General features: G+C 52.4%; 65 protein-coding genes and 1 tRNA gene (1 of these 66 running past the window's edge). 42 read left to right on the top strand and 24 right to left on the bottom strand.

Features of this window, described 5'->3' with window-relative positions; translation table 11 throughout:
* On the top strand, positions 1–40 hold the 3' portion of the coding sequence (locus tag DG046_RS04565; protein WP_108831373.1) for an AIM24 family protein. The gene continues 755 nt to the left of window position 1, outside the view; only the last 40 of its 795 coding nucleotides appear in the window; its start codon lies beyond the left edge, outside the window; it ends in the stop codon at positions 38–40.
* Between the two features lie 40 nt (positions 41–80).
* Here DG046_RS04565 and DG046_RS04560 read toward each other — a convergent pair whose 3' ends face one another.
* From DG046_RS04560 to sufC, 7 genes are all read right to left on the bottom strand, one after another.
* The gene (locus tag DG046_RS04560; RefSeq protein WP_199909581.1) at positions 81–1,709 is read right to left on the bottom strand and encodes a DUF1343 domain-containing protein; all 1,629 of its coding nucleotides are present in this window, start codon (positions 1,707–1,709) and stop codon (positions 81–83) included.
* A 111-nt stretch (positions 1,710–1,820) separates the two neighbouring features.
* Positions 1,821–2,315 (bottom strand): MarR family winged helix-turn-helix transcriptional regulator, encoded by a 495-nt coding sequence (locus DG046_RS04555; RefSeq protein ID WP_108831372.1) that lies wholly within the window; start codon positions 2,313–2,315, stop codon positions 1,821–1,823.
* A 200-nt stretch (positions 2,316–2,515) separates the two neighbouring features.
* Complete coding sequence (gene sufU / locus DG046_RS04550; RefSeq protein WP_108831371.1) at positions 2,516–2,941, bottom strand: Fe-S cluster assembly sulfur transfer protein SufU; 426 nt, start codon at positions 2,939–2,941, stop codon at positions 2,516–2,518.
* Positions 2,928–4,175, bottom strand: a complete 1,248-nt coding sequence (locus tag DG046_RS04545; RefSeq protein ID WP_108831370.1) for an aminotransferase class V-fold PLP-dependent enzyme — start codon at positions 4,173–4,175, stop codon at positions 2,928–2,930. Before DG046_RS04545 ends, sufU begins: the two co-directional genes overlap by 14 nt.
* Positions 4,162–5,181 (bottom strand): SufB/SufD family protein, encoded by a 1,020-nt coding sequence (locus tag DG046_RS04540; RefSeq protein WP_108831369.1) that lies wholly within the window; start codon positions 5,179–5,181, stop codon positions 4,162–4,164. The genes DG046_RS04545 and DG046_RS04540 overlap by 14 nt, the downstream gene beginning before the upstream one ends.
* Entirely contained in the window at positions 5,181–6,587 is a 1,407-nt protein-coding gene (gene sufB, locus DG046_RS04535) for a Fe-S cluster assembly protein SufB (protein WP_108831368.1), read from the bottom strand. Before sufB ends, DG046_RS04540 begins: the two co-directional genes overlap by 1 nt.
* Positions 6,580–7,326 (bottom strand): Fe-S cluster assembly ATPase SufC, encoded by a 747-nt coding sequence (gene sufC, locus DG046_RS04530; RefSeq protein WP_108831367.1) that lies wholly within the window; start codon positions 7,324–7,326, stop codon positions 6,580–6,582. Before sufC ends, sufB begins: the two co-directional genes overlap by 8 nt.
* A 116-nt stretch (positions 7,327–7,442) precedes the next feature.
* Between sufC and mutY the strand changes: the two genes are divergently transcribed.
* From mutY to DG046_RS04515, 3 genes are read left to right on the top strand one after another with little or no spacing between them, the layout of a single operon-like run.
* On the top strand, positions 7,443–8,471 hold the full coding sequence (mutY, locus tag DG046_RS04525; RefSeq protein ID WP_159082061.1) for an A/G-specific adenine glycosylase: 1,029 nt from the start codon (positions 7,443–7,445) through the stop codon (positions 8,469–8,471).
* On the top strand, positions 8,458–9,000 hold the full coding sequence (locus DG046_RS04520) for an NUDIX hydrolase (RefSeq protein WP_108831365.1): 543 nt from the start codon (positions 8,458–8,460) through the stop codon (positions 8,998–9,000). The genes mutY and DG046_RS04520 overlap by 14 nt, the downstream gene beginning before the upstream one ends.
* On the top strand, positions 8,990–9,655 hold the full coding sequence (locus tag DG046_RS04515) for a YoaK family protein (protein ID WP_108831364.1): 666 nt from the start codon (positions 8,990–8,992) through the stop codon (positions 9,653–9,655). Before DG046_RS04520 ends, DG046_RS04515 begins: the two co-directional genes overlap by 11 nt.
* 41 nt (positions 9,656–9,696) lie before the next feature.
* On the opposite strand, the gene DG046_RS04510 is transcribed toward DG046_RS04515, so the two are convergent.
* On the bottom strand, positions 9,697–10,050 hold the full coding sequence (locus DG046_RS04510) for an arsenate reductase family protein (RefSeq protein ID WP_108831363.1): 354 nt from the start codon (positions 10,048–10,050) through the stop codon (positions 9,697–9,699).
* A 30-nt stretch (positions 10,051–10,080) separates the two neighbouring features.
* On the opposite strand from DG046_RS04510, the gene DG046_RS04505 reads away from it, so the two are divergent.
* The gene (locus DG046_RS04505) at positions 10,081–10,761 is read left to right on the top strand and encodes a thermonuclease family protein (protein WP_108831362.1); all 681 of its coding nucleotides are present in this window, start codon (positions 10,081–10,083) and stop codon (positions 10,759–10,761) included.
* A 112-nt stretch (positions 10,762–10,873) separates the two neighbouring features.
* On the opposite strand, the gene DG046_RS04500 is transcribed toward DG046_RS04505, so the two are convergent.
* From DG046_RS04500 to rpmH, 14 genes are all read right to left on the bottom strand, one after another.
* The gene (locus DG046_RS04500; protein WP_108831361.1) at positions 10,874–11,728 is read right to left on the bottom strand and encodes a diacylglycerol/lipid kinase family protein; all 855 of its coding nucleotides are present in this window, start codon (positions 11,726–11,728) and stop codon (positions 10,874–10,876) included.
* Positions 11,725–12,312 (bottom strand): cyclodeaminase/cyclohydrolase family protein, encoded by a 588-nt coding sequence (locus DG046_RS04495; RefSeq protein ID WP_159082060.1) that lies wholly within the window; start codon positions 12,310–12,312, stop codon positions 11,725–11,727. The genes DG046_RS04500 and DG046_RS04495 overlap by 4 nt, the downstream gene beginning before the upstream one ends.
* Positions 12,309–13,181 carry a PhzF family phenazine biosynthesis protein gene (locus DG046_RS04490; RefSeq protein WP_108831359.1) on the bottom strand — a complete coding sequence of 291 codons (873 nt, stop codon included), beginning with the start codon at positions 13,179–13,181 and terminating at the stop codon, positions 12,309–12,311. Before DG046_RS04490 ends, DG046_RS04495 begins: the two co-directional genes overlap by 4 nt.
* On the bottom strand, positions 13,174–14,010 hold the full coding sequence (locus tag DG046_RS04485; protein WP_108831358.1) for a ParB/RepB/Spo0J family partition protein: 837 nt from the start codon (positions 14,008–14,010) through the stop codon (positions 13,174–13,176). Before DG046_RS04485 ends, DG046_RS04490 begins: the two co-directional genes overlap by 8 nt.
* Entirely contained in the window at positions 14,010–14,759 is a 750-nt protein-coding gene (locus tag DG046_RS04480; RefSeq protein WP_108831357.1) for a ParA family protein, read from the bottom strand. Before DG046_RS04480 ends, DG046_RS04485 begins: the two co-directional genes overlap by 1 nt.
* A gap of 81 nt (positions 14,760–14,840) precedes the next feature.
* Positions 14,841–15,260, bottom strand: coding sequence for a UbiA prenyltransferase family protein (locus DG046_RS04475; RefSeq protein ID WP_108831356.1), 420 nt, complete (start codon positions 15,258–15,260; stop codon positions 14,841–14,843).
* 1 nt (position 15,261) lies between these two features.
* Positions 15,262–15,963: a 16S rRNA (guanine(527)-N(7))-methyltransferase RsmG gene (gene rsmG / locus DG046_RS04470; protein WP_108831355.1), complete on the bottom strand. Its 702-nt coding sequence runs from the start codon at positions 15,961–15,963 to the stop codon at positions 15,262–15,264.
* The gene (gene mnmG / locus DG046_RS04465) at positions 15,944–17,851 is read right to left on the bottom strand and encodes a tRNA uridine-5-carboxymethylaminomethyl(34) synthesis enzyme MnmG (RefSeq protein WP_108831354.1); all 1,908 of its coding nucleotides are present in this window, start codon (positions 17,849–17,851) and stop codon (positions 15,944–15,946) included. The genes rsmG and mnmG overlap by 20 nt, the downstream gene beginning before the upstream one ends.
* A gap of 9 nt (positions 17,852–17,860) precedes the next feature.
* Complete coding sequence (gene mnmE / locus DG046_RS04460) at positions 17,861–19,219, bottom strand: tRNA uridine-5-carboxymethylaminomethyl(34) synthesis GTPase MnmE (protein ID WP_108831353.1); 1,359 nt, start codon at positions 19,217–19,219, stop codon at positions 17,861–17,863.
* 38 nt (positions 19,220–19,257) lie between these two features.
* Positions 19,258–20,097, bottom strand: coding sequence for an RNA-binding cell elongation regulator Jag/EloR (jag, locus tag DG046_RS04455; RefSeq protein ID WP_108831352.1), 840 nt, complete (start codon positions 20,095–20,097; stop codon positions 19,258–19,260).
* A gap of 1 nt (position 20,098) precedes the next feature.
* On the bottom strand, positions 20,099–20,818 hold the full coding sequence (locus DG046_RS04450; protein WP_234411457.1) for a YidC/Oxa1 family membrane protein insertase: 720 nt from the start codon (positions 20,816–20,818) through the stop codon (positions 20,099–20,101).
* A 17-nt stretch (positions 20,819–20,835) separates the two neighbouring features.
* Entirely contained in the window at positions 20,836–21,051 is a 216-nt protein-coding gene (gene yidD, locus DG046_RS04445; protein WP_108831351.1) for a membrane protein insertion efficiency factor YidD, read from the bottom strand.
* The gene (gene rnpA / locus DG046_RS04440; RefSeq protein ID WP_108831350.1) at positions 21,048–21,398 is read right to left on the bottom strand and encodes a ribonuclease P protein component; all 351 of its coding nucleotides are present in this window, start codon (positions 21,396–21,398) and stop codon (positions 21,048–21,050) included. The genes yidD and rnpA overlap by 4 nt, the downstream gene beginning before the upstream one ends.
* Before the next feature lie 3 nt (positions 21,399–21,401).
* Complete coding sequence (gene rpmH / locus DG046_RS04435) at positions 21,402–21,536, bottom strand: 50S ribosomal protein L34 (RefSeq protein WP_077074495.1); 135 nt, start codon at positions 21,534–21,536, stop codon at positions 21,402–21,404.
* A 477-nt stretch (positions 21,537–22,013) separates the two neighbouring features.
* Here rpmH and dnaA point away from each other — a divergent pair, with 477 nt between their 5' ends.
* The 28 genes from dnaA (at position 22,014) to DG046_RS04300 (ending at position 46,100) form a co-directional block, all read left to right on the top strand.
* Positions 22,014–23,348, top strand: coding sequence for a chromosomal replication initiator protein DnaA (dnaA, locus tag DG046_RS04430; RefSeq protein WP_108831349.1), 1,335 nt, complete (start codon positions 22,014–22,016; stop codon positions 23,346–23,348).
* Positions 23,349–23,504: 156 nt separating this feature from the next.
* A complete protein-coding gene (gene dnaN / locus DG046_RS04425) occupies positions 23,505–24,602 on the top strand; it encodes a DNA polymerase III subunit beta (RefSeq protein WP_108831348.1) in 1,098 nt (365 codons plus the stop codon).
* Entirely contained in the window at positions 24,599–24,820 is a 222-nt protein-coding gene (gene yaaA, locus DG046_RS04420; RefSeq protein WP_108831347.1) for a S4 domain-containing protein YaaA, read from the top strand. Before dnaN ends, yaaA begins: the two co-directional genes overlap by 4 nt.
* A gap of 57 nt (positions 24,821–24,877) precedes the next feature.
* Positions 24,878–25,978 carry a DNA replication/repair protein RecF gene (recF, locus tag DG046_RS04415; RefSeq protein ID WP_108831346.1) on the top strand — a complete coding sequence of 367 codons (1,101 nt, stop codon included), beginning with the start codon at positions 24,878–24,880 and terminating at the stop codon, positions 25,976–25,978.
* Positions 25,972–27,891, top strand: a complete 1,920-nt coding sequence (gene gyrB, locus DG046_RS04410; protein WP_108831345.1) for a DNA topoisomerase (ATP-hydrolyzing) subunit B — start codon at positions 25,972–25,974, stop codon at positions 27,889–27,891. The genes recF and gyrB overlap by 7 nt, the downstream gene beginning before the upstream one ends.
* A 9-nt stretch (positions 27,892–27,900) precedes the next feature.
* Positions 27,901–30,327, top strand: a complete 2,427-nt coding sequence (gene gyrA, locus DG046_RS04405; RefSeq protein ID WP_108831344.1) for a DNA gyrase subunit A — start codon at positions 27,901–27,903, stop codon at positions 30,325–30,327.
* Positions 30,328–30,381: 54 nt separating this feature from the next.
* Entirely contained in the window at positions 30,382–30,696 is a 315-nt protein-coding gene (locus DG046_RS04400; RefSeq protein ID WP_108831343.1) for an STAS domain-containing protein, read from the top strand.
* Positions 30,696–31,052 (top strand): ATP-binding protein, encoded by a 357-nt coding sequence (locus DG046_RS04395; protein WP_108831342.1) that lies wholly within the window; start codon positions 30,696–30,698, stop codon positions 31,050–31,052. Before DG046_RS04400 ends, DG046_RS04395 begins: the two co-directional genes overlap by 1 nt.
* 1 nt (position 31,053) lies before the next feature.
* Entirely contained in the window at positions 31,054–31,845 is a 792-nt protein-coding gene (locus DG046_RS04390; protein ID WP_108831341.1) for a SigB/SigF/SigG family RNA polymerase sigma factor, read from the top strand.
* Positions 31,842–32,474, top strand: a complete 633-nt coding sequence (locus DG046_RS04385; protein WP_108831340.1) for a phosphate-starvation-inducible PsiE family protein — start codon at positions 31,842–31,844, stop codon at positions 32,472–32,474. Before DG046_RS04390 ends, DG046_RS04385 begins: the two co-directional genes overlap by 4 nt.
* Before the next feature lie 66 nt (positions 32,475–32,540).
* Positions 32,541–32,617 (top strand) — tRNA-Arg (locus DG046_RS04380).
* Positions 32,618–32,791: 174 nt separating this feature from the next.
* Positions 32,792–33,250 carry a MarR family winged helix-turn-helix transcriptional regulator gene (locus DG046_RS04375; protein WP_159082059.1) on the top strand — a complete coding sequence of 153 codons (459 nt, stop codon included), beginning with the start codon at positions 32,792–32,794 and terminating at the stop codon, positions 33,248–33,250.
* Positions 33,251–33,253: 3 nt separating this feature from the next.
* Positions 33,254–33,442: a hypothetical protein gene (locus DG046_RS09635; protein ID WP_159082058.1), complete on the top strand. Its 189-nt coding sequence runs from the start codon at positions 33,254–33,256 to the stop codon at positions 33,440–33,442.
* 105 nt (positions 33,443–33,547) lie between these two features.
* Positions 33,548–34,681 (top strand): TlpA family protein disulfide reductase, encoded by a 1,134-nt coding sequence (locus DG046_RS04370; protein WP_108831338.1) that lies wholly within the window; start codon positions 33,548–33,550, stop codon positions 34,679–34,681.
* A 1-nt stretch (position 34,682) separates the two neighbouring features.
* Positions 34,683–34,829: a CD1871A family CXXC motif-containing protein gene (locus DG046_RS04365; protein WP_108831337.1), complete on the top strand. Its 147-nt coding sequence runs from the start codon at positions 34,683–34,685 to the stop codon at positions 34,827–34,829.
* Between the two features lie 13 nt (positions 34,830–34,842).
* Positions 34,843–35,709: a 4Fe-4S binding protein gene (locus DG046_RS04360; protein WP_108831387.1), complete on the top strand. Its 867-nt coding sequence runs from the start codon at positions 34,843–34,845 to the stop codon at positions 35,707–35,709.
* Positions 35,710–35,778: 69 nt separating this feature from the next.
* Positions 35,779–36,450 carry a response regulator transcription factor gene (locus tag DG046_RS04355; protein ID WP_108831336.1) on the top strand — a complete coding sequence of 224 codons (672 nt, stop codon included), beginning with the start codon at positions 35,779–35,781 and terminating at the stop codon, positions 36,448–36,450.
* Positions 36,437–37,564 carry a sensor histidine kinase gene (locus DG046_RS04350; protein ID WP_159082057.1) on the top strand — a complete coding sequence of 376 codons (1,128 nt, stop codon included), beginning with the start codon at positions 36,437–36,439 and terminating at the stop codon, positions 37,562–37,564. Before DG046_RS04355 ends, DG046_RS04350 begins: the two co-directional genes overlap by 14 nt.
* Positions 37,565–37,702: 138 nt before the next feature.
* Positions 37,703–38,245 carry an RNA polymerase sigma factor gene (locus DG046_RS04345; RefSeq protein WP_159082056.1) on the top strand — a complete coding sequence of 181 codons (543 nt, stop codon included), beginning with the start codon at positions 37,703–37,705 and terminating at the stop codon, positions 38,243–38,245.
* Positions 38,238–38,915 carry a DUF4367 domain-containing protein gene (locus DG046_RS04340; protein ID WP_108831333.1) on the top strand — a complete coding sequence of 226 codons (678 nt, stop codon included), beginning with the start codon at positions 38,238–38,240 and terminating at the stop codon, positions 38,913–38,915. The genes DG046_RS04345 and DG046_RS04340 overlap by 8 nt, the downstream gene beginning before the upstream one ends.
* Positions 38,916–38,994: 79 nt before the next feature.
* Entirely contained in the window at positions 38,995–39,408 is a 414-nt protein-coding gene (locus tag DG046_RS04335; RefSeq protein ID WP_108831332.1) for a hypothetical protein, read from the top strand.
* Between the two features lie 29 nt (positions 39,409–39,437).
* Complete coding sequence (locus DG046_RS04330) at positions 39,438–40,007, top strand: hypothetical protein (RefSeq protein ID WP_108831331.1); 570 nt, start codon at positions 39,438–39,440, stop codon at positions 40,005–40,007.
* A gap of 28 nt (positions 40,008–40,035) precedes the next feature.
* Positions 40,036–40,272, top strand: a complete 237-nt coding sequence (locus DG046_RS04325; RefSeq protein WP_108831330.1) for a hypothetical protein — start codon at positions 40,036–40,038, stop codon at positions 40,270–40,272.
* Between the two features lie 156 nt (positions 40,273–40,428).
* Positions 40,429–41,907, top strand: a complete 1,479-nt coding sequence (locus tag DG046_RS04320) for an amino acid adenylation domain-containing protein (RefSeq protein WP_108831329.1) — start codon at positions 40,429–40,431, stop codon at positions 41,905–41,907.
* A complete protein-coding gene (locus DG046_RS04315; protein WP_108831328.1) occupies positions 41,888–42,625 on the top strand; it encodes a GNAT family N-acetyltransferase in 738 nt (245 codons plus the stop codon). Before DG046_RS04320 ends, DG046_RS04315 begins: the two co-directional genes overlap by 20 nt.
* A gap of 43 nt (positions 42,626–42,668) precedes the next feature.
* Complete coding sequence (locus DG046_RS04310; RefSeq protein ID WP_108831327.1) at positions 42,669–42,887, top strand: phosphopantetheine-binding protein; 219 nt, start codon at positions 42,669–42,671, stop codon at positions 42,885–42,887.
* Positions 42,887–44,317: an MBOAT family O-acyltransferase gene (locus DG046_RS04305; RefSeq protein WP_108831326.1), complete on the top strand. Its 1,431-nt coding sequence runs from the start codon at positions 42,887–42,889 to the stop codon at positions 44,315–44,317. The genes DG046_RS04310 and DG046_RS04305 overlap by 1 nt, the downstream gene beginning before the upstream one ends.
* A 7-nt stretch (positions 44,318–44,324) precedes the next feature.
* The gene (locus DG046_RS04300) at positions 44,325–46,100 is read left to right on the top strand and encodes a polysaccharide deacetylase family protein (RefSeq protein ID WP_108831325.1); all 1,776 of its coding nucleotides are present in this window, start codon (positions 44,325–44,327) and stop codon (positions 46,098–46,100) included.
* A 53-nt stretch (positions 46,101–46,153) separates the two neighbouring features.
* Here DG046_RS04300 and DG046_RS04295 read toward each other — a convergent pair whose 3' ends face one another.
* On the bottom strand, positions 46,154–46,684 hold the full coding sequence (locus DG046_RS04295) for a DUF3783 domain-containing protein (RefSeq protein WP_108831324.1): 531 nt from the start codon (positions 46,682–46,684) through the stop codon (positions 46,154–46,156).
* A gap of 110 nt (positions 46,685–46,794) precedes the next feature.
* Entirely contained in the window at positions 46,795–47,442 is a 648-nt protein-coding gene (locus DG046_RS04290) for an HAD family hydrolase (protein WP_108831323.1), read from the bottom strand.
* Between the two features lie 66 nt (positions 47,443–47,508).
* Here DG046_RS04290 and DG046_RS04285 point away from each other — a divergent pair, with 66 nt between their 5' ends.
* The 9 genes from DG046_RS04285 to DG046_RS04245 all read left to right on the top strand — a co-directional run bounded on the left by DG046_RS04285 (position 47,509) and on the right by DG046_RS04245 (position 54,770).
* Positions 47,509–48,540, top strand: coding sequence for a DNA polymerase IV (locus tag DG046_RS04285; RefSeq protein ID WP_108831322.1), 1,032 nt, complete (start codon positions 47,509–47,511; stop codon positions 48,538–48,540).
* Positions 48,541–48,550: 10 nt separating this feature from the next.
* The gene (locus DG046_RS04280; RefSeq protein WP_108831321.1) at positions 48,551–48,961 is read left to right on the top strand and encodes a PaaI family thioesterase; all 411 of its coding nucleotides are present in this window, start codon (positions 48,551–48,553) and stop codon (positions 48,959–48,961) included.
* 9 nt (positions 48,962–48,970) lie between these two features.
* On the top strand, positions 48,971–49,387 hold the full coding sequence (locus DG046_RS04275; RefSeq protein ID WP_108831320.1) for a PaaI family thioesterase: 417 nt from the start codon (positions 48,971–48,973) through the stop codon (positions 49,385–49,387).
* The gene (locus tag DG046_RS04270; RefSeq protein ID WP_108831319.1) at positions 49,377–50,270 is read left to right on the top strand and encodes a DMT family transporter; all 894 of its coding nucleotides are present in this window, start codon (positions 49,377–49,379) and stop codon (positions 50,268–50,270) included. Before DG046_RS04275 ends, DG046_RS04270 begins: the two co-directional genes overlap by 11 nt.
* 90 nt (positions 50,271–50,360) lie before the next feature.
* A complete protein-coding gene (locus DG046_RS04265) occupies positions 50,361–51,437 on the top strand; it encodes a zinc ribbon domain-containing protein (protein ID WP_108831318.1) in 1,077 nt (358 codons plus the stop codon).
* Positions 51,434–52,078 (top strand): DNA alkylation repair protein, encoded by a 645-nt coding sequence (locus DG046_RS04260; RefSeq protein ID WP_108831317.1) that lies wholly within the window; start codon positions 51,434–51,436, stop codon positions 52,076–52,078. The genes DG046_RS04265 and DG046_RS04260 overlap by 4 nt, the downstream gene beginning before the upstream one ends.
* A gap of 44 nt (positions 52,079–52,122) precedes the next feature.
* Positions 52,123–53,232 carry a cysteine desulfurase family protein gene (locus tag DG046_RS04255; protein WP_108831316.1) on the top strand — a complete coding sequence of 370 codons (1,110 nt, stop codon included), beginning with the start codon at positions 52,123–52,125 and terminating at the stop codon, positions 53,230–53,232.
* Positions 53,229–54,305 (top strand): tRNA 2-thiouridine(34) synthase MnmA, encoded by a 1,077-nt coding sequence (gene mnmA / locus DG046_RS04250; protein WP_108831315.1) that lies wholly within the window; start codon positions 53,229–53,231, stop codon positions 54,303–54,305. The genes DG046_RS04255 and mnmA overlap by 4 nt, the downstream gene beginning before the upstream one ends.
* Positions 54,306–54,314: 9 nt before the next feature.
* Positions 54,315–54,770 (top strand): MaoC/PaaZ C-terminal domain-containing protein, encoded by a 456-nt coding sequence (locus DG046_RS04245; RefSeq protein ID WP_108831314.1) that lies wholly within the window; start codon positions 54,315–54,317, stop codon positions 54,768–54,770.
* Positions 54,771–54,949 lie beyond the last annotated feature (179 nt).

The following is a 54,949-nucleotide window of genomic DNA, read 5'->3' as shown; positions in this document are numbered from 1 at the left end:
CGTGCGCCGACAATTGCAAGATGCCGTGAAAAACGATTGACGCCATGTAAAAAGCCTCCGATAAATTTCGGAGGCTTCTTTTATTTGTAAAGTAAATAAGGTTCTCTTTGGGCCTTAAAGGCGTTCACGTCTTTTTCGTAGGCCTTCACGATGGTTTCGGGAGACGCGCCGGCCCTGAAGAGGCGGGCGATTTCTTCCGATCCCTGGACGAGATAGAACATGGAGTAGGGCTTTTTGCAGGCGGGCACGTTGATGGGCCGCATTTGATTGGCCACGGCCAGGGTGTAGATCCCCGTGCGGGCCGGATTAAATGTGTGCCAGTCCGTGACCTTGAGGCGCACGCCGCCCCTTTTGCCTTTCGGCGCGGGAGTGAAGGTGACGCCGGGCAGATTGGCCCCGTTGAGCCGGCTGGCATATTCATTGGAATTGATGTTTCTGCCGCCGACCCAGCGGAAGTATTCCCCTTGGCCGATGCCGGTTTCCTCGCCGCTTCCCGTGGCCATGTACAAGAAGGCGCTTTCCAAATTGGGAATGTTCGGGCTCGTTTGGGCAAAGGGCAGGCCCGTGTCTTGCCATACCATGCTCCGGGTCCAATTCTTCATGGGCACGACGGTGAGATCGGCGCCGATTTCCCGATTAAAGAACTGCCCCAATTCGCCTGCGGTCATGCCGTGGGCCATGGGCATTTTGTCGATGCCCACAAAGGATTTGAAGCGGGTTTCTCTCAGGAAACCTTCCACTATTTCCCCGCCCAGGGGATTGGGCCGGTCCAAAACCACGATGGGAATGTTGTTTTCCTTCGCCGCGACCATGGCGTTTTGCAGGGTGGAAATGTAGGTGTAGGTGCGCGAGCCGATGTCCTGCATGTCGTAGACCAAGACGTCCACGCCCTTCAGCATATCCCGAGAGGGCTTTCTCGTCGGGCCGTAGAGGCTGTAAACGGGCAGATTCATCTTCTTGTCGAAGTAGCTCGCCACATAGGCCCCGGCGGTCTGCTTGCCGTCGAGGCCGTGTTCCGGGCTGTAAAGGGCCACGAGTTTCGCATTGGGATAGGCCTTGATCTTTTCCGCCACGGGGACGCCATTGGCATCCACACCCGTTTGATTGGTAATGAGGCCCACCCGCTTGTTGTCGATTAAATTGTTATACTCCGTAAAGAGCCGCTCGTTGCCTAATATGACGCGGCCTTGAGGTTCAATCGGCGTCGGTTTCGGTGCGGGGGCCGGCCCTTTTGTGGTGATCACCGCTTCGTTTCTCGCCTTGTCATAGCTTACGTCGAAGCCTAAAATGGCGCCGACGCTTCTGAGGCGGAAGTAGTTGTAGCCGCGAACATTAAAGGCATTTTCCACGAGTTCCGCGGGATGCTCCCCGATGACCGTGAGCCGCATTTGTTGCGAGACGCCACGCTCCACGGCGCCGCCGGTTTGATCGCCGGGGATGGGGGTGTAGGTCTTCGTGCAATCCACGACGATCTCTTTGTTATCGCCTTTCAGATCGAAGTCCACCTTGCCCCTTAAGGCCTGCGCCAAATCCCTGAGGCGGTAGTAATTGTAGCCGCCCACATTGTAGCCCCTGAGATTCGTGAGTTCTCCGTCGATTCGAAGGGCCTGCGGACTTTTCACCGCCCGCACCCCTTGGGCGTGGGCCGCCGTGGGAAGCAGCATGGCAAAAATAAGTAAAAAAACGCTGAGTTTGAAAAATTTCTTCATGTCCTCTCCTTTCTCCCTCTATTATAATTCATGACGGAAAAAATTCTCCCCCAACTTCGCGATGACATGGATTTGACACAATTAAAAAACCTCCGCAAAAGCGGAGGCCTCTTACTCTTCGTTTGGTTGTCGGCAGGGCGGCAGTTCTTTTCTGCGAATGGCCTTCACATCCTCCGACTCGTTGAGCAATTTGTTGATGTTTTCCATGCTCTTTAAGAGAAAGCGCATGTCCCCGTCCGTGAGATAGTCGCCCAATTTGTCGATAAAGGGCGCCACAATGCCTCGAAATTCCCCGATGTAGTCCTCGCCCTGTTTCGTGAGATAGATATTCACGATGCGGCTGTCCGCCTCCGAGCGCTTGCGGTAGACGAAGCCTTTTTCCTCGAGCACGGTACAGATCTTGGAAATGTTGCCGTGATCCCGGCGCAGGGACTTGGCGATGGAGCGAATGGAGGTGTCCTCCAACGCGTCCACCTGGCCCATGACGAGAAATTGCAATTGTGTAAGTTCATAGGTTTTAGAAAAGTAGTCCGTTAAGGCGATTTTTGTATCCGACGCGTCCTTGATTAAATTCCAATAGGACCATAAAAATTCTCTGGATTCCATATGTGCCTCCTCGTGTCCTTTACGTCGTCAGCCCGAAAGAGTTTGTTTCTAATCGTTTCCTATTATAAGTAGTAATCTAGATTATACCACATAATCCGCCGAATGATTACAATATTTGTTTTTTCTTTTCGTTTTTTCTATATTTCTGTCGTTTTTCAGTCTATTTTATAAAAAAACAGAGCCGCACGAGGCGGCTCAAATTATTTTTCCAGAATATTTTTTAAAGTGTACCAGGGAAGCACGGCGCATTTCACCCGGGCGGGCAGTTTGGAAATGCCCTCGAATGCCATGGCGTCTTCCAGTGCGTCTTCTTCCTCTTCCGTGAGGGAGACGCCTTTGATCATGCCGATAAAGGTGTCGGCCAGGTGTACGGCTTCATCCCGCGTCTTTCCACGCACCGTGTCGATCATAATGGAGGTGGAAGCTTGGGAGATGGCGCAGCCTTCGCCGGTGTAGGACAGGTCTTTCAGTACGTCGCCGTCCATTTTTATCTGCAGGGTAATTTCGTCGCCGCAGCTCGGATTGTGGCCCAGCTCTTTATAGTCCGGGTTTTCCAAATCCCCTCTGTTGTGCTGTGAGCGGGATTCTTCCATAATGAGCGTGGTGTAAATTTCATCGAGTGCCAAGGCCCATCAACCTCCTTACTTCGTCGAGATTCTTAATAAAGTAGTCCACTTCTTCGATGGTGTTGTAGACGGCAAAGCTTGCCCGGCAGGAGAAGTGAATGCCGAAGCTTCTGTGCAGGGGTTGGGCGCAGTGGTGACCGCTGCGAATGGCGATGCCCTTGGAATCCAAGATGGATGCCACGTCGTGGGGGTGGACGTCTTTGAAATTAAAGGTAATGAGCCCGCCTCTCGGGTTGGTCGGCCGCGAGAGAATGGTGATGTCGTCCATTTGGCTCATGGCATCATAAGCGTAGTCCACGAGGTAGCTTTCGTATTCGTGGATCTTGTCGAGACCGATGGCGTTTAAATAGTCGATGGCCACGGGTAAACTCGATGCGGCGCCTACGTCTTGGGTGCCGGCTTCAAAGCGTCCGGGAGCATTCAGGAAGGTGGAGTGATCTTCGTAGACGTACTCGATCATGTCGCCGCCGTACATATAGGGCTTCATGGCGTTTAAATTGTCGAGCTTGCCGTAGAGGACCCCTGCGCCCATGGCCGCCAGCATTTTGTGGCCGCTGAAGACGTAGAAGTCGCAGTCCAGATCCTTTACATCCACGGGCATGTGGGGTGCCGCTTGGGCGCCGTCCACGACGGCCTTGGCTTCGGGGCTCACTTTTCTCAAGTGGGCGATCATGGCCTTCACATCGGGCATGGTTCCCAAAACATTGGAAGATTGGGTAATGGCCAATAGCTTGGTCTTGGCCGTGATCTTTTCTTCGATTTCTTTTTTCGGAATCTCTTTGTTTTCGTCGATGTAGAGATACACGAGTTTCGCGCCGGTTTTTTCCGCCACGTACTGCCAGGTGACGAGATTGGCGTGGTGTTCCATAATGGACAGGACGATTTCGTCGCCTTCTTTGAGGTTTTCAAGGCCCCAGCAGTAGGCGAGAAGGTTCAGCCCTTCCGTGGCGTTCCTGGTAAAGACGATTTCTTCCACGCTGTTTGCGCCGATAAAGTTTTTCCCCGCTTCCCGGGCGCCTTCGTAGACTTCCGTGGCCGCCATGGACAGGCGGTGGGCGCCGCGGTGGGGCCCGCCGTTTTCATAGCTGTAATAGCGGTTCATGGCTTCGATGACTTGTCTCGGTTTTTGCGTCGTGGCCGCCGAATCTAAATAGACCAGCGGTTTTTCTTTCGTAGACAGTTCCAGGAAGGGAAAGTCTTTGCGGATTTCTCTGATTTCACTACTTTGCAACATGATGGCGCCTCCCCATAATCCGTTCCAATTCCTCGTAAATGGCCTTGCGTTCGTCTTCGTAAATCACCGCGTCGATAACCGGTGCGAATTTCGCATCGATAATCATGCGCTCCGCCGTCTCGGTATCGAAGCCGCGGGTGAGGAAGTAGTAGAGCATGTCCTGATCCAGCTTCCCGGCGCTGGCGGCGTGATTGCCTTCCACGTCGTCTTCGTGACTCAACAGGGCCGGCACGGAAAGGCTCCGGGCCGTGGAGTCCAGGAGAATGGCGAATTCTTCTTCGTTGCCCCGGCTGTGTTTGGATCCTTCCAAAAAGTCGATGCGGCTCTTAAAGACTTTGTAGGCATTGTCCATAAGGGCACCGTCCACGACGAGGTTCGAGGTGGTGTCGATTCCTTCGTGAATCATGTCGTAAACCAAATCGTAAGATTGGCTGCCTTTTCCGAGATAGATGGATTGAATATTGCCGAGGGCGTTTTCGCCCTTCAAATAGCATTTCACATTGCTGGTTTCATCGCCGTCTCCCATGTGGAAGATGTAGCAATCAAGTTTCGCTCCTTCTTCGACGATGGCGCCGAGAGAAAGGTAGTTGGCCACTTCGCTCTCGTCCATGTTGACGAAATATAAGCGGGCTACTGCCTTTTTCTTTACGTGAATGCGCACGAGGGCAGAGCGATAGCCGCCTGTCTTTTTTGATGCGAAATAACCGGTAAAGTGGGCATTTTCCGCTACATCGAAATCTAAGGTGACGATTTCGTCCTCGTCGCCGTCCAGTCTGTTGACGCCGAGATCTTTCGTGCACGTAATATTATATCGCTTGGCGATCGTGGAGTTCATGTCATGATGTTCCACCATTTCTTTGCTGATGCCGTAATCGTAATTTTTAAAGACTTCGGCAGCGGAAGCTTGTTCGTCGCCTTTTATCTCGCTTCCTTCAACTTCTACTTCATTTACATTTAAATAGGAGTAGGTTTTATAATCTAATATATTTCCCTTGTGTGCCTTCATTAGCCGATGCTCCCTTCTAATTCCAAGGAGATGAGGTTGTTCATCTCGACGGCGTATTCCAGGGGCAGTTCCTTGGCGATTGGATCGGCGAAGCCCCGAACCACCGTGGCCCGCGCTTCTTCCTCGGGAATGCCGCGAGTCATAAGGTAGAAGATGACCTCGTCGGAAATGCGGCCGATTTTTGCCTCGTGACCGAAGTCCACGTCCCGGTTGTTAATGTCGATGGCGGGAATCGTGTCCTGACGACTCAAATCATCGAGCATGAGGGATTCGCAGGAGACGGTGGATTTCGTGTGCTTGGCACCCTCCGCCACTTTTACGAGTCCGCGGTAGACGCCGATACCGCCGCCTTTGGAAATGGATTTCGATTGAATGGAGCTCTTGGTGTCGTTGGCCGCGTGAATAACTTGGGCGCCGGTGTCGATGTTTTGTCCGGCCCCGGCAAAGCTGATGCCGGTGTATTCGTTTTGTGCGCCGTCCCCGGCCAGGACGCTCATGGGATAGAGCATGCTCACCTTGGAGCCGAAGGAGCCGGAGACCCATTGGATCTTTCCGTTTTTGCCGACGATGGCCCGCTTGGTGTTTAGGTTGTACATATTTCTCGACCAGTTTTCGATGGTGGAATAGCGCAGGGTGGCGTCGTCTTTGACGAAGAGCTCAACGGCCCCGGCGTGCAGGTTCAGTGCGTTGTATTTCGGCGCGGAGCAGCCTTCGATAAAGTGGCACTTGGCGCCTTTTTCGATGATGATCAAGGTGTGCTCGAACTGCCCGGCCCCCGGCGCGTTTAAGCGGAAGTAGGACTGCAGAGGCACGTCCACATCCACGCCTTCGGGGACGTAGACGAAGCTGCCGCCGCTCCATACGGCGTAGTGCAGGGCGGCGTATTTGTGCAGGCTCGGGTTAATGCACTTGCCGAAGTATTCCTTGACGATGTCTTCGTATTCGTGCAGACCCGTTTCGAAGTCCGTGTAAATAACCCCTTGATCCAACAGGTGTTGTTGAATGCTGTGGTAGACCACTTCCGAGTCGTATTGGGCGCCGACGCCTGAGAGCATGGCTTCTTTTTCCGCCTCGGGAATGCCCAGCTTGTCGAAGGTACTGCGGATTTCTTCGGGCACGTCGTTCCAGTCGGCGGCCAAATCTGCGTCGGGACGAATGTAGGTGATGACCTTGTCCATGTCCACTTCCGACAGATCCGGTCCCCAGCTCGGGTTTTCCTTTTCGTTAAAGATCTTTAAGGCTTCCAGACGCTTTTCCAGCATCCAGGCCGGTTCGTTTTTTTCGGCGGAAATTTGGCGCACGATGGATTCGTTTAAGCCCTGTTCCGTCTTTTTTCGATAGGTGAAGGGATTTCTCTCGTCGTAAATCCCCCGGTCCATGTCTTGAATTTCTGTCTTCTTACGCATGTTGCTCATCCTTAATCCAGCCGAAGCCTTCTTCTTCGATGCGGTCGATGATTTCGTCGCCGCCTTCGGTGACGATGCGACCGTTGTTAATGACGTGAACGAAATCCGGGTGGATTTCCTTCAGAATTTCCCTATGGTGCGTAATGATGATGGCGGATTTTTCGCCGTCCAGGTATTCCTTTAAGCCGCGGCTTACGGTGGCGACGGCATCCACGTCGAGACCCGAGTCCGTTTCGTCCAAAATGGCGAGCTTGGGATCGAGCATTAAGAGTTGAAGGATTTCCGTCTTTTTCCGTTCCCCGCCGGAGAAGCCCACGTTTAAATAGCGGCTTGCGTATTCCGGCTTCATGTCCAGAAGTTCCATTTTCTTTTCAAGGGCTTTTTTAAACTTCACGATGGAGGTCTTTTCGCCACGAGCCAAGAGGGCTTGGCGAATAAAGTTTTCCACGCTGATCCCCGGAATTTCGTAGGGGGTTTGGAAGCTTAAATACAGGCCGCGACGGGCGCGCTTGTCCGTGGATTCGTCGGAGACGTCTTCACCTTCGAAGTAAATCTTGCCTTCGGTCATGGTGTAGGCAGGGTTGGCCATAATCACATTGGCCAGGGTGGATTTCCCGCTGCCGTTGGGGCCCATAATGACGTGAACTTCGCCTTTGTTGACCTCTAGGTTCATGCCTTTTAAAATTTCTTTTTCACCTGCAGAGGCGCGCACGCCTTCTACTTTTAATAATGCATTCATCTATTCAAACATCCTCCTATATCCGATTATTTCTGTATGATATCCTTTTTAACTATAACATGCTTGGGAAACCCCGTCAATATAGACCTTTCGGGCCTTTTTGTTATAATAGCATCATGTGTATTTCGAGAAAAATTTTAAACTGGTATGCCCCGGATGATCGCGGGCTGCCCTGGCGAAAAACCACGGATCCCTACGCCATTTGGGTCTCTGAAATTATGCTTCAGCAAACCCAGGCGAACACGGTGATTCCCTATTACGAGCGCTTTATGGCGGCCTTTCCCACGGCGAAGGATTTGGCTCAAGCCGGGGAAGAGGCCCTTTTAAAGCATTGGCAGGGCCTGGGGTATTACCGCCGGGCGAAGCATCTAATGGCCGCGGCAAAGATCGTGGCCCGGGAGGGAATGCCCGGGGATTTTCAGGGCTTAAAGGCCCTTCCCGGCATCGGCGATTACACGGCGGCGGCCATTGCATCCATCGCCTACGGCGAGGCGGTGGCGGCGGTGGACGGGAATTTACTTCGCGTCTTCAGCCGCCTCTATATGATCGAAGAATCCGTCGACAAGGCGGCGGGGAAGCGGCAGATCTTTGAGCTGGCCAATGCGGCCATTTCCCGGGAGCGTCCCGGGGATTTTAATCAGGCCATGATGGATCTGGGGAATAAAATCTGCACCCCCACATCACCGGCCTGCGGCGACTGCCCCCTTCGGGAGAATTGCCGCGCTTATATGGAAAACTGCGCCGAGGACTACCCGAGAAGGACGCCGAAGAAGAAGCAGAAAGAAGAGGATGTGACGGTGCTTCTTATCGATCTCGATGGCCGCTTTTTAATCGAGAAGCGCACCGGCGGTCTCTTGGCATCCATGTGGGGCTTTCCCATGGCAGAGGGCCACATTCGGCCGGAGGATGTGATGAAGCTTCTCTCGGAGGCGGATTTCGTCGCGAAAAAACCGGAGAAGGTAGCCGAATACCGCCACGTCTTCAGCCACCGCATATGGAATGTGTGGGTCTATTACGCGCCTGTGGAGGCTCTGTTTGCCGCGGAGGGCGGCCGCACCTGGGCCACAAAAGAAGCGCTGAAAAATACGTACGCCGTACCGTCGGCCTTTTCGCCGGCACTGGAGGTTATTTATGGAATGGATTGAATCCTACGAACCGAAAAATGAAAAAGAAACCGAAGACAGGGAGCATCTGCTGCGCCTGGATCCCTCCCTTATCGCCACGAACCGCGCGGCGCCCTACCACTACACCACCTCGTCCATGGTGGTGGATTTCGAAGCGGACAAGCTCTTAATGATCTATCACCCGATCTACAAATCCTTCTCCTGGCCCGGCGGCCACGTGGAAGAAGGGGAGGCGCTCTTTTACTCGGCCCTTCGTGAGCTTTACGAGGAGACGGGGATTCTTTATGTGAAGCCCCTCTCAGGAGGGCCTCTGGCCATGGAGCTTATGCCCGTGGCGGCCCACCTGCGAAAGGGGGAGCCCGTGGACAGCCACTTCCACATTAATTTCTGCTACGGCTTTGTGGGCCACGAAGACGACACTTTGCTCGAGGTGAAGGACAATCGCAAGTGGGTGCCCATAAGGGAACTGGACACCTTCGTCTCGGAGGCCCATATGCTCCCTCTGTACAAGGAATTAATCGAAAGGATGCGGGGGATTTATGAAGGATAAGACCTGGTCCGAATCCCTGCTCTTCGCCACCTTTCTCACCTTGGCCGGCGGCCTGCAAGACGGCTACTCCTACGCCCTTCGGGGCAAAGTCTTCGTCAACGCCCTCACGGGCAATGTGGTGCTTATGGCCTTTAACTTGGCCGAGGGCAATTTCCCCGCCATGCTCCGCTACTTTATTCAAATCGCAGCCTTCGCCCTCGGAGTCTATGTCTCCGGCCGCATCGCCTTTTCAAAAAAACGGCGCATGGGCCTGCACTTTAAACAGCGTGTCCTCGCCGCGGAGATCGCGATTCTCGTCGTGGTGGGCTTTCTCTCCGGGGAGCTGGACAGTGTGGCAAACAGCATGATGGCTTTCTCCTGCGGCATGCAGGTGAACACCTTCAGAAAATTCGCAGACATTAACGCCGCCACCACCATGTGCGTAGGCAATGTGCGCACGATTATGCACAATTTGGCGGGCTACCACCACACAAAGGACAATGTCCACAAGGAGACGAGCCGCACCGTGCTCTTTATCGTAGGCATCTTTTTCATCGGCGCCTTAATCGGCGGCCTGTGCTTTTCCCTTATGGGCCTGAAGACCATTTGGCTCTCGGCGGCATTTCTCGCCGTGTCCTTTCTTATTCTTCACATGGATCCCGCTATTCGCACCTGATGGATTTTTCCAAATAAAAAAGAGGCGCCGCCGCACCTCAATTACTTCTCCTCTTCGGCCCATTTCTTCCACACATCCGGTGCGTGGCCCAAGACCGCCCGCTTTTTGCTCCGTACGATAGGCAGCTTCATAACGCTCGGGTGATCGATGATGTAGGCCTCTTTGCTTTCATCCGTCGCGTACTTCACATAGGCCAGGCCGTCGGCGTCTTTTGAGTTTTCGTCGATCCAGGCATCCAGGCCGCCGATGGATGATGTAATGGAATCGAACTCGCCCCACGACATTTCCACTTCATTTAAATCAATAAACTGAAATTTAATGCCCCGCTCTTTAAAAAAGCGCTGGGCTTTTTTCGTGTCGTTATTTTTCTTCGTGCCGAAAATTTGAATGGCCATGGCTCTCCTTCTTTCTGTTATACTGAGGGTATGAAACATTTAAACAAACGCTTACGAACATTTTTACTGATTGTACTGGCTCTGGCGGCGTCCTTTACCGCTAAAGAGGGTCTTTCTCCCGCGCCAAGCGCCACGAGCGGCGTCACAGTGAAGCGGGTAGTGGACGGGGACACGCTCATTATCGACGACGGCAAGGACACCCGGGTGCGCCTCATCGGCGTGGACACGCCGGAGACGGTGAAGCCACGGGGCCGGGTGGAGCCTTGGGGAAAAGAGGCCTCGGATTTTTCGAAGAAGGCCCTTACGGGAAAGTCCGTCTATTTGGAATACGACGAAGAAAAAGAGGATCACTACGGCCGCACCCTGGCCTATATTTGGACGGAAGACCCGAGGACCAGCGACAAGCCCAAGGAAGAAATCCTCTTTAACTACCAATTGGTGGCCTCCGGCTACGCCCGGGAGCGGGCCTACGAGCCAAACACGAAGTATCAGGCCATTCTCCACGAAGGAGAGATCGTCGCCATGGATCACGTGCGGGGCATTTGGGCCGTGGAAGGAAAGGAAGGCCCGGCCAAGGGCAATAAAAAGAGCAAGATCTATCATTTGCCCTCGGACAAATCCTACGATAAGGTATCGCCGCAAAATACGGTGATTTTCGAAAACGCCATGGAGGCGGAGCGCGCCGGCTATCAGCGCACCTTCAGCCGCTAGTTGTTTACGGCCCTGTTCTTGTGAACAGGGCTGTTTTTTTGCGGAAATTTTTTCTCGTTCGCTTTCGTCGGAATTTCTTAAAAGAACATATTTTATTAATATAATGATGGATTTACATATTCAGCGGCCCGACATAGAGGAGCTCCTTGGGCAGTATGCCCACTTTCACCGGCCCTTTTTCCCTGAAGTTCTCCCCATCTAAATTGACATTGGCTTCCTCGAGAAGGGTAAATTCCATGGACTGAGCGGATGCGCGAACCATGTCTTTTTTCCAAAGGCGGTCTTTTCCCGCAAAAAGACAGATCAAAAAGGGCAGTATAAATTTCAGTCGGCTCTTGCCCGCTCCGAGAAAGAGGAGCTCTCCGGAAAAGGGGCTCGCCTCGGGAAAGATGGGAAAGCCGCCGCCGTAATAGCCGCCGTTTCCTATGGTAAAGAGGGTCCAGCGCGTGAGGGCGAGGCCTTCTTTTTTTATGGTCACGGGACGATAGGTAAACAGCGTCTTTACCACGCTTAGGGTGTAACTGAAGGGGCCGAAACGCTTCATGCCATCGCTGTTGTTGGCGTTCACATCGGCGTCAAAGCCCACGGAGGCGATGTTGATAAAGTAGCGATCGTTCCACATGGCGAGATCCATGGGGCGAGGCGCCGCTTCTTTCGCTTCTTTTAATATAGTGAACATATCTCCCTTCAGGCCCAGGGATCTGGCGAAGTCGTTGCCGCTTCCCGCCGGCACCACGGTGAGTTTTCGCGCCGCGGTCTTCATCATGGCGTTGACCACGGCAAAGATGGTGCCGTCGCCGCCTACGGCTACGAAGTGATCGTACTCGGCCAAGTCCTTCGCCTCGTAGTCGGATATGGAGCCCTGTGCGATGGCGAAGTCCTCTTTCCACACGCTCTCGGCGGCCGCCTCCGCCTCCCGCCGCTTGTCCTCTGTGAGGCGAGGACTCAGGACGAATAGGGTCTTCATGCCCGGTGAAATGTCCGCACGTCGCCGTGCACCTCGACCATCACCTCGGTCATGGCCTGAATTTTTTCCCGATAAACGCTTTTGGTGGCCTCGTCTTTTAAGGCGGCCACATTGAGCATGGCCGTGTCTTTGGCGCCGTTAAAGGCCGTAAGGGCCAAGTCCGCCGCCATGTAGAGGTCGCTCAGGGCCTCGTCGCCGATAAATTCTTCCTGGGCCTTCAGGGTTTCGACAACGCCCAAAGCCGCTTCCATGGTGGATAGGGGCACGTCGATGGCCCGCTTGTAGCCCTCTTCGATGGCCAGGTTGCGAATTTTTTTCTCTTCCTCCGTGGTCTTTGCCATGCGAAAGGCCTTGAGCACGTCGTCGAAGGAGGTACTGTCATCGTCGATATTTTTTCGGAGTATCTCGGAAAATTCCCCGTAGGCCTCGGCCTGTTCCTCGGCCCCCGAAAGATTCAACACCATGGCGGCGAGGGAGGCGGAGAGGGCGCCGCAAAGGGCGGCGATGGAGCCGCCGCCGGGGACGGAACTCGTGTCCTCGGCTTTTTTAATGTAATCTGTTAAGCTCATATTCGCTAATTTCATATCCGCATAATCCCTTCCATGACGACACATGCTTTGCCGCCCACGTAAACTTTGCCGTCGATTTCATCGAGGACGATCTCCGACGGTCGGCCGATCTCTTCCCCTTGGCAGCAGGTAATTTTTCTACGGGCCAAGCGGTTTTTTTCCTTTAGATAGGCGTACATGGCGCCGCTTGCCGTCCCCGTGCCGGATTCTTCCCAAATGCCCGTGGCGGGAGCGAAATTCCTCTGAACGACGCATCCGTCCCCGTCGTAATAAAAGAGGTGGAAGCATTGGCAGCCGTATTTTTCCGTAAGACGGCCCATGCGCCGGCGCTTCGGCTCCATCTTTTTCAGCACGGTCTTCTCCCTTACGGGAATAACCATGGCCCTTATTCCCCCGTCGATGACGGCGGGCTTTAATTCTGCGTCGAGATCCTCAAGGTCCAGCTTAAAGGCCTCGGCCACTTCCCGGACATCTTCAATTTCTTCCACGAGCTTCATTTTCGGCATCTCGATCTGTACGAAGCTCACTTTTTCTTCATGAAATTGAATTTTCACACGCAGAGCGCCGGCCTTAGTGTACTGGCGAATCTGCACCTCCTCTTCCCGTCCGTCGATGTAGCCAAGCTCCGCCAAGGTCCAAAAGGTCCCCAGGGCCGCGTGGCCGGAGAGGGACACCTCCTTCACCGGAGAAAAGTAGCACACATGGTAAATGTCCGTATCCAATCGGCGAACGCAGGTGGTTTCCGAGTGCTTCAGCTCCCGCGCCGCCTTCATGCATTCCTCATCGGTCATTTTTCCCTCGGTGAGCACCACGCCCGAGGGGTTTCCCACGAAGGAGCGGTCCGTGTAGGCGTCCGCGACGAAATATCTGTATTCCCTAACCATCGATGTCTTCTCCTAAAATAATGTCACAGAGTCGCATTAAATCCGCCTCCGTGTAGTAGTCGATGACGATCTTTCCCTTCTCGTGATTGCCCTTGATCTCCGTCTTCGTGCCCAGGACGTCCATCAGGCTGTTTTCCAAATAGCTGTAATAGCCCTGATGGCTCTTTGCATTATTCGCCTTCTTCTTCGTATTTTCCGTGCTTTCAGCGATGGTTTGGCCCTCGTCCACCATGCGCTTCGCCTGCTTGATCTGCTCCCTGCCATCTTTTACGGAGAGCAGGAGCTTCCCTTGGCTGATGGAGAGCTCTTCTCTACGAAGCATTTCCTTGACCACGGGCTCAAGCTTCAACAGACGCAAGCTGTTGGCGATGTAGGGGCGGGATTTACCCACGAGACCGGCGATTTTTTCCTGGGTGTACTTGTATTTCTTCCTTAATGTTTCGTAGGCTTCGGCCTCTTCCATGGGATTTAAGTCTTCCCGCTGAATGTTTTCGATTAAAGAAATTCGATCGCCTTTTTCCTCGTCCACGTCGATAAAGCGCACGGGCACTTCCTTTAAGCCGGCCTTCTTCGCCGCCCTGAGCCGCCGCTCTCCGGCGATTAAGAGGTATTTGTCCCCGTCTTTTTTAATTAATAGGGGTTGAAGCACGCCCACGGCTTCGATACTTTCCGCCAATTCCTCGATGCTCTCTTCGGAGAAGTGTTTTCTCGGCTGATGGGGATTGGCTTCGATCACATCCACCGCCAAGGTCTCAGCAGTTTTCTCTTCTTCCTGTTGGGGCCCGAAAAAATTATCCAGCCCGCGACCTAAACCCCGTTTCTTTTCCATCAGGACCTCCTCTTTTCAACTTCGTCGGCTAAAGACGCGTAGGCCTTTGCGCCGCGACTGTTTTTGTCGTAATCCATAATGCTCATGCCGTAGGAAGGCGCCTCCGCAAGTCGCACGTTTCTCGGAATCACCGTGGAGAAAACGGCGTCTTTAAAGTAGTTCTTTACCTCTTCCACCACCTGCATACTGAGATTGGTACGGCCGTCGTACATGGTGAGGAGCACGCCCTCGATTTCCAAATCGGGATTAAAGCCGCCCCGCACCAGCTGAATGGATTCCATGAGCTGCGACAGGCCTTCCAAGGCGTAGTATTCGCATTGCACGGGAATCAAAATACCGTCCGCAGCAGTGAGGGCCAAAACGGAAAGAATCCCCAAGGACGGCGGGCAGTCCATGACGATGTAATCGTAGTCCTCCAAATCGGCGATACGATCCTTCAGCACCGTCTGCCAATCGTCCCTTCGGGCAAATTCGATTTCGATCCCCGCCAAACCGGCGCCGGAGGGAATAATAGACAAATTATCCTTCACCTGAACGGCGAAATCGCCCTCGGCACCGAGAAGGTAGTCGTAAATCATTTCCTCACGATCTTTTTCTATATTTAACCCGCTGGTGGCGTTCCCCTGCGGATCCAAATCCAAAATCAACACGCGATGGCCCTTATTTGCCAGGGCATCGGCTAAATTTATTACTGTGGTTGTCTTACCGACGCCGCCTTTTTGATTAAAGACGGCAATGCTTCTCGTCATAATGCCACTCCCTTCTTTCATATAGTATCAAAGCTTCAGACAAATAAAAAGAGCGGAGTGTTCCATGTGGAACATTTCCGCTCAATTTTTTTCTTCTGATTTTGTTTCGTCCTCGATTGTTCCATGTGGAACATTTTTATCCTCTCGTTTTAAATAGATGACTTTTTCCTCGTCGGTCTTGCTATTCGTAATGACGATGCGCTCGTGGTCGTCGTCCGTTTTCTCCGGGTGCTCCTCTTTTTCGCGGGCCATGCGACGCTCCTTTAAGTACTCGCTTCTGGCATCCACGTATTCCCGGCGGGAGAGATAGATTAAATAGAGGGCCGCCACAATGGCCACGGCGGGAAAGAGGAAGCGGATCGGCTCGATAAATAAATCCCCCGCGCCCATGTAGGCGGCGCCGCTTACCAGACACAGGACGATTAAAACCGCGGCAGTCTTCGTGCGCTTTTTGTAGAGATTGTAGACGAGAAATGCCAGTGCCGGAATGTAAAAGATCATATTAGAGAGGATCCTTCCGCGGTTTGCCGCCACCTCGCGGATATTTCTCCGGCGTTCCCTTCACCTTTTTAATGACCACCAAATGGCGCTCGTCGCCGCCGGGAAGTCGGAGGTCCACAATTTCCTCGAGCTGTCCGCCTAAAATCTCCATGGCCCGCTTGGCTTCTTCAACCTCTTCCACACCTTCTGCGCCCTTCATGGCGATCAGATGACCGCCCAGGCGAACGAAGGGGAGGCAGTATTCCGACAAAATGGGAAGCCGCGCCACGGCGCGGGAGACGACGAGTCCGTATTGTTCGCGGAATTTTCTGTCTCGCCCGGCTTCTTCGGCCCGGCCGTGGAAGGTGCTTACATTGGTAAGGCCCAGCTCCTTCACCACGTGATCCAAAAAGGTGATCCGCTTATTTAAGCTGTCCATAAGATGCACATCCCGCTCCGGTGACACCATGGCGAGCACCATGCCGGGAAAGCCGGCACCGGTGCCTAAATCCAGAATCTTTCCCGTGCCTTCATAGGCCTTAACGAGGGTCGGTGTAAGGGAGTCGATAAAATGTTTGTCCATCATATCGTCTTCGTCGGTGATGCGGGTGAGATTCATGCGCTCGTTCCAGTCGAGGAGTATGTCGCCGTAGCGATCGAAGGCCTTGGTGGGGATCTCTAAGGGGAATTGTTTCAGATAGTCCTTACGCGTCTGCCAGTTCATTTGCCGCCTCCCTGTGTTTCTGTTCCAAATAAATCAACAGGACATTAATATCCGCCGGGCTCACACCGCTGATGCGGCTCGCCTGTCCCACGGATTCCGGTTGAATCTTCGAGAGTTTTTCCTTGGCTTCATTTCTGAGTCCGCCGATGGCATTGTAATCCAAATCCTTGGAAAGTATTTTCGTTTCCATCTTCCGGAATTTTTGAATTTGCGCCGCCTGCTTTTCGATATAGCCCTTGTAGCGAATGTCCGTCTCCACTTCGTCGATGACGTGGCGGGGAAGAGACGGCCTGTCGGGATCGAAGACGGCCAGTCGATCGTAGGTGAGCTCCGGCCGCTGCATAAGATTTAAAAGGGGCGTGGCGTTTTTAAGTGTGGCCGACCCGAGAGCCGCCAGTTTTTCGATGTTTTCGTCCGTTGGATTGATCTGAATGGAGGCCAACCGCGCCCGTTCCTTTTCGATGGCGTCCCGTCGCTCGATAAACTTTTCGTACTGCGCATCGCCCACCAATCCGATTTCCCGCCCAAGCTCCGTGAGGCGCAGATCCGCATTGTCCTGGCGCAGGGTGAGGCGATACTCCGCCCGGGCCGTCATCATGCGGTAGGGCTCACGGGTGCCCTTGGTGACGAGATCGTCGATTAAGACGCCTATATAGGCCTGATCCCGCCCCAAGATAAAGGGTTCTTTGCCCTCGATGGATAGGGCCGCGTTAATTCCCGCCATAAGCCCCTGCGCCGCCGCCTCTTCGTAGCCGCTGGAACCGTTGATCTGCCCCGCCATATAGAGATTCGGCGCGTCGGTGACCTGAAGGCTTAATCTGAGTTTCGTGGCGTCGATGGCGTCGTACTCGATGGCATATGCCGGGCGCATAAATTCGCAATTTTCCAGGCCGTCGATCTTTTTATAGAGGGCCATTTGCACCTCCACGGGCAGGGAAGAAGACACGCCCTGAACGTAGATTTCCTTGGTGTGGAGCCCCTCCGGCTCGAGGAAGACCTGGTGGCGATCCCGATCGGCGAAGCGGGTCACCTTGTCTTCGATGGAAGGGCAGTAGCGGGGGCCGATGCCCTCGATGTCCCCCATGGCCATGGCGGAGCGATGGATATTTTCTCGAATGATTTCGTGGCATTCGGGAGTCGTGTAAGTTAAGTAGCATTTAATCTGCTCCTTCTCGCTGTAATCCACGTCGAAGTTGGAGAAGGAGAAAGGCACGATTTTCTCATCGCCTAATTGCACGTCCATGCCCGTAAAGTCGATGGAATCCCGGTGCACCCGCGCCGGCGTCCCGGTCTTCATGCGCATGGTCTTAAGGCCCAGGCCCTCGATGGCAGAAGTAAGCTGATTGGCGGGCTGCATGCCGTCGGGACCGGAGGCGTAGTTCACCTCGCCCATAAAGACCCTGCCGCGAAGGTAGGTTCCCGTGGCCAAAATGGTCTTCTTGGATTTGTAAATGGCGCCGCTCTTTCCGATCACGCCTGAAACTTCCCCGTCTTCCATGTAAAAATCCACGGCCTCGTCCTGAATCAGGTAGAGATTTTTCGTGTTTTCCAAGGTCTCCTTCATGGCGGCGTGGTAGTCCCACTTGTCCGCCTGAGCCCTGAGGGAGTGAACCGCCGGGCCCTTGGAGCGATTCAACATGCGGCATTGAATAAAGGTCTTGTCGATGTTTCTTCCGATTTCGCCGCCCAATGCGTCGATTTCCCGCACCAAATGGCCCTTTCCCGTGCCCCCCACATTGGGATTGCAGTTCATGGCCGCCACGGCATTTAAATTAATGGTAAGAATGGCCACAGAATGGCCCATGCGCGCCGCCGCCAGAGCCGCTTCGCAGCCCGCGTGGCCCGCGCCGACGACGACGATATCGACGGTTTTCGCTAAAAAATTCATTTTCGCTCCTTATTTTCCGATACAAAATTTAGAGAACACGTGGTCCAATACTTCCTCGCCGGCGGTTTGGCCGGTGATTTCGCCTAATTTCAAAAACGCATCCTCCACATAGACCTCGGCGAGATCCAATCCGATACCCGAACGTATGTCCTCCACCGCTTTCGAAAGGGATTCCACGGCTTCTGAAAGAAGAAGCTTGTGGCGCAGGGAGTAGATCTGAATCTCGTCTTCTTCGATGGTGCCGGATAGGAACCAGGACTCGATTAAATCCTCCACGGCGGCGAGGCCCTCGTCTCGAATAAAGCTGGTCTCAATGACGGCGCCGGGGAAGTAGGCCTCCATGGCCTCTTTATCCAAGACCGACCCGAGATCCTGCTTGTTTAAGAGGCAAATCACCCGCTTGTCCTTGATCCGCTCGATGATTTCCATGTCCTCTTCTTCAAGGGGGCGGGAGGCGTCGAAGAGGGCGATAATAAGATCCGCCTCCTCCATGCTCGCCATGGCCCGCTCGATGCCGATCTGCTCGATGGTGTCCTCGGTCTTTCGAATCCCCGCCGTGTCCTGAATGCGAAGGTGGATCCCGTCAAGGGAATAACTCGCCTCGAGCACGTCCCGAGTGGTGCCGGGAATGTCCGTGACGATGGCCTTGTCTTCTCGGAGCATCTTATTTAAGAAGGAACTCTTTCCCACATTTGGCTTGCCCACAATGGCCGTGGCGATGCCTTCCTGCACCAGTTTGCCTCGGGTAAAGGTGGATTCCAAGGCCTTCATTTCGGCTAAAATCTCCTCGCAGGTGGTGATCAGGGCGCTTACATCCACGGGCTCCACCTCTTCCGTGGAAAAGTCGATGTCCGCCACTAAATGGGCCAAAGTGTCCTTGATCCGCGTGCGAAAGCCCTCGATCTTTCGGTACAAATGGCCGGTAAGCTGGCGGGCGCTCTGCTTCTGGGCCGAGACGCTTTCCGCTTCGATCATGTCGATAATGGCCTCGGCCTCCGTTAAATCGAGCTTGCCGTTTAAAAAGGCGATCTTCGTAAACTCGCCTCGCTTCGCCGGCTCCGCCCCGGCGGAAATAAAGCAGTTTAAAATCCGCTCCAGGCCGATGCGACTGCCGTGGGCCTGGATTTCCACCATGTCCTCGCCTGTGTAGCTGAAGGGCGCGCGAAAGGCCACGGCCAAGACCTCATCCACCACCTCGCCGTCGGAGACGATGTGGCCGTAGAGAAGCTTTCGGTCGTTTGCCGGATCATCAAGACTCTGTTTTCCCCGAAAAAAGCCGCAGGCCAGAGAAATGGCCTCATCTCCGCTTAATCGCACGATGCCGATCCCCGCGGGAGACTTCGCCGTAGAAATAGCCGCAATTGTCATAGTAGTCAACCTTTCCTATAAAAAAGCCTTCATAGAGACTATGAAGGCTGGGATGTATCCTTATGAATGACGACGCGCCTGTGAGGATCTTTCCCCTCGCTCCGCGTTCGAATGCCGTCGACATTGGCCAGGCAGGCGTGAATAATTCGCCTTTCCTGTGCATTCATCGGCTCCAATTTAATGGATTTATTCGTCTTTAATACTTTGTTCGCCGTCTTGCCGGCGATGCGCTTCAGCACCTGCTCCCGCTTCTTGCGGTAGCCGCTGCAGTCCACGATGACCCGGCGAAATTCATCGCTCCGTTGGTTCACCATGGCGGAAAGCACGATTTGAATGCCGTTTAAAGTGGATCCGTGCTTGCCGATGACAATGCCCGTTTCCTCTTTCTTGCCGTCGATGGACACGTCGATTTCATTTTCATTGAAATCCACGGACAGGGTATAGGCCAAATCCATGGCTCCCATAATTCGGTCGATGTAGTCGCGAATCATGGCTTCCATTTCCTCGTCGTTTAAGCGCTCGAAAGCCGGTTCCTCCGGCGTCGATTCGGCTTCTTCCTCTTCTTCGGATTCTACGGAAACCTCGTCCGCTTCCTCATCCTCCGTCGCTTCTTGCGCTTCTTGTTGGGCTTTTTCGTCCAAAACCGTGCGCACGGTTTGGATTTCTTCGTCCTTTAAAATAGATTCCACAATGTCCTTGTGGTCCATTTTTTTCTTCACCTTGACAATAGCATCCTTGCCCCCAATCAGCCCCAAAAAGCCGCCGGAGGGCTCTTCAATTACTTCGATTTCCACCTCATCGCGGGTGGCTTTCAACTCGAGGAGGGCCTTTTCCACGGCCTCGTCGATGGTTTTTGCCGATTGAATGGAGAAATTCATGCTATGCCTCCGCTTCTTTTTCTTTTTCGATAATTTTGTTGCTCACATATTGTTGGAAAATCGTGTAGATACTACCGACGATCCAGTACAAGACCAAACCCGCCGCCATCTTTCTCGCGAAAACGAAGATCATAATGGGCATCATCATGGACATGGTGCGCATCATTTGCTCCGATTGCTCCGTGGACGGCGCCTTGTTGCTCTTTTGCACGATGTAGGTGGACAGCCAGGTGAAAAAGGCTGCGATAACGGGGAAAATCATCCCCGTGGGGTCCACCTTATCGAGGTTTTGTATAAAAAAGAAATTTTTCTGTATGGACGCGTAAAATTCCGGATTCGTAAAGGCAAATTTCGTCGGGAACATAAAGATCCGATAAAAGGCCAGGAGAACGGGGAATTGAACCAGCATGGGCAGACAGCCGCTTAAAGGATTAAATTGCGCTTCCTTGTAGAGCTGAGACTGTTTTTGCGCCAAGAGTTGCGGGTCTTTTTCGTATTTTTTTTGAATTTTTTTCATTTCCGGCTGCAATTTCGCCATCTTCAGCTGGTTTTTCGTTTGGAATAAATTTAAAGGCAAAAGGGCCAAACGGAAAAGCAGGGTCGTGATAATGATGGAAATCGCATAAAAGGAAATCATCTTCGGTTCCGACCCGATTCCCGCCAAGAAACTGTAAATGGCGTGGAGAAGGGTGCCGAAGAAACTCGCTAAAGCGTTAATCAAGTGAACTTCCTCCTAATCTATGGAAGTGGATCATAGCCGCCCTTATGAAAAGGGTGACAGCGTAAAACGCGCCTTACAGTTAAATAAAGCGCCTTAAAGAACGGGTATGTTGAAAAAGCTTCGTAGCCGTATTGGCTGCACGTCGGATAAAAGCGACAGTGCGCCCCGGGCAATACATAAGGAGAAATCACTTTTTGGTAAAAACGAATCAGTCCCAAGGCCAAAGTCCTCATGACTTTTTGCCCCCCTTTAGAAACTTCGATACGCGAAACAGATGGTAAAAGGCGGATTTTATGGTTTTAAAATCTAAATCCGCCACATTATTTTTGACGACGATGACGTAGTCGTAGCCCGGCGTGAGGCGCGGATACGCTTCCTGATAAAGGGCTTTCAGCCGTCTTTTTATTTTATTGCGAACAACGGCCTTGCCCACCTTCTTGTTGATGGAAAAACCCATCCTGGAATGGGCCAGGCCGTTTCGCTTGACGTAAAGAGTAAAATTTCTGTTACCGAACGTTTTTCTCTTCCTATATACTTTTTTAAAATCCCCGTCTTTCGTCAGAAAGTACTTTTTTTCCATGGATTATGCGGAAAGTCTTTTTCTTCCCTTAGCTCTGCGGGCGCGCAAAACCTTACGACCGCCGCGCGTTCTCATGCGCGCACGAAAACCGTGTTCTCTTTTTCTTTGTTTGCGTTTCGGTTGGTACGTTCTTTTCATGATTACACCTCCTCTGTCGGGATAAAAAAATGCCCAATGGACCTATTTTTTTAAATACACTCTATATATTATAGGGACTCATCCCCTTGAAGTCAATGAATATAGAGGAATTTCCTCTCTTCGCCCGCAAAAAAAATCGCTGAAGGACGGATTTTTAAAGGCCCGTGGAGGCGCCGGGCATGTTGATAACTTTTTTGTATTTGTGTATAATTATTTCGAGCCTGTGAATAAAAAGATCGCCTGTCGATACATTGTAGTTATTCACACTCTGTGTATAACTTGTTGATAAGTATCTTCTTTTCACGAAATTTCCCGTAAAATACGAATAAACAGTCCCGGTTTATAAACAAATGAATTCCGAGTCATTGTTCATAAACAGTTTATCCCCACAATCCACAATCTTGTGGATTTTTTCATCCATAGGGAATTTTTCCACATGTGAATATGTTAATACATAGCTTTAAGGAGCGACCGTCTATGTCAACCGATGTTAAAACCCTGTGGGACGATGCCTTTCAATTGATTCTCGAAGAAAACCTCTACGAGTCCCAAATCAATACCTGGTTTCGCCCGATTCAACCCATCGCCATTCGCGACGACGCCTTGATTTTAGGCGTGAGCCGTGAATTCGTCTTAAATCATTTAAAAAAGAACAATAACAATTACAAAAACCTCATTCGCCGCGTCGTAAAAGAAGTCGGCGGAAGGGATTTGGACATTCAATTCGTCCTCACTGCCGACGGGGAGGGCCGGGCCATGCCCGCGGAAAATGCCGCCGAATCCCTGTCTCATTTAAATCCGAAATACATCTTCGATTCCTTCGTCGTGGGCCAGTCCAATCAATTTGCCCACGCGGCCTCCTTGGCCGTGGCGGAAAATCCCATCGAAGCCCACGCTAATCCCCTGTTTATCTACGGCGGCGTCGGTTTGGGTAAAACCCACTTAATGCACGCCATCGGCCATTTTATGCATCGAAACGATCCGAACAAGCGGATTTTGTACGTGACCAGCGAACAGTTTACCAACGAATTTATCGCATCCATTCAAACCAATCGCAACGAGGAATTCCGCAGAAAGTATCGGTCCCAAGACCTGCTTTTAATCGACGACATTCAATTTATCGCCGACAAGGAATCCACCATGGACGAGTTTTTCCACACCTTTAACGAGCTCCACGCCCGGGACAAGCAAATTGTACTCACCAGCGACAAGCCGCCGAAGGACATTCAAAAACTGGAGCAGCGGCTTATTTCCCGCTTCGCCTGGGGCCTCGTGGTGGACATTCAGGCGCCGGATCTGGAAACCCGCATCGCTATATTAAGGAACAAAGCCGAAAGCGACGGCTTCGACGTTCCCGACGAGGTGATCAATTACATCGCCACCCACGTAAAGAGCAATATTCGTGAACTGGAAGGGGCCCTGTCTCGGGTTACAGCCTATTCCAAACTCACCACCGGCGTCATTACGGAAGAGACGGCGGCGACAGTGCTGAAAGATATCTACGAAAACAACCGACCCGTCGCCATTACGGTGGAGCGAATCAAGGACGTGGTTTGCGAAAAGTATCAATTAACTGTGGAGCAAATGGACAGCAAAAAGCGCTCCCGCCCCTTGGCCTATCCCCGACAAATCGCCATGTTCCTGACCCGGGAGCTGACGGATATGTCTCTTCCGAAAATCGGTCAGGAATTCGGCGGAAGGGATCACTCCACGGTGATTCACGCCTGCGATAAGATAAAAGACGATATGGAAAAAGACACCAATCTCTACGTCACCATCGAATCGTTGAAGGAAACCATTAAGGGCAATTAGTCGGATTGTGGATAAAAGAGAAACCATCCACGGGGATATCCATAAATTATCCACAGGATGATCACGACGCGGATCCTTTTAAAGGGGACTATCCACAAATTCACAGCCCCTACTACGAATACGAAGTACTAATCTAATAGTTGAGGAGGAAAGCATTTGAAATTTCAAATCGAAAAATCCGCATTGGCTTCCATCGTTTCCACCGTCTCCCGGGCCATTTCGGCAAAGACGAGCATGCAAATATTGGAAGGCATCTATATGGAGGCCACGGAAGATCAATTGATCCTTAGAGCTACGGACACGGAAATCTCTATGGAATCCCGCCACGCCTGTTTCGTGGAAGAAGCGGGAAGCATCGTATTAAATGCCTCTTTATTCGGAGACATTGTGCGCAAGCTCCCCAACGCCATGGTGCATATAAAAAGCGAAGGCCAAAAGCTTTCCTTGGTCTGCGAGCAGTCGCAATTTGAAATCATGGGCCAAAATCCGGAGGAATACCCGCAGCTTCCGGAACTGGGCGGCGACGAAAAAATCGTGGTCACCGGCGAAGCCTTGCTAAAGGCCTTTAAAGAGACCCAATTCGCCACATCCAACGACGACATGCGCATCGTCTTAACCGGCGTGCTCCTAGACGTTCAGCCGGAAGGCATTACCTTCGTGGCCCTGGACGGCTACCGCATGGCCTTAAGCCGCATTCGGGGAGAACAGTCCGTGCGTCGGGATTTAATCTTGCCGGCGAGAGGTGTGTCGGAAATCGCAAAGCTTATCGACGAAACCAAGACCCTTACGCTGGAAATCGGAAACAACCACGTCTTGATTCAATTCGACGAGACGAAATTTTTCACCAAGCTCTTAAACGGCGAATTTTTCCGCTACAACAGCCTGATCCGCACGGAACACGACGTGAAAGTGACCTGTGACAGAAAACAGTTAATCGACGCCTTGGAGCGGGCCAGTTTAATGACGGGCAAGGAGCGAAACGGCTTGGTGCGTCTGGAAATTAAAGACGATCAAATCGAAATCCTCTCCAATTCCGAAGTGGGGAAGGTTCACGAAACCATTCGCGCCGAAAAGACGGGGAATGATCTCACCATCGCCTTTAACGCCCGCTACTTATTGGAAGGAATTCGCGTCATGGACGAGGAGACCATTTCCCTCGGCTTTACCGACGCGGTGAATCCCTGCATTATTACGCCCTTGGAAGGGACGGACAGCCTGTATCTCGTCTTGCCCGTAAGGTTGGCCAATCTATGAAAATAACGACGGACTACATTAAGCTCGACAGCTTTTTAAAAAACGTGCAGTGGGTGGATTCCGGCGGCATGGCAAAAATGGTGGTCGCCGACGGCCTGGTCTATGTAAACGGCGAAATGGAACAGCGTCGGGGCAGAAAGCTCTACCCGGGCGATGTGGTGGAGTTTATGGGAGAAAAAGACACCATCGAGAAGGACGAGACCCATTTGTCGGAATAGAACATTTGTACTATACTAAGGGAAACGAATGAAAATTCAACGGGGCGGGAGGACGATGTGTTTGTATCTGAATTAAACATGGTCTCGTTTCGAAACCATCGCCGCCTTTTTGTGGATTTGGAACCGAAAATGTACCGCATCATCGGGCCCAACGGCACGGGTAAGACGAATTTTTTAGAGGCCATTTACTTAGCCATGACGGGGCGCAGTTTTAAAACCGCTTCGTTAAAAGAAGTGATCGCCTTCGGCGAGGAGAGCGCCTTTGTGGCGGCCACCGTGGTCATGGATGACTTCGCCAGGGACATGGAGATCACCGTAAAAAAAGACAAGCGCCGCTTTCTCAGGGATCACAATCCCGTAAAAAACACCTCGGCCTACGGTCGGGGCATGGGCGTGGTGCTCTTCGAGCCCGGGCACCTGCAAATGGTGCAAGGGTCTCCCTCGAGGCGCCGGGCATTTATCGACGACATGCTCCGCATGCTCTCTTCCGCCTACGACGATGCCTACACGTCCTACTACCACGTACTCTATCAGCGAAACGTCGTACTCAGAAAGCTTCGGGATATGGATCTTTTAGACGTCTACGACCGAAGTTTGGCAAATTATGCGGCGGTGATTTTAAGGGAGCGGCTGAAATTTTTAAAGCGCATGGCCGCCTCCGTTTCGACCTATTACGAAGCCATCGCAGGCGAGGGCGAGGGCCTGGAGCTGCGCTACAAGGCGTCTTTTCCCGTGGTATTGGACGGGGAGTTGGAGACTGCCTTTTACGAAAGCCTGAAACAGAGACGCGAAACGGATCGGGAGCGGGGGCGGACGTCCATCGGCCCCCATTTGGACGATTTGTCTTTTCTCTTAAACGGCGAGGAAGCGAAGAAATTCGCCTCTACGGGCCAGATACGAAGCATCGTCCTGGCCATGAAGTGCATGGAAATCGACCGCATCGGCGAGCAGGTGGGCGAAGCCCCGGTGGTGCTTTTAGACGACGTCTTGTCGGAGCTGGACGAGAAGCGGCGGCGGATGCTGCTTTCCATGATTAAGGGCCAATGCTTTATTACGGCGGCGGAGCCTATGGAGGCCTTGGAAGAGGCGGCGGAAGCCATTGATTTAATCGAATTAAAAAAGAGCGCAGACGATCTGCGCGAGGAGGATTTATGGTAAGGGAAAATGAATACAATGCCGGAAACATACAGGTATTAACGGGCCTCGAGCCGGTTCGTAAACGCCCGGGCATGTACATCGGCTCCACGGGCCCCAAAGGCTTGCACCACTTGGTCTACGAAGTGGTGGATAATTCCATCGACGAAATTTTAGCCGGCCGCTGCGATCAGGTCATTGTGGAACTGAACAAAGACGGCTCTGTTTCCGTGCGCGACAACGGCAGCGGCATCCCCGTGGACATTCATCCCCAAACGAAAAAATCCACCGTAGAAACCGTCCTTACCATTCTCCACGCCGGGGGAAAATTCGACAGCAATGCCTACAAAGTCTCCGGCGGCCTTCACGGCGTCGGCGTCAGTGTGGTCAACGCCCTGTCGAAAAAACTCATCGCCCACGTGCGGCGGCAGGGAAAAGCCTACGAACAGGTCTTTTCCAGGGGTATTCCCCAAACGGAACTTACCGTCGTAGAAGAAGGGGTAAAGGACACGGGCACTACCATTACTTTCTGGCCGGACGAAGACATATTTAAGGAAACCGTGGAATTCAGCCGGGAGGTATTGGCCCGTCGCTTCCGGGAAATGGCCTTTTTAAACAAGGGCGCCTACATCGAATTTATCGACCACCGAGACGAAGAAGAATTTAAGGAAATCTACCACTACGTCGGCGGCATAAAAAGCTATGTGGAATACATTAACCGAAACAAAAAGCCCATTCACGACAAAATTCTCTACGTGGACGAAACGGATTCAGACACCAATGTGGAAATCTCGATTCAGTACACAGACAGCTACCGGGAGACGGTCTTATCCTTCGCCAACAATATCAACACGGAAGAAGGGGGCACCCACTTATCGGGCTTTCGGAGCGCTCTGACCAAGAGCATTAACGAGTACGGCAGAAAATACAACTACATTAAAGAGAAGGAAGAAAACCTCTCCGGCGACGACGTGCGGGAAGGGATCAGCGCCGTCATCAGCGTGAAGATTCCCGATCCCCAATTCGAAGGCCAAACCAAGGCCAAGCTCGGCAATTCCGAGACCAAGGCCATTGTAGAGCGGGTGTTGAACAACTACTTAGCCGCCTTTTTGGAAGAAAATCCGAAAATCGGAAAGATTATATTAACGAAGGCCCTTTCTGCCCGCCGAGCCAGAGAAGCGGCGAGAAAGGCGCGGGATTTGACGCGAAAGCGTTCTATTTTGGACAACACGCCCCTTCCCGGCAAGCTCGTGGACTGCCAGTTAAACGACAACGAAAAGACCGAGATCTTTTTGGTGGAAGGGGACTCCGCCGGCGGCAGTGCCAAGGGCGGGCGGGACAGCAGCTATCAGGCCATTTTGCCCCTTCGCGGAAAGATCATGAACGTGGAAAAGGCGCGCATGGACAAGATTTTAAACTCCAACGAAATTCGCGCCATGATCACCGCCTTCGGCACGGGCATCGACACGGAATTCGACATCGAAAAACTCCGCTACGGAAAAATCATCATTATGACCGATGCGGACGTGGACGGCGCCCACATTCAAACCCTGCTCTTGACCTTCCTTTTCCGCCACCTGCCCGAGCTGATCGAAGCGGGACACGTCTTTGTGGCTAAGCCGCCCCTTTACGGCATTAAGCGGGGATCGAAGGTGCTGGAATACTGCTACAACGAAGAAGAGCTGCAAGAGGCCATGAATCGCCTGGGCCGGGACAAGAATTTAAAAATCGGTCGCTACAAAGGTCTCGGTGAAATGAACGCGGAAGAGCTCTGGGAAACCACCATGAATCCGGAACACCGGGTGCTCCTTCGCGTGAGCGTAGACGACGCCCAAATGGCCGACGAAGTATTTTCCATGCTTATGGGCCAGGAAGTGGCGCCGCGGCGGGAATTTATCGAAGAAAATGCAATTTACGTCGAAAACATCGACGCCTAGGAGGATACAGTGGCAAAATTTGCAAATGAAAGCGGCATTCAAGACGTCGTCTTAGAAAAAGCCATGAAAAAGGCTTACTTAGAATATTCCATGAGCGTCATCGTCGCCCGGGCCTTGCCCGACGTGCGGGACGGCTTAAAGCCCGTGCATCGCCGTATTCTCTACGGCATGCAACAGCAGGGCCTTACGCCGGATAAGCCTCACAGAAAAAGCGCCCGCCTCGTCGGGGACGTTATGGGGAAGTATCACCCCCACGGGGACTCGTCCATTTACGACGCCGTGGTGCGTTTGGCCCAGGACTTTAACATTCGCTACCCCCTCGCCGACGGCCAGGGGAACTTCGGTTCCATGGACGGGGACAGCCCGGCGGCCATGCGTTACACGGAAGTGCGCATGTCGAAGTTGGCCATGGAAATGTTGAGAGACATCAATAAAGACACCGTGGACTTCGTGCCCAATTTCGACGAAGAATTGACGGAACCTTCGGTGCTGCCCTCGCGCTTTCCCAATCTCTTGGTCAACGGCTCCGCCGGCATCGCCGTGGGCATGGCCACCAATATGGCCCCCCACAATATGAACGAAGTCATCGACGGGGTCATCGCCTACATGGAAGACGAAACCATTTCTCTGGAAAAGATGATGACCCACATTAAGGGGCCGGATTTTCCTACCGGCGCCTTCATTATGGGCAAAGAAGGCATTAAGGAAGCCTACAAAACCGGCCGCGGCAAGGTAAAAGTGCGGGCGCGGGCGGAAATCGAGCCCTTAAAGAGCAAGTACCAAATCGTGGTGACGGAATTTCCCTATCAAGTGAACAAGGCGCGGGTCATCGAAAAAATCGCCGAGCTCGTGAAGGACAAAAAAATCGACGGCATCTCCGACATTCGCGACGAATCCAACCGCCGCGGCGTGCGCATGGTGGTGGAACTGAAGCGGGACGCCAATCCCCACGTGGTTTTAAATCGCCTTTATAAGGAAACCCAGCTGCAAATCACCTTCGGCATCATCAATCTCGCCTTGGTGGACGGGGTGCCGAAAGAATTGACTCTGCTCGAGCTTATTCACTACTACGTTATGCATCAGCGGGATGTCGTGACCCGACGCAGTACCTTCGACTTAAACAAGGCTAAGGCCCGGGTGCACATTATCGAGGGCTTGAAACTCGCCATCGATCATATCGACGAAATCATCGAAATCGTCAAGAGCTACCGCACCGACGAGGAGATCAAGGCGAAATTTACCGAGCGCTTCGGCCTCACCGACGTGCAGGGCCAGGCCATTTTGGACATGCGCATCAAGCGCTTAAGCGGCCTGCAAGTGGAAAAGCTGGAAGAAGAGTATCGGGAACTCTTGGCCCTCATCGAAAAATTGGAGCTCATCCTCTCCGATCCCAAGGTCTTGGATAAGACCATTCAAGAGGAACTCTTGGAGATCAAGGAAAAATACGGCGATTTGCGCCGCACGGTGATCACGAAATCCGACGGGGAAATGGAAGATGCCGATCTCATCGAAGACGAAGAAGTGGTAGTCACCCTCACCAATTCCGGCTACATTAAACGCATGCCCGAAGGCACCTACAAGCCCCAACACCGCGGCGGCCAGGGAATCAGCGCCTTAAACAAAAAGGCCGACGACTTCGTCACCAGCCTCTTCATTACATCCACCTTGGATACAATTCTGTTCTTTACCGACTGCGGCCAAGTGTATAAGAAACAGGCCTACGAAATTCCCGCCGCCGGAAGAAATGCCAAGGGCACGGCCATCGTAAACCTGCTTCAATTGGAAGAAGGGGAGCGGATCCAAAGCATTATCCCCATCGATCAGGTGGCGGACGACGACAATCTCTTCCTCGTCACCCGTCGCGGCTACATTAAAAAGACGAAAATGGGCGAATACAAAAACATTCGCAAAAACGGCCTCATTGCCATGGGCTTAAGAGAAGGCGACACCATGATCGGCGGCATTCAATGCGGCGACGACGACGATTTAATCTTTGTCACGAAAAAAGGCATGTCCCTGCGCTTCAAGGGCGGCGAGCTGAGAGAACAGGGCCGCACGGCCATGGGCGTCATCGGCATTCGCCTGGACGAAGACGACGAAGTGGTAAGCTTTGTAAAGGCCGAAGAGGGCAAGACCCTGGCCGTCATCAGCGAATATGGCTACGGCAAGCGCACGGCCATGGAAGAATACAAGGTGCAAAATCGCGGCGGCAAGGGTCTGATCACCTACCGCATCAAGGAAAAAACCGGCCAATTGGTGTCGGCGAAAGTCTTAAACGACGGGGACGAAATCATGATGATCTCCGAAGACGGCGCCATTATTCGCCTGAAGGCGGAATCCATTTCCATTTTAGGGCGGGCCACCTCCGGCGTGAAGCTCATGAATATTAAAGACAGCCACATCGTCGCCGTGGCCGAATACGTCGGGGAAGAATAAATGTATTGCCCCCGGGGCTTGCGATGATATACTAAGAGAGAAAAGGAGGGCGGAATGTTTACACTGAAAATAAAAGATGACGGGGAACGCTTGCGTCTCATTCCCTGCGGCGAAATGGATATGTATTACACGGCTCAATTTAAAGAAGAAGCCGTCGCCGCCTACGACGCCCACAAGAAAAACATCCTCGTGGATGCCGCGGATTTAGCTTACGTGGATTCCACCGGGCTCGGCGGCTTTATTTACCTGCTCAATTACGTCAAGGAAAACGGCCACGAAGTGCACATCGAGCACTTGGATCCCAATGTAAAGAAGCTCTTTACCATTACGAAATTAGACAAATTGTTTCATATCGAAGGAGAGGCCTAATGGGAGATAAAGTCTATTTAACCATTCCGGCCAAGCCCCGCTACCTTTCCCTGGCGCGCTTAAACGTGTCGGGGATTTGCGTGGAAGAAGACATCGATATGGACACCTTGGGAGACATTCGCCTGCTTCTTACGGAAAGCTGCAATCTTTCCTTCGCCATGGGCATGAACGATGCCATCGACATCGTCATGGAGCCGGAAGAAGGCGCCATTCGCTTCCGCGTCTCCGGCATCAGCGAGGAAAAAGTCGAGGCCGATGAGCGCTTGGCCATTACGGCCATGATTATCGAGTCTTTGGCCGACGAAGTCTCCTACGACGACGATCAATTGGTCGTTTACAAAACCTTCGGAGCATAAAATGGACAAAGAAGCCTACTACAACATGGATCGGCCCCTTTCCAAAGCGAAGCGAAAAGAATTATTTGCCGAATACGCCGAAACCGACGACAAGACCCTTCGGGACATTTTAATCGAAGAGCACCTTTACATCGCCGAAATTCTGGCGAAAAAATACACGGGAAAAGGCATCGACTACGACGATATCTTTCAAGTGGCCTCCATGGGCCTGATTTTTGCCGTGGAGCGCTACGATCCGTCCAAGGGCTTTGAATTTTCGTCGTTTGCCACGCCCACCATTATCGGCGAGATTAAAAAATACTTTCGAGACAAGGGTTGGACCATTCGCGTGCCCCGCCGGGTGCAGGAGTTGTCGAAAAAAATCAACGACGCCAAATTGACCCTGGCGCAGCAAAACCAAAAGACCCCCACCATCTCGGACATCGCGGAGTTTTTAGATATTTCCACGGCGGAAGTGCTGGAGGTTATGGAAGCGTCGAAAGTCTATGCGCCGGAGAGTTTGGACATGAATTTCGACTCGGGGAGTGAAGACCGGGATCTGTCCCGCGGCGACAAAATCGGCGTGGAAGAGGAGTACTTCAATAAAGTCGAGTTGAACGACTTTATTCAGCGGGCCATGGAAAATTTTAACGATGTGGAAAAAACCATCTTAATCGACCGCTACCAGTACCGGAAGACCCAAGTGTCCATCGCGGAAAAATTGGGTATTTCCCAAATGACTGTGAGCCGCATCGAGAAAAAGCTGTTGGAAAAGATGCGTAAGGAAATGGAAAAGTCCGGAGAAATGGGATGAATCGAAAGAAATATATTACGAGGCTCCAAAGCTTGCTCTACGCCTTGGAATTTGCCATGGCCGTCACCATTATTATCGGGATCGTCACTTCCGTCCCCGATCTTTTTAAATACATGGTGGACATCGCTTACAGCACCAAGGGAAGCAGCTATCAGCTCTTTCAGGATTTTCTCTCCCACGTCCTCTTAATGGTCATCGGCCTGGAATTTGTGGCCATGTTGATCAATCACGAGGAATACCAAATCATCTACATTATGATTATGGTGGTGGCGAGAAAAATGCTGATTTACGGCGACAATACCCAAGATCTTTTTATCGGCGTTTTGGCCATCGCCGTCTTGTTTATCGTGCGCAAATACTTTACCATTCACAAAATCCTCGCCAACGCCGGCGTGGCTATTTTCGATGCGCAGACGAGAATGGAGAAGGTCAACGAACACCTGGTAAGGGACATCGAGAGCAGAGAAGAGATCCTCGGCGACTACATTCAAAAAATCTTCGACGAACAGGATAAAATCGTGGAACCGGGCGCCGTGGTGGAAGACGAACGCTACGTTTATCAAGTGGAGGAAATGGACGAAGGACGCATGACCATGATCGCCTTGGAAGATAAATATAAAGGAATGTAAAAGATTTTCTGCAAGGCGCGGATATGAATTGCAAATTATGAAATAGGTGCGTATACTGTTCATTATGGAGCTGTAGCTCAGTTGGATAGAGCAGTGCCCTCCTAAGGCACGTGCCGGGGGTTCGATTCCTCTCAGCTCCGCCATTACATAAGCGACGATGCGTCTTATAAAAAGAACAATGCCGAATGTGGGATTATTCTTTTCTAATTGAAGGGATTCGGCAAGAATCTAACAATCAATTATGTATGGTACGATAATTGTCACTGGTCTATTAGATTGGGGTATTTATGGAAAACAATAAATCGATGCGAGAAGTCATGAATTCAATTTACCTGAAATATAAATTAAATTTCTACAAAAATCTCTATCGCAACAACCGGCAGCCGGATTCGCTGACGGTCATGGAAAAGTTTTGCGCCGAAGCCATTTACGCGCTTCAAGGGCCGACCATTAACGAACTGGCCAATTTTATTCGCGTGAGCCAACCGAATGCCGCCTACAAGGTGAATAATTTGGTGGAAAAAGGCCACGTGGAAAAAGTGCGTAGCCAAAAAGACCGCCGTCAGGTCCATCTCTTCGTCACAGATAAATTTAAAAAGTACTACCAAGTCAATTACGACTTTGTCGACGACGTGCTTAAATGCTTGGAAGAAAAGGTGCCCGAAGAAAAAATGCAGGTCTTTAAAGAAGTCATGGATGTGTTGGACGACGGCATCGTGGAATCGGTGACGAGAGAATTAGACGAAAGCTACTACAGCAACCACGGGGACGTGTAAATCGTGGAGCCGGGGTCTCTTCGCGTCTTCAGGCGTCTTGAAAAAGACATGTTGCGCACGGAAAAGGCCTATGTTCAGGCACTAACCAAAGCCATGGACGAGAAAGAGGCCGCGGATCTCCGTGCCTTGGAAGCAAGGCAAAGTGAATTTGAAGCGGCGATTCGAGAATTTAAAGCCGCCCTGTACGAATAAAAGTTCCGAGGAAGCATCCTTTTCCTCGGAATTTTTTATTGTCTTAACGCGGCCTTAACGCCTCGTCCGCTACAATGGCATTACCATTGAAAAAGGAGTGTTCACATGAATAAGAAAATGAAAAAGATTTTGGCAGGCGCCTTAATCGCGAGCTTAAGCTTCGGCCTTTTGGCCTGCGAAAAGAAAGACAATCGCCGGGAAGACCACCCGGAAGAAGTGGCCCAAGGTGAAAGCATCGAGGCCTCCAAGGCCGGCATGGGCAACGAAATGATCAAGCCCGCCGACTACGCCTGGCAAGTAAAAGATACTTATGAATTCCCCTACATGGGTGCAAAAATTACTTTGCCGAAGACCCTGCAAGACATGATGACGAAAAAAGACGTGATCATGTTGGACGATCAGTCCTTAGGCGAAAAGAACGAAATCAAATACGCCATGCTCACTTTCTCCGCTTTAACGGAAGAGGACAAGAACAAGGAAATCCCGAAAATGGGCGACGACTACCCGAAGTGGCTCGAGGCCATTAAGCGGGCCGGCACAATCGGCATCTACGACAAGTCCATGGACGAAGCCGCCATCGGCAAAGTCACGAAATGCGACACCCACACGAAACTCGGCGAAAGCAAAGACGGCAAATACAATTACTACTTATCCACGGCAGGCGATGTGGATGCATCCATTATGGAAGCATTAAAGGGCGTGACCCTCGAGACCATGGATCGAACCCCCATGGCTGAAAACGGCTACGTCTTTGAAGAAAAAGAAATGCAGCAAACCTCCGATGCGAAATCCATCGCCCCCTTTAAGACTGAGGACATCGACGGCAAGGCCTTTACCGACGCGGATCTTGCGAAAAACAAACTCACCATGGTCAATGTCTTCGCTACCTGGTGCACGGCCTGCATTCAGGAAATCCCCGATTTGGAAAAGCTCAATGCCGAAATGAAAGACAAGGCCGTCGGCGTCGTGGGCGTGGTCATGGACACCCACGAAGACGGAAAAGACATTCCCGATGCCCTGGATAAGGCCAAAGCCATTCAAAAGAAATTAAAGACCACCTATCCCTTCTTGAAACCCGACGATCAATTGATGAAGGGCCGCCTCCAAGGCATTCAGGCCCTGCCGGAAACCTTCTTCGTGGACAGCAAGGGCAACATCGTCGGCGAATCCTACTCCGGCGCCAAGAGCCTGGACGAATGGAAAGCCATCGTGGAAAAAGAACTGAAAAACGTAAATTAAGATGAAAGAAAAATACCGTGCCTATTTGGGCCCCGCCCTTCTCCTCGCATCCGTGGCCATGATGGCCTACGGCGTCAATCGGGGAGAGATGCAGGTGGTTCTGAACAAGGCCATACGAATTTGCATGGAGTGTATCGGCATTGGCTAGTGAAAAAAAATCCATGAAAGAAACAAAGCGCCACCTCTTTCAGGGCCTGTGGTTTCTCGCCACCAATTCCTATATGGAAGGCTTTAAGACGGGAAAAATCTATCAGGGCAAGATGAAAAACCTCTGCGTGCCGGGCATGAATTGCTACTCCTGCCCCGGTGCCAAGGGGGCCTGCCCCATCGGCGCCCTGCAGGCCGTCATCGGCAATATGGACTACAAATTTTCCTTTTACGTCGTGGGCTTTCTCTTCTTTATCGGCGCCCTCATGGGCCGCTTCGTCTGCGGCTGGCTCTGCCCCTTCGGCCTGGTGCAGGATCTGTTGCACAAAATTCCCTTCCCGAAGAAAATAAAAACCTTCAAAGCGGATAAGCATTTGAGAAAATTAAAATACCTGGTCCTACTGATCTTCGTTCTCCTCCTCCCTCTTTTTCTCGTGGACGTCCTGGGTCAGGGATCCCCCTATTTTTGTAAACTCATCTGCCCCGTGGGCATGCTCGAAGGGGGCATCCCCCTGGTCCTGAAAAACGAAAGCATGCGAGGCGCCGTGGGCTTCTTGTACGCGTGGAAAGGCGCCATTCTCGCCGCCACGATCATCCTTAGCATCGTCATCTATCGCCCATTCTGTAAATACATCTGCCCCCTCGGGGCCGTATACTCACTCTTCAATCCCATCTCTGTCTTTAAATACAGATTGGACGATAAGGCCTGCATCAATTGCGGCGCATGCGCAAGGGCCTGCAAAATGAACGTGAATCCCGTGGAAAACGAAAATTCCGCCGAGTGCATCCGCTGCGGTCAGTGCGAAAAGGCCTGCCCCACCGGCGCCATTACAAAAGGCCTTTGCACGAAGCAAAAAACAAAAGCAATACCCGAAAACTAAAAGATTCCGAAAACGCAAAGAGGCCCGGCCTGTTTGCGTTTTTGCTATAATGAGAAAAAAGGAGGCGCCATGCGACTGTTAATTGTAGAAGATGAAAAGGAACTGTTGGAATCCATCCCCGAAGGGCTCAGGCTCTCGGGCTACGCCGTGGATACGGCGGCGGACGGCGCCGAGGCGGAGGATCTCTTTTGGAGCGAAACCTACGACCTCATCGTGTTGGACATTAATCTGCCGAAAATCGACGGCTTCACCCTGCTCAAAGAAATTCGCGAAGAAGACAAGCAGGTCAATGTGATTATGCTGACCGCCCGCACCCAAGTGGCGGATCGGGTGAAGGGGCTGGACCTCGGGGCCAACGACTACTTAATCAAGCCCTTTCACTTCGACGAATTGGAGGCGCGCATCCGCTCCCTTCTCCGCAGAAAACAGGTGGTGGAAGACAGCGTCATCACCTACAAAAACCTGTCCTTCGACACAAGGGCGAAAATCCTCACGGGAAACGGCGATGTAATCAAGCTCACGGCCAAGGAGCTGGGCATTTTCGAATACCTGATCCTGAATCAGGGCCGCTACATCTCCGCCGAGGAGCTTATGGAACACGTGTGGGATATGAATGTAAGCGACGTGTCCAACGCCGTGCGGGTGCACATGTCCGCCCTCAGGCGAAAGATCAAAGAGGCCGTGGGAGAAAACATCATTCGAAACGAAATCGGAAAGGGGTATGTCATTGACAGGGAATAAAACCCGGCGTTCCATTATATTTAAGCTGACGGCGGCGAGCGTGGCCCTGTTGATGCTCATGCTCGTCCTTTCAAACTTTCTCATCGCCCGGCGCCAGCAGGACATCGCCGAAAACCTCACCGCCCAAGTGGAAAGCCGCATGAAGGGAAAGGCGGAAGGCGACTCGGTGATGGTGTTTATCGACCAGGAAGAAGTGCGCCACCTGGCGGATTTTAAGCTCTACGCCATCGGCGTCTTTCTCATCACAGGCCTTATGGGCGGAGGCATATTTATCCTTTTGATTCGCCGCACCTTGAGCCCCCTCGCCGTTCTAACGGAAAAAGTGGCGGCCACGGACATGGACGCCATGGCGGAAAAAGACAGCCTTGTGCTGAAAGAAGGAGCCTACGAAATCGTGGCCCTCTCCGAAGCCTTTCAAAAGACACTGGATAAAATCTACGACAATTACGAAAAAGAGCGGCTCTTTTCCGTGAATGTGGCCCACGAACTGCGCACGCCCCTGGCCGTGTTGCGCACTCGGGTGGACGTGTTCAAGAAAAAAAGAGGCCCCATGGATCCGGAACTTGAAGCCTTTGTGGGGAGCATGGAGAAAAACATCGGCCGCCTCAGCGATTTAGTGGAAGAGATCCTCTTTTTAGGCCGAGACGCCGCCCCGGTGTTTCGCCCGGTCAACATCAAGGCCATGGCCCAGGAGCTTCTTCTGGATCTCGAGGAAAAGGCCGAGGCAAAAGACGTGGCCCTTTCCCTCGAAGGCGACGACATGGTCCTCGAAACCGACGACGCCCTCCTGGAGCGGGCCTTGTATAATCTCATCGACAACGGCATTAAGTACAACCGGCCCGGAGGCAGCTTAAGCATCGTCCTTTCGGAAATAGGCGAAGATGCGCATATCGCCGTAGCCGACACGGGATATGGGATGGATGATGAGGCCAAAGCCAAAGCCTTCGACCTCTTCTACCGAGCCGATCCCTCGAGAAACCACGACGGCTACGGCGTGGGCCTGGCCCTGGTCAAAGAAATCGCCGGTCGCTTAGGCGGAAAAATCCACATTAAAGACAATCAACCTGCCGGGACCATTTTCGAATTCATCCTTCCGAAACAAGGGCCGCGGTAAGGGCAAAAACCTTTTTCATGCAACAAATCTCGATGCACTCGGGATTTGTTTTTTTGTGTGAAATTTCGGGGATGAGGCAATAAAATATTGTATTTTTACACATGCTTTGTTTTAATAAAAGAGAAAGGAGGGCGCCCCTTGCTTTTAAAGGACAGAAAAGACGAAGGATTCAATCAAAAAATCGAACACCATTACGAAAAGCAGAAGGCCTTTCTCACGGCCTACGGAAGCAAATGCCTGGGCTCGAAAGAAAAAGCGGAAGACGCCCTCCAGGAATGTTTTCTCGCCATCATCGAGAGAAAAGCCCAATACGCCGATCTTTCCGACGACGAATTCAGAAAAGTGGCCGTCACCATGATGAAATACAAATGCATCGATCGCCTGCGAAGAGAGAAGAAATGGGCGAATCGAGCCGTAGACGCGTCCAATGGCGCCTTCGATGCATTCGACGATCTGTCGGCGACCTATCTTAAAAAAGAGCAGGAGCAAATGGCCCGGGAGGCATTAAACAAACTGGATCCCCTAGGCCAACAGATCCTGTACCTAAAGTATTTTGAAGAGAAATCCTATAAAGAAATCGCAGAAGAGCTGGCCATAAGCACCAATCTTGTTCAGGTGAAGCTCTATCGAATCAAACAAAAATTGCGAAAAATGCTGGGAGAGGAGGGGGAAAATGAATGATCGACAATTGGATCTTTGGATAAAAAACGCCATGGAGAAAAACACGGAAGAAGAGATCCGCGCCCTCGAAGAGCAGTGGACAAGCGGCCACGACCGTGCCTTCGCCCCCTCTCGTGAAACCGACCGAAAAATCCTCGCCGCCATTCAAAGGAACAAAAAGAAAAATCCCTTAAAAAAAGCCGCCGCCGTTCTTCTCATGGCGGGGATCGGCCTAGGGAGCCTCTTTGCCTTTCACGGCGACGCCCTCGCCCAAATTCAATCCTATGTGGAAGCGTGGTTTAGCGACCACACCGCCATTTACTTTACTCAAAAGGAGAGCATAGAGAAAAAAGACTGGGAAATCACCTATGTTCCGAAGGGTTATAAAAAGAAAGAGACGCGGGATCTTACCAACATGATGGATGTCGTCTACGAAAACAAAGAAGGAGAACAACTCTATTTTGACTACGCAAGTAAAGAAGGTGCCTATACCGTCGGTCAGGACAACGAACACGGAAGCATGAGAAAATTGCGGATCGGAGAGAATGAAGCCATCTTATACGAATCTCAAGACGCGTCGTTTATGAATACCTTGATTTTGGATACGGAAGATTACGTCTTTACCTTGGACGGCTACCTTTCGGCGGACGAGTTAATAAAAATGGCCGAATCCATCCGTGAAAAGAAATAAAAATTTCAAAAAGACTGTACAGTTTTTCCTTCGTGAAACGTTATAGTAGTGAGACGAAAAGAAAGGGGGTGACAGAAGCATGAAAAAGCGGGTTATGTTGTTCTTTGTATTTGCCTTATGTTTTATCTTGATACGTGGAGAAGCCTATGCCATGCCTATGGGAGATACTTCAATAAATCCACTCTGGATCGATAAGAGCAGTTCAAGAGTCAACCTAACGATAAATCATGGCACGGCGGTAGCATCTGCAAAACTTGTCGGTGGACGAGGAACGGAAAAAATATCGGCGACGATGTATCTTCAAAAGAAAGAAGGCGCATCATGGTCTACGGTAAAAACGTGGCAAGATGTAAGTAATGGGAAAGACTTGTCTTTCAGTCAATCAGCACGGATCAGCAGGGGAAATACCTACAGGGTTCGCGTAAGAGTGACTACAAAGACGAATGGTAAGGAAGTAACAAGCAATATCTATTCGGGTACGAAGAATTATTGATATTATTCGAACCGTGAAGGGGGATTTTTATGAGAAAAGCGTATAAAATGGTCAGTCTAGCGTTCTGTCTAATGATGGCGTTTATTGTATGGATGCCGGATAGAGGATTTGCCGCGTCCGAAGATGACCTTATGGATAGTGTTGTATCTCCCATTGTTGTAAGAGAGGATAATCAAGGGGATATTGTTAACGTACAGAGCAATGATAAAAATAGTAGGCGAGTGGTAAATCCGGTTCGCTACAAAAAAACAAACGTTCGTCATTATACAAGCTATAGTAACTGGAAAAGGGTTTCGTCGGATTTAACGACAGGTCCTAGAGGTGGCAGCATAAGCTGTAATGAAGAAGTGGAATTTTCCGGAAGTGTATCGGGAAAAATTAAAGGTATTTCTGTTTCTTTTGGAGGTAGTAAAAAATCAAAAGTTGGATATACACTTCATGTCGGTCCGAATCAGACAAGACATATGGTGTATCGAGTCCAGTATGCTGTAGAATCTGGGACACGAGTAGTGTATGATGCGATAACGGGAAAAGTGATTTCAAGGAATAGCTACACTGCAAAAACAGTAGTAACCGGAGAGTATGCTTTATCGAAATAATATCTCGAGAAAGACAGGAGAAAATCACATGAAGAAAGGGTACAAAAAGTACGGCTACGTCATTAGCATGGTCCTACTTGGCCTAATAGCCAGAGATCATGGAATTTTAGTATGGGAAGATTCTATCCATTTTGACGATCTGTACATACGTATCGTCATCGTTGTTATTATGTTAATTCTATTGCCTCACGCACTGGACGCTTTTGACGTACCGAGTGAAGAGAAGGTAGAAAAACCGGAAAACAAGGATAAAGTCGGAGATTGAGCAGAAACAGCCGACGGAATTTTTTCGAACGGCGATAAATCGAATTGAACATAAAGGAAATTATCGAGCAAGCTTTTGCCTGCTCGATTTTTTCATAGAAAGCGAAGGATTGTGGTCAGGGGTTTTTATACGTGGTAGAATTTAGCCGAGGTGTTTATGTTAGTTATCGATAAATTTGAACAGACCGTGGAAAAACACGGAGATAAAATCGCCCTGGTGGACGGCGTGCGGTCCATTACTTTTTACGAGCTGAGAAAAGAGGCCATGGATTTGGCGGCGGCCCTTTACGAAACAATCGGCGCTGAAAGCAAGCCCATGCTCGTCGCCGTGAATCGACGCATCGAAACGGTGGTGGCTTATTTGGCCGTGCTCTATTCCGGGAATTTCTACGTGCCCGTAAGCGACGAGGAAGCGGCGGGGCGCATGGCACAGATCGCCGAAAAGCTCGAGGCCGAGGCGGGGATTTTTCACGAAAAAAATTGCTTTGAATCCTTAAATCTTACGGCGATTTCATCGAAGGCGAAGGCGACGGGGGCGGTGGATGTCGATGGCCTTCGGGCATCTGTCATCGACGCCGATCCCTGCTACGTCCTCTTTACCTCCGGCTCCACCGGGGCGCCGAAGGGGGTGGTGGTGGCCCAAAAAATGGTGGTGGATTTCATGAACTGGATCCCGAAGGCCTTAGGGATCGATGCAAGTTTTAACATCGCCAATCAAACGCCCCTGTACTTCGACGCGTCGGTGAAGGAGTTGGCCCTTATGATGGGGGAAGGGGCCACGGTGCATTTAATGGACAAAAAGCTCTTTCTCTTTCCCGTGAAGGCAGTGGAGTATTTAAACGAACACAAAATTTCCGCCATTCTCTGGTCCGTCTCCGCCATGAATCTCCTGGCCAATTCCAAGGTCTTCGACGCCGCGGTGCCAGAGCATTTGAAGGTGGTGGCCTTTGCCGGGGAGGCTTTTTCCGCGGAGAAATTAAAGGTCTGGCGCGACGCCGTCTCGGCGGATTACTTTAATCTCTACGGGCCCACGGAAACCACCGTGGACTGCGCCTATTACAAGGTGGATCGGGAGTTCGGCCCCGGGGAAGTGATTCCCATCGGCCGGGCCTGCGAAAATATGGAATTAATGATTTTAGACGGCGATGTGCCCGCGGAAAAGGGCGAGCTGGTGGTGCGGGGCACGGGGGTAGCCTACGGCTACTACAAGGATCCGGAAAAGACGAAGGCCGTCTTCGTGCAAAATCCATTGAACAGCCGCTACCCCGAGATCGTCTACCGCACGGGAGACATTGTGCGAAGAAACGGGCGGGGCGAAATCGAATTTCTCGCCCGAGAAGACGATCAGATCAAGCGCCACGGCTACCGCATCGAATTGGGGGAAGTGGAGCGGGCCCTTTTTGCCTTCGGCATCAAAGACGGCATGTGTTTCTACGACCGCGAAAAGGAGCGGATCGTCGCCGTCTACACCGGGGAAGAATTCTCCCGCATGGATTTTCGCAAGGGGCTCAAGGCCCATTTGCCCGCCTACATGATTCCGGACCGCTTTATCCACGTGGCGTCGCTGCCGACGACGCGAAACGGAAAAATCGACCGAAAGGCATTGGAGGAAGCCTATGAACATGGTGCCCTTTAAGGACGAAAGGGACTTGGACGCGCGCCTGGCTGCTTACAAGGGGAGCGTGAACAACGACTACATGAACCGCCGCCGCTATGTAGAGGAACTCGAGGATCTCTACTATTTCGACGACGGGGATCTCTACATCGGCACGGAGAAAAACGGCCGATGGCACGTGACCTATTACTTAAAGGAGAACAAGCCCCTGGATTTGAACGAGGCCTTGGTCACGGAAATCGTCGGTCGCCGGCCGGACACTTCCGCCGCCGAGGCCGTGGGCTTTCGCCTCTACAAGATGCGCCTGCGCCTGCGCCTTCGTCTGAAGGAAGAATTGGGGGAAATTTCTCCCCGCGTCGCGACTTTGGACGACGTGGACTTTGTGGCCCGGGGCATCGCCGCCTTCGATCCCGTTTCGGGAAATCATCAATCCACGGATGAAATCGAGAGGGATGTAAGGGAGGGCCGGGTTATCGGCATACCCGGGGCGGGCTTTTTGCAGTATTCCGTAAGCCCGACGGAGCAGACCATCGAGCATTTGTACGTGGAGCCTTCTCGCCGCGGTAGGGGCCTGGCCCTGGAGCTGGTGAAGCACTACGTGGCCGCCTGCATTGAAAAAAAGCGGGCCACCGTGTGGACCGACGCCGAGGGCGGAGCCGCGGGCCTTTACGAGAAGGCGGGCTTTCGAAAAGACGGCTTTCACTCGGCGGTCATGGTCTACGCACCGGAATTGAAATAACCGGCGGCTAATTGTATAATGGGAAAGAATCGAAGGAGGAGCTATGAAAGAATCAATCATTGAAATCATCGAAAACATCACCGGCGAAGTGGTGAAAGAAGATACGGATTTAATCGAAGAAGGTATTTTGGATTCCTTCGACATGGTGAGCCTGGTGTTGGAGCTGCAAGATGCCTTCGACATTACCATCGACGTGTCGGAACTTTTGCCGGAAAATTTTGAGTCTGTCAATACCATCGCCGAGTTTATCGACAAATTATAATGGCCTTTACCGAACTTTCCTTTCTCTTATTTGTCGCCCTCTTCGTCGTCATCTATCGCGTCGTCGGTTGCAAGTGGCAAGTCTTACTGGTCGCTTCCCTTATGTACTACGCGCTCTACGACATCAGGGCGTTTTTTTATCTGTTTACGGCCATTTTCACTACCTACTTCGCGGGAAAAATCCTCTACAAAACCAAGAACAAGGCCCTTTTATTCGCCACCCTGGTCGTGAATTTCGGCCTCCTGTCCCTGGTGAAGTTTACGGATCTTTCCGCCTTTAAAATCGCCATTCCCCTGGGGATTTCTTTCTACACCTTTCAGGCCACATCCTACATTATCGACCTGTATCGGAATAAATACCCGCCGGCGGACAATCTCTTAAAATACGCCCTGTATCTGTCCTTTTTTCCGCAAATCGTGCAGGGGCCCATCTCCCGCTACGACGCCATTTCCGAGGACCTTTATCGGGCGGAAGCGGATAGCCTCTCCTTTAGCCGAGGCCTTCTTCTCATGCTCTACGGCTATTTTAAAAAGCTCCTCATCGCCAATCGCGCCGCTCTCGTGGTGTCGGGGATTTTTGATCATCCCGACGATTTCGGCGGCGGCTTCGTGTTTATCGCCATTATTTTCTACTCCATTCAGATTTACTGCGACTTCAGCGGCGGCATCGACATTGCAAGAGGCGTGGCCTATCTCTTCGGCGTGGAGCTTTCGGAAAACTTTAAGCGACCCTTTTTTGCCACATCCCTTACGGACTTTTGGCGCCGTTGGCACATTACCCTCGGGGCGTGGATGCGGGACTACGTGTTCTTCCCCCTGTCCCTGACAAAGACCTTCGGCACCATTAACAAAAAATCCCGCCGGATTTTGGGACGCCACGGCGGCAAGGTGCTTACTTTAACCATTTCCACCTACATCGTCTACTTGCTCATCGGCATTTGGCACGGCGGCGGCTTTAATTTCATCGCCTTCGGCCTCTACAACGGGACTTTGATCTCTCTGTCCCTTCTCTTCGAGCGGCGATTTAACGCGGTGAAAAAAGCCCTCTCCATCGACGATCAGAAGGCGCCCTACCGGGCCTTTCAGGTGATTCGCACCTCCTTTTTGGTCTTTATCGGCCGCTACTTTACCCGCTCCGGAAGTTTTTCCCAGGCAATTTTCATGCTGAAAAAAACCCTTCGGGACTTCAGCTTCCGCCACGGGGATTTCGGTGTGGAGCCGAAGGATTTTGCCGTCATCGGTCTGGCTTTTCTCGTCGTGGCCGTGATCTCGTCGATTCAAGAGCGCGGCGTGGATGTGACGGAGCGGATCCTTTCCGCCAAGATGCCGATGAAGGCGGCCCTTATCTTCGGCGCCATGGCGGTGATTCTCTACTTCGGCGTCTACGCCCAAGGCTACCGCTCCGTGGAATTTATTTACAGAAATTACTAGGTGAACTATGGAAAAGAAGACGAAACAATTTAATCGGCTGTTTTTACTCATCGCCCTGGGGATTTTTGTGGCCATCGCCGCCTTTAACGGGCTCACCGATCCCTTTAATGTCTTCGGCGACCCTCTGTTTCGTTGGTACGGCTACGACTACACGCAAAATCCCCGCACGGCGAAGATTACCTACTTAAAGACCCACCAAAAAGAAAAACAGTATAAAAATTTCATCGTCGGCGCATCCGGGGCCAGCTCCATTCCCTTGGATAAGCTCAAGGCCTACACGGGAAAGGACTACTACAATGTCTTTCACTACGGCGCGGACCTTTACGACACGGAAAAGACCGTGGCCTTTTTGGTGAAGAATTATCCCGTGGAGTCCATTATTATGCCTCTGGCCATTCCCTCGGCCACGAAGTACCACGAAAACAATCGGGACTTAAACTACCTCCTTCATCCGGATGTGAGCGGGGAAAATAAATTCACCTTTTACAAAAACTACCTCTTCGCCAATCCCCGCTACGGCGCGGACAAAATCGCGGCGAAAAAAGAGGACAGCTACATTCCGAAAAATTTCGATGTCTTTCACGAAGACGGCAGCTACGACAAGCGGGTGCGGGACGTGGAGTACATGGGATCTTCGGAAGAGTACATGAAGAATCAGCATTTCGACATTCCCGCGGATAAAATTCCCCTGTCTTCGCAAGACGAGGCCATAGCAGCCATCGGAAGGATCAAGGCCATGTGCGACGAAAACCACATTCCCATTACCTTTATTTTGACGCCTATGTATGCCGGGCAAAATGCCCGCTACGACAAGGAAGAGGTGAATACCTACTACAAAAAGCTTGCCGAGACCGTGGATTTTTGGGATTTCACGAACACGCCTCTGGAGAAGGACCCCCGGTTTTTCTACGATCCATCCCACTTCAGAAACGCCATGGGCGCCATGATGCTGGATAAAATTTACAAGGGCGAGGGAAATTACGGAAAGTTTATTGCAAAAGGCCGCGTGGAGCAGGCCGCAGCCCAGGCCCCCGAGGTCTTGGAGCGCAGTTACTACATCTTCGCCTTCCACCACCTGGCGGATGAGGGCGACGGCCTCTACACTATTTCTCCGGCCCGCTTCGAGGAATTTTTGCAGTACCTCAAGGACGAGGGGATCCAAACCGTCCACTTTAAGGACCTGATGAATTTCGTCGAGGGAAAAGGGGATCTGCCGGAAAAATTCGCCCTCATTACCTTCGACGACGGCTACGATTCCAATCTGAAGCTGGCCTATCCATTGCTTAAAAAATACAATCAGGTGGCCACGATCTTTCCCATCGGAAAGACCATGGGCATGGACACTTATCCCGGTACGGACAAACCTATGAAGCGCCACTTTTCTCCCGAAGAGGCCATTGCCGCTTCCGATGTCTTCGAGTACGGCTCCCACAGCTACTTCTTCCACCAAACACAAAAGGTGAAGGGCAGCGCCTTCAGGGAAAACATGGGCAGGCTCAAAGGGGAAGATGAGGAACACTTTATGGCGGCTTTTAAGGCCGACGACGCACGGTTTAAGGCGGTGTACGAGAAATTCAACGACCACGCGCCCTACGCCTTCGCTTATCCCCAGGGCATTCACGACGATTTGACGGAAGTGCTCCTTACGGAGGCGGGCTACAAGGTGAGCGTCACCTCGGAGGAAGGAAAGAATTACACGGTGAAGTACCTGCCCGAGACCCTGCGTCGATTAAAGCGGGTGAATGTTTCCGACAGCTTGGATCTTCACTCCCTCAATCCGTAAAAAGAAGCATAAAAAACGAGCCCCTGCGTCGCTGCGTGGGACTCGTTTTTCTTTTACAGACTTTCTTTTAAGCGGCGAATGGCTTCTCTTACGTCGTCCTCTTCGATGTCTTCGCCCTTTAAGCGAAGGTTTTTGGCAAAGGTGAGGGCCTCATCCCTGGCTTGGGTGGGCTCGGATTCCTGGGCTTCGATGACTTCCTGGGCCACGGCCATCATTTGCGACCAAGCCTGAATGACGGCATTTTCCCGGCGGATGTGGGTAACGAGCCGGGCGAAGGACCAGTCTTTGTTGGTTTCGGTCATGGCCGCCTTGTGGGGGAAGATCTCGCCCATTTCCCTGAGGGCGAGGAGAATCTCCTGCAGATCGTGGGAATGCAGATCCACGAAAACCACGAGCTCCTCATCCGGGGCTTCTGCCTTATCCCCGGTCTTTTCGTAGCCTTCAAGGCCCGCAAAATAGCCTAAAAGCTCGCCCACTTCTTCCTTTTCGACTTCCCGCACGTCGATGGCCTGTGCCTCGGCGGCTTCAAACAAGTGGGCCCGCCGCGCCTCGCCTTCGACGCCGTAAAAAATGATTTGACTCATACTTCATTCCTTCCTAATCTGTGATCTATTCCGCGCACGTAAAGGTGCATTCATCAATTTGTAAAATACCTTAGAAAATAGATACCCGGTGAAGAAAAAATTTAATCGGATCAGGCGCGGAAGGGGCCTTGAGCCTTTTCATGCCAGTTCAGATGCAAATAGCCCTCGGCGTCGGTTTTGTTGTTGATTAAATAGCGTGTCTTCACGAGCTCCATCATGGGGCGATCGGCGGCCAGGGAATCGCTGTAGGCCACGCTGTTTTCGTAGTCGATTTTCATGTTCTTTTCCGTGAGATGGGCGAGGATATTGTCCACCTTCTTTGCGTGCTTGTTGTTGTCTCCCACCATTTCGAAATCCTCGTCGGTTTTCGTGCCGATAATGTGATCGAAGGGAAGTACGTCGGCCACGTACTTCAGGTAGTCCTCCACGGAGGCGGAGACGAGAAGCAAGTAGTAGCCCGCCGCTTTCAGGGCGTAGATTTCGTCCACGGCTTCTTTAAAGGCATAGGCCATGACGTCGTCGTAGACGAAGGCCTTGATTTCATCTTCCGTGTAGTAGCTGAGCATGGAGAGAAAACTGTTCTTTACATTTTTCTTTACGGTCTTTGGGGAGCGAAGGAGGCTTCCGGCGACGAGGGATTTATAAAGATTCTTCCGAAATCCGGGGATTTTCCGCGCCGTCACGTCGTATAATATAAAAATGGAGTCTTTCGAGATCACCGTGCGGTCGAAATCGAAGAGGGCAATTTTTTGTTTCATGGATTCTCCTTACCCGCCGCACTTCCGCCGGCGGCGGTTTTTTGTTATAGTAGATTGGTGATGCATATGGACATTTTACATGTGGATATGGATGCGTTTTTCGCCTCTGTTGAGATTTTATTGAATCCCGTCCTGAAAAACAAGCCCCTGGCCGTGGGCGGGAGAAATCCTTCGGGCATCGTGACCACGGCGAGCTACGAGGCGAGAAAATACGGCGTGCACTCGGCCATGCCCATGTTTATGGCGAAAAGCCTGTGCCCGAATCTCATCGTGGTGCCTACGCGAAAGGGCCTCTACGGCGAGGTGAGCCGAAAGGTCTTCGGCTATTTGGAGCACTACGGCTACAAAATGGAGCAGGTATCCATCGACGAGGCCTATTTGGACATTACCGGCGCCAAGGATCCTGCCGCACTGGCGAAGACCATGCAGAGGGAAGTGGCGCGGCGCTTCGGCCTTTCCATGAGCTGCGGGCTGAGCTACAATAAATTTCTCGCAAAAATCGCCTCGGACATGGACAAGCCCGCGGGCTTTACGGTGATCGACGAAGCCCGTGGGCGGGAAATCATTAAGGATCTTCCCATTTCAAAGATCCACGGCATCGGCGAGAAGACGGCGGCGCGGCTCCGTGAGCTCGGGATTCACACCGGGGCGGACCTGCTCCTTTTGGAGCGGGATTTTCTTAAGGAGAGCTTCGGCAAAATGGGCACGGAGCTCTACGACCGGGTGCGGGGCGTGGACCTGAGGCCCGTGGAGCCCGGCAGGAAGCGAAAATCCATCGGCACGGAAGAGACCTTCCCCGAGACCAGAAGCCGCGCTTTTTTTAAGGAGCGGCTTATGGAATCGGCGCGGCAAACGGCCTTTCTCATGGAGAAAAAGGGCATTGTGGGCTACACGATTACCGTGAAGATCAAGACGCGGGATTTCGACACCCACACCAAGTCCAAGACCTTCCCCGAGCCGGTGGAAGGGGCCGAGGCACTGTATAAGGAGGCCAAGGCCCTCTTCGATTCCCTTTACGGCGGCGAGAAGCTTCGCCTCTTGGGGCTGAGCGTGTCCGCATTGGAAGAAAATTACAGCAGGCAACTGCGTTTTTTATAGGAGGTGCAGAATGGAAGAATGGAGACAAGAGAGAGTGCGGGAAATTTTTCAGCGCTTTACGAGCCTCTTTGATCTCACGATTTTGGAGCATACGGACGATACGATTTACGCCCGCTGGCATGTGGACGAAACGGTGCTGAATCCCGCGGACATCGCCCACGGCGGGGCGGTGTATTCCGTGACCGACGCCATTTGCGCGGCGCTGGGCCTGCGGAACAACCACCTGCTTACCCGAGGCGTCAACTTTTACTACTACCGCTCCGTGGTCTTAGGGGACGCCTACATTCGCGCCGACTTTAAAAAAGTCGGTAAATACACCTCGGTCATGGAAGCGGAAGTGACCCAAAACGGCAAGCTCTGTGCCAAGGGCATGTTCGACATGGCCTATATGCCGCAAGCGGAACAAATCGAGATGGAGTAAGGAGGAACTATGGATCGCTACGAATACCTACAAGACAGCGTGGACCATCGCCTCATGGACGATTCCGAACTGAAGGTCGTCGAGCGTCGGGACGGGGGCATGACCTGCACATGGAAAGTGTGGCCGGGGGCCATAAACTCCGCCGGCACCTGCCAGGGCATGATTCATTTCGGCATGGCCGATGTAATCAGCGCCATTCTCTGCGACCGGGAAGGCGTCGTCGTCACCCAAAGCGCCTCCTGCTTCTACCACGCCCCCCTCTATGAAGGGGAAGTGGTGGCCGAGGCCTTTTTCAACAAGCGGGGCAAGGTCAACGACAATGTGGAAGTGCACTTTTTTCAAAAGGACAAGCTCTGCTTCCAGGCGATTTTCAGTATGCACGCCACCGGCGTGGTGCTGAACAAGGGGGGAGAGGATGAAGCGTAATCAAGCCATCTTCCTCTTAGTCCTTACCACGATCATTTGGGGCATGGGCGTGGTGGTTCAGGTAACCGGCATGAACCACATCCATCCCTTTGTATTAAACATGCACCGTTCCCTGGCGGCGGGGCTTTTCCTCCTCGTGATTCTCCTGTTTGTTCCGAAACTGAGAGGCGTGGGAAAGGATCTCGGGGCCACGATAAAGGGGGGCATTTGCTGCGGCATCTGCCTGAGCGTGGCCATGGCCCTGCAACAATACGGCCTTCAATACACCACTGCCGGAAAGACCGGCTTTATTACGGCCCTTTACATCGTCCTCGTGCCCATGGGCGGGATCTTGCTTCGCCACGCGATTTCAAAGAAGACCTGGCTCGCCGTGGCCATTGCCGCTGTGGGCCTGTATTTTATCAGCATAAAAAAGGGCGCGGGCTTTTCCATGGGCCTCGGAGATTTTCTCGTCTTTCTCTGCGCCATCGTCTTTGCCGTGCACATTCTCGTCATCGACTACTTTGCCGAGGATGTAGACGGCGTGGCCATGAGCTGCATCCAGTTTTTCACGGCGGCGATTTTTTCGTTCATTTTCGTCCTGCCCACCGGGGCCTCCCTTTTCGGTGAATACACCAAGGCCCTGCCGGCGATTTTGTACCTGGGGATTCTCTCAAGCGGCGTGGGGTTTACCCTGCAGATCATGGGTCAGCGCCACACGGACCCGACAACGGCCAGCTTGATCCTAAGCTTGGAATCGGTATTTTCCCTCTTAGGGGGCTTTTTGTTCTTAAACGAATCTTTGACGGGGCGGGAAGCCTTGGGTTGTGCGCTCTTGTTTGCGGCCATTCTCATCGCCCAATTGCCCGTGGAAAAACTTCTGAAGATACCGGCGAAGAAATAAATTTATTTCCTAATATTCGGCATTCGTGCAATAAATAGCCATCTCTCGGGTATAGATCTATCCAAAGGACTATGTCAAGGAGGGAATGAAATGAAGTGTCGTTTTTGCGGAAATAATAATGAGCCCGGCGTCAAATTTTGCGCGTCCTGCGGGACGCCCATGGTCTATCCCCTGGGTTACAAGCCCGAGGACGAGGATGCGGCGGAAGAAAAAGCGACGGTAGAAGCCGCCCCGGAAGAAATCGAGAAAGCCGCGGTGGAAGAAGAATCGGTGGAAGAGGAACCGCCCGTCGTCGAAGAAGCTGCTGAAGAAGAAAAGCCGGAGGCCCTTGTCGTCGAAGAAGCGGCTGAAGAAGCGGCTGAAGAAACACCTGAAGCAATCGAAGCCGCCGATGCATTTGAAGCGCCTGTAGCCGAAGAGGCGGAAGAAAAAGCGGAAGAAGCGCCTGTTGCAGAGGAAGCCGTTACAGAAGAAGCTCCGGTTGTAGAAGAATCCGTTGCAGAAGAAGTGCCTGTTGCCGAAGAGGCGGAAGAAAAAGCGGAAGAAGCGCCTGCGGTTGAGGAACCCGCAGTTGAAGAACCCGTAGCGGAAGAACCTGTGGTTGAACCCGAAGCACCCGCAGTTGAAGAATCCGTGGTTGAAGAAGATTCCCAACCGGAAGAAAAAATTCAGGCGGTGGATGATTTCGACTTATCCAAGCCCATGGACAAACGCAAGAGACAGGCCTTAAAGCGCAAGCAAAAAGCGGCGAGAAAACAGGACCAAGACGGGGACGCCGCCGAGAGAAAGCGCCTTGAGCATCAAAGCCACAAGGGCAAGGAAGCGAAAAAGCCGGAAGAAGCGGCGTCCGTAAAAGAAGAAAAGCCGGAAGAGGCGAAAGTCGTGCCGGAAGAGGCGAAAGCGGCGCCGAAAGAAAAAATCCAAGCGGCCGACGATTTCAAAAAAGAATCGGAAAGGCCGCAAGTCAAGCAAAAAGAAAGCACGGCGGAAAAGAAAGCGGAAGCGAAGCCGGAAGAAAAAATCCAAGCGGCGGACGATGTGAAACTCGAGAAAAAGAAAATCGAAGCCGAGGCGAAAGCGCCGGCGAAAAAAGGCCGCGTCAGCCCGGTCCTTATCGTCCTCGTCCTCTTGATCCTTCTCGTTATTATCTATAAACTGGTGAAATGAAGGATCTAAATGCCGCCCTCAAGGCATCGGCCACGGCGAAACACAAGGCCTTTTCGGAAAAACTGATCCCCACCGTGGCCCCGGAGACGATTTTAGGCGTGCCCATGCCCGCATTGAGGAAATTGGCAAAGGGCGTGGACCGCTCTTTTCTCGCGGACTTGCCCCACGCGACCTACGAGGAAAATATCCTCCACAGTCTTTTGATCAACGGCTTGCCCGCCGAGGAAGCCTTGGACGCCATTCACACCTTCTTGCCCTATTTGGACAATTGGGCCGTGGTGGACGCACTGGATCCGCGGGCCTTTTATAAGGGAGATTACATCGAGGACTACATTCGCCTTATGAAATCCCCCGCGCCCTACGGCCGCAGGCTGGGCATCGTCTTGGCCCTGCGCCATGTGAAAGAAGATCCCGAAAGGCTCATGAACGCCGTGGAGGCCGCGGAAAGCGGCCACTACTACGTGGACATGGCCATGGCCTGGTTCTTCGCCGAAGCCGCCCTTTACGAACCGGAGGCCGTCCTAAGGCGACTGGAAGAAGGCACCCTATCGCCATCGGTGCATAAAAAGACCATTCGGAAAATAAAAGAATCCCGCCGCGTTCCCCCCGCTGTGAAAGCGCGGGTGCGCGCCCTGCAGTGAGATGACGGCTCCTTTCGAGGAGCTGTTTTTGTGAAAGGAGATCCATGATTTACTTCGACCACGCGGCCACCTGTCCCATGAGCAAAAAAGCCATCGACACCATGACCGCCCTTTTAAAAGAAGGCTACGGCAATCCCTCCAGCCAACACCGCTTGGGCCGGGAGGCGAAAAACGCCTTGGAAGGCGCCCGCCTGGACGTGGCGGAGCTCTTCGGCCTTTCCATGAAAAACGTCCTCTTTACGGGATCCGGCACGGAAGCCGACAACATCGCCATCATGAGCGCCTACAAAAACAGAAAACAGAGCCCGGGCCACATGATTACCACGGCCATCGAGCACGAAGCCGTGTTGAAATGCGCCGAAGCCCTGGAAAAAGAGGGCGTGGAAGTGACTTATATCGCCCCGAATAAAGACGGCGTGGTCCATGCCGAGGATGTCCTCGCCGCCGTGAGAGAAGACACCTTTTTGGTCAGCGTCATGGCCGTAAACAACGAAGTGGGTTCCCTCCAGCCACTGGATAAGATCAAAGAAGGCCTTCCCGAGGACGTGCACTTTCACGTGGACGCCGTGCAGGCGGCGGGCCACCGCCCGGCGGAGACCTACGCCTTCGCCGACACCGTGGCCATGAGCGGCCACAAATTTTACGGGCCCAAGGGCGTGGGGATCCTCTTAACGCGAAAAGAACTGGAGCCCGTCATCTACGGCGGCGGTCAGGAGCGGGGCATCCGAAGCGGCACGGAAAATGTGCCGGGCATTTGCGCCATGGTGGCGGCATTAAAAGAAGCGGAAGCACAACGGGAAGAAGAGGCCGAGCGCGTCGGCCGCCTGACAAGCCGTTTGCGTGAAGGCCTCGCCGAAATCGACGGCGTCACCCTCACCGTCCCTATCGCCGACGGCCGCATCACCCACGCCATGGTGGATGGCATCTCCCGAGACGTGCTCTTGTATCAGCTGGACCGCCGGGGCTTCGCCCTCTCCGGGGGAAGCGCCTGCCAGGCCGGCGCCGCCACAAAGAGCCACGTCCTCGAGGCCATGGGCGTGGATCAAACCGGCCGCGCCCCCATGCGCCTGTCCTTGGGGCGAGAAAACACCCCGGACGAAGTGGAAGCTTTTTTAAACGCATTAAGAGAAATAATAGAAGGGAAGAGATCGTGAGTCGCATACTCGTCGCAATGTCCGGAGGCGTAGATTCCTCCGTGGCCGCCTATTTACTGAAAAAAGCCGGGCACGAATGCATCGGCGTAACCATGAAACTGTACGAAAACGACACGGTGGCCCACACCGGCCACACCTGTTGCTCCCTTGACGACATCGACGACGCCCGCATGGTCGCCGCGAAGCTCGGCATGGATTACTTCGTCTACGATTTTTCCGAACGCTTCGAAGAAGAAGTCATCGACAAATTCGTCGCCTATTACGAAAAGGGTTGGACCCCCAATCCCTGTATCGACTGCAATCGCTACTTAAAATTCGAAGACCTTTACACCCGGGCGAAGGAGCTGGACTGCGACTACATCGCCACGGGCCACTACGCCCGCATCCAATACGACGAGAATCTGAAGCGCTACGCCCTCTTAAAGGGCCCGGACGAAAAGAAGGATCAGTCCTACGTCCTTTACAGCCTGAGCCAGGAGCAATTGGCCCACACACTTTTCCCCCTCGGGGAATTGGAAAAGAGCGAAGTGCGTAAAATCGCCGAAGAGGCGGGGCTGGTCAACGCCAAAAAACACGACTCCCAGGACATCTGCTTCGTCCCCGACGGGGATTACAAGGCCTTCTTGGAGCGGAGGGAAAACAAAACCTACGCCGAAGGCGACATTGTGGATGAAGAAGGCCGCGTTCTCGGCCGCCACAAGGGCGCCGTGGGCTACACCATCGGCCAGCGAAAGGGCCTGGGCGTAGCGGCGGGCCATCCGGTCTACGTCCTGGACAAAGACATGGAGAAAAATCAAGTCGTCGTGGGAAACAAAGAGCATCTGAAAAAGAGAGAGCTGGATGCCGTGGACTTTCAGTGGCTTAGCTATCCCGAAACCGACGAGCTGAAAGTCACCGCCCGCACCCGCTACCACGGCGCGGAGACCTCCGCCACCTTAATCGACAAGAAAAACGGAGACATTACCCTGATCTTCGACGAGCCCCACGGCGCCATCGCCAAGGGCCAGGCCGTGGTCTGTTACGACGGGGACAAAGTCGTGGGCGGCGGCACCATCGTCGATTCCCGCGGATAAGGAGGAAAAATGTATTTAGAAGATTACGTGGAAGGGCTCACCTTTCAACTGGATCCCTTCGCCTTGACTGAAAAAGAAATCATCGACTACGCGCGGGCCTACGACGACCGGCCCTTTCACACGGATCCGGAGGCGGCGAAAGGCAGTCGCTTCGGCGGAATCATCGCATCGGGCCTTCACAGCTTCAGCGCCACTTGGGGCCGCTGGGTCGCCACGGGATTGGACGGAGGCGGCGTCGTCGCCGGCATCGGCATGGATCACCTGCGCTGGGTCAATCCCATCTATCCCAATGTGGATCTTTATACCAGCGTCGTCGTGGACAAAATCGAAATCAAAAGCGGCGGCGACTACGGCGTCGTCCACGTGAACGCCTTCACCCGAGACGAAGCGGGCACGCTTTTATTGGAACACGACGCCATCATCCTCGTGGCGTCGCGCCATGCTAAAGTAAAAAAGGGAAATTAACACCACGAAATTCAATATACAATATAAACACAACTCCATTCAATCCGCTCGAAGAAAATATTTTATAATTTTGACGTAAAATATGAAATCATTTTCCTAAATAAAGGTTTTCATAAATAAATCATTCTAATTCGTCACGAATGTAGCGATCGCGTTCAATATTCTGTATAATGAATGAC

Origin of the sequence: Aedoeadaptatus coli (genome assembly GCF_900343085.1) — a bacterium.
Taxonomy (GTDB): domain Bacteria; phylum Bacillota; class Clostridia; order Tissierellales; family Peptoniphilaceae; genus Aedoeadaptatus; species Aedoeadaptatus coli.
This window is presented reverse-complemented; position numbering and strand designations above follow the sequence as displayed.

Excerpts from the sequence above, each read along its gene's own strand:
- DG046_RS04560 (WP_199909581.1), bottom strand. The coding sequence starts at position 1,709 with ATGAAGAAATTTTTCAAACTCAGCGTTTTTTTACTTATTTTTGCCATG.
- DG046_RS04555 (WP_108831372.1), bottom strand. The coding sequence starts at position 2,315 with ATGGAATCCAGAGAATTTTTATGGTCCTATTGGAATTTAATCAAGGAC.
- DG046_RS04545 (WP_108831370.1), bottom strand. The coding sequence starts at position 4,175 with ATGTTGCAAAGTAGTGAAATCAGAGAAATCCGCAAAGACTTTCCCTTC.
- DG046_RS04540 (WP_108831369.1), bottom strand. The coding sequence starts at position 5,181 with ATGAAGGCACACAAGGGAAATATATTAGATTATAAAACCTACTCCTAT.
- sufB (WP_108831368.1), bottom strand. The coding sequence starts at position 6,587 with ATGCGTAAGAAGACAGAAATTCAAGACATGGACCGGGGGATTTACGAC.
- sufC (WP_108831367.1), bottom strand. The coding sequence starts at position 7,326 with ATGAATGCATTATTAAAAGTAGAAGGCGTGCGCGCCTCTGCAGGTGAA.
- mutY (WP_159082061.1), top strand. The coding sequence starts at position 7,443 with ATGTGTATTTCGAGAAAAATTTTAAACTGGTATGCCCCGGATGATCGC.
- DG046_RS04520 (WP_108831365.1), top strand. The coding sequence starts at position 8,458 with ATGGAATGGATTGAATCCTACGAACCGAAAAATGAAAAAGAAACCGAA.
- DG046_RS04515 (WP_108831364.1), top strand. The coding sequence starts at position 8,990 with ATGAAGGATAAGACCTGGTCCGAATCCCTGCTCTTCGCCACCTTTCTC.
- DG046_RS04510 (WP_108831363.1), bottom strand. The coding sequence starts at position 10,050 with ATGGCCATTCAAATTTTCGGCACGAAGAAAAATAACGACACGAAAAAA.
- DG046_RS04505 (WP_108831362.1), top strand. The coding sequence starts at position 10,081 with ATGAAACATTTAAACAAACGCTTACGAACATTTTTACTGATTGTACTG.
- DG046_RS04500 (WP_108831361.1), bottom strand. The coding sequence starts at position 11,728 with ATGAAGACCCTATTCGTCCTGAGTCCTCGCCTCACAGAGGACAAGCGG.
- DG046_RS04495 (WP_159082060.1), bottom strand. The coding sequence starts at position 12,312 with ATGAAATTAGCGAATATGAGCTTAACAGATTACATTAAAAAAGCCGAG.
- DG046_RS04490 (WP_108831359.1), bottom strand. The coding sequence starts at position 13,181 with ATGGTTAGGGAATACAGATATTTCGTCGCGGACGCCTACACGGACCGC.
- DG046_RS04485 (WP_108831358.1), bottom strand. The coding sequence starts at position 14,010 with ATGGAAAAGAAACGGGGTTTAGGTCGCGGGCTGGATAATTTTTTCGGG.
- DG046_RS04480 (WP_108831357.1), bottom strand. The coding sequence starts at position 14,759 with ATGACGAGAAGCATTGCCGTCTTTAATCAAAAAGGCGGCGTCGGTAAG.
- DG046_RS04475 (WP_108831356.1), bottom strand. The coding sequence starts at position 15,260 with ATGATCTTTTACATTCCGGCACTGGCATTTCTCGTCTACAATCTCTAC.
- rsmG (WP_108831355.1), bottom strand. The coding sequence starts at position 15,963 with ATGAACTGGCAGACGCGTAAGGACTATCTGAAACAATTCCCCTTAGAG.
- mnmG (WP_108831354.1), bottom strand. The coding sequence starts at position 17,851 with ATGAATTTTTTAGCGAAAACCGTCGATATCGTCGTCGTCGGCGCGGGC.
- mnmE (WP_108831353.1), bottom strand. The coding sequence starts at position 19,219 with ATGACAATTGCGGCTATTTCTACGGCGAAGTCTCCCGCGGGGATCGGC.
- jag (WP_108831352.1), bottom strand. The coding sequence starts at position 20,097 with ATGAATTTCTCCATTCAATCGGCAAAAACCATCGACGAGGCCGTGGAA.
- yidD (WP_108831351.1), bottom strand. The coding sequence starts at position 21,051 with ATGAGGACTTTGGCCTTGGGACTGATTCGTTTTTACCAAAAAGTGATT.
- rnpA (WP_108831350.1), bottom strand. The coding sequence starts at position 21,398 with ATGGAAAAAAAGTACTTTCTGACGAAAGACGGGGATTTTAAAAAAGTA.
- rpmH (WP_077074495.1), bottom strand. The coding sequence starts at position 21,536 with ATGAAAAGAACGTACCAACCGAAACGCAAACAAAGAAAAAGAGAACAC.
- dnaA (WP_108831349.1), top strand. The coding sequence starts at position 22,014 with ATGTCAACCGATGTTAAAACCCTGTGGGACGATGCCTTTCAATTGATT.
- yaaA (WP_108831347.1), top strand. The coding sequence starts at position 24,599 with ATGAAAATAACGACGGACTACATTAAGCTCGACAGCTTTTTAAAAAAC.
- gyrB (WP_108831345.1), top strand. The coding sequence starts at position 25,972 with ATGGTAAGGGAAAATGAATACAATGCCGGAAACATACAGGTATTAACG.
- DG046_RS04400 (WP_108831343.1), top strand. The coding sequence starts at position 30,382 with ATGTTTACACTGAAAATAAAAGATGACGGGGAACGCTTGCGTCTCATT.
- DG046_RS04395 (WP_108831342.1), top strand. The coding sequence starts at position 30,696 with ATGGGAGATAAAGTCTATTTAACCATTCCGGCCAAGCCCCGCTACCTT.
- DG046_RS04390 (WP_108831341.1), top strand. The coding sequence starts at position 31,054 with ATGGACAAAGAAGCCTACTACAACATGGATCGGCCCCTTTCCAAAGCG.
- DG046_RS04385 (WP_108831340.1), top strand. The coding sequence starts at position 31,842 with ATGAATCGAAAGAAATATATTACGAGGCTCCAAAGCTTGCTCTACGCC.
- DG046_RS04375 (WP_159082059.1), top strand. The coding sequence starts at position 32,792 with ATGAATTCAATTTACCTGAAATATAAATTAAATTTCTACAAAAATCTC.
- DG046_RS04370 (WP_108831338.1), top strand. The coding sequence starts at position 33,548 with ATGAATAAGAAAATGAAAAAGATTTTGGCAGGCGCCTTAATCGCGAGC.
- DG046_RS04365 (WP_108831337.1), top strand. The coding sequence starts at position 34,683 with ATGAAAGAAAAATACCGTGCCTATTTGGGCCCCGCCCTTCTCCTCGCA.
- DG046_RS04360 (WP_108831387.1), top strand. The coding sequence starts at position 34,843 with ATGAAAGAAACAAAGCGCCACCTCTTTCAGGGCCTGTGGTTTCTCGCC.
- DG046_RS04355 (WP_108831336.1), top strand. The coding sequence starts at position 35,779 with ATGCGACTGTTAATTGTAGAAGATGAAAAGGAACTGTTGGAATCCATC.
- DG046_RS04340 (WP_108831333.1), top strand. The coding sequence starts at position 38,238 with ATGAATGATCGACAATTGGATCTTTGGATAAAAAACGCCATGGAGAAA.
- DG046_RS04335 (WP_108831332.1), top strand. The coding sequence starts at position 38,995 with ATGAAAAAGCGGGTTATGTTGTTCTTTGTATTTGCCTTATGTTTTATC.
- DG046_RS04330 (WP_108831331.1), top strand. The coding sequence starts at position 39,438 with ATGAGAAAAGCGTATAAAATGGTCAGTCTAGCGTTCTGTCTAATGATG.
- DG046_RS04325 (WP_108831330.1), top strand. The coding sequence starts at position 40,036 with ATGAAGAAAGGGTACAAAAAGTACGGCTACGTCATTAGCATGGTCCTA.
- DG046_RS04320 (WP_108831329.1), top strand. The coding sequence starts at position 40,429 with ATGTTAGTTATCGATAAATTTGAACAGACCGTGGAAAAACACGGAGAT.
- DG046_RS04315 (WP_108831328.1), top strand. The coding sequence starts at position 41,888 with ATGAACATGGTGCCCTTTAAGGACGAAAGGGACTTGGACGCGCGCCTG.
- DG046_RS04310 (WP_108831327.1), top strand. The coding sequence starts at position 42,669 with ATGAAAGAATCAATCATTGAAATCATCGAAAACATCACCGGCGAAGTG.
- DG046_RS04305 (WP_108831326.1), top strand. The coding sequence starts at position 42,887 with ATGGCCTTTACCGAACTTTCCTTTCTCTTATTTGTCGCCCTCTTCGTC.
- DG046_RS04300 (WP_108831325.1), top strand. The coding sequence starts at position 44,325 with ATGGAAAAGAAGACGAAACAATTTAATCGGCTGTTTTTACTCATCGCC.
- DG046_RS04295 (WP_108831324.1), bottom strand. The coding sequence starts at position 46,684 with ATGAGTCAAATCATTTTTTACGGCGTCGAAGGCGAGGCGCGGCGGGCC.
- DG046_RS04290 (WP_108831323.1), bottom strand. The coding sequence starts at position 47,442 with ATGAAACAAAAAATTGCCCTCTTCGATTTCGACCGCACGGTGATCTCG.
- DG046_RS04285 (WP_108831322.1), top strand. The coding sequence starts at position 47,509 with ATGGACATTTTACATGTGGATATGGATGCGTTTTTCGCCTCTGTTGAG.
- DG046_RS04280 (WP_108831321.1), top strand. The coding sequence starts at position 48,551 with ATGGAAGAATGGAGACAAGAGAGAGTGCGGGAAATTTTTCAGCGCTTT.
- DG046_RS04275 (WP_108831320.1), top strand. The coding sequence starts at position 48,971 with ATGGATCGCTACGAATACCTACAAGACAGCGTGGACCATCGCCTCATG.
- DG046_RS04270 (WP_108831319.1), top strand. The coding sequence starts at position 49,377 with ATGAAGCGTAATCAAGCCATCTTCCTCTTAGTCCTTACCACGATCATT.
- DG046_RS04265 (WP_108831318.1), top strand. The coding sequence starts at position 50,361 with ATGAAGTGTCGTTTTTGCGGAAATAATAATGAGCCCGGCGTCAAATTT.
- DG046_RS04260 (WP_108831317.1), top strand. The coding sequence starts at position 51,434 with ATGAAGGATCTAAATGCCGCCCTCAAGGCATCGGCCACGGCGAAACAC.
- DG046_RS04255 (WP_108831316.1), top strand. The coding sequence starts at position 52,123 with ATGATTTACTTCGACCACGCGGCCACCTGTCCCATGAGCAAAAAAGCC.
- DG046_RS04245 (WP_108831314.1), top strand. The coding sequence starts at position 54,315 with ATGTATTTAGAAGATTACGTGGAAGGGCTCACCTTTCAACTGGATCCC.